Origin of the sequence: Paenibacillus dendrobii (assembly GCF_009807035.1) — a bacterium.
Taxonomy (GTDB): Bacteria; Bacillota; Bacilli; order Paenibacillales; family Paenibacillaceae; genus Paenibacillus_AQ; species Paenibacillus_AQ dendrobii.
Map to the genome: position 1 here is coordinate 209,354 of NZ_WUBI01000006.1, position 57,671 is coordinate 267,024.

Sequence of the window (57,671 nt, forward strand, 5' to 3'; positions counted from 1 at the left end):
TCAGCATGCTGCTGGGAAGCACGGTGACCTTTGCTATTTTGTATGGCCCGCAAACTTTAATCCACACGTTTTCAGAAGAATTTAACATTAATCCGTCGACCGCAAGCTTGACGATTTCCTGCGCAACGGTTGCGCTGGCTGTCAGCATGCTGTTTATTACGGTGTTCTCGAATGCTTGGGGCCGGAAAAAAATCATGGGTCTTTCTTTACTTCTGGCGTCGCTACTCAGCATCCTGATTGCTTTCAGCCCTGATTTTAAAACCCTGATTATGCTGCGGATTGTGCAGGGAGTGGCAATGAGCGGATTTCCAGCCATCGCGATGACCTATTTGGGCGAGGAAATCTCTGCAAGCAATATCGGAAGAATCATGGGAATTTATGTAGGCGGATCTGCTTTTGGAGGATTTGTCGGAAGAGTCATCATCAGTACATTAACGGATTTGTTTTCGTGGAACATCGCTATTTTGGTATTGGGAATATTCAGTTTAATATGCAGCCTGCTGTTCTGGATTTACTTGCCTGAATCCAAAAACTTCACGAAAATCAGCCTTTCATTCGCTAACTGGGCCACAGGAATCGTAAGCGGACTGAAGAACAAAAACCTGTCTTACATTTATGGCATGGGTTTTCTGCTGCTTGGCGTCTATGTGGCATTATTCAACTATATTAGCTTCCCGTTATCGAAACCGCCTTATCATCTCAGTCAAACCGTGATCGGTTTTCTGTTTGTTTTTCAATTGGCCGGTTCGGTGGGCTCTTATCTCTTCGGCAGGCTGACAGAAAGGTATTCGCGTTCGCGGCTGATGAGCTGTGCTATTCTCATGGCTTTTGTCGGTGCCTTGATGACATTATCAGGTCATCTTGTCCTTCTGATTATCGGACTCATGCTGTTCGCATCCGGGTTCCTTGCCGCTCATAGTGTGGCCAGCGGATGGATCAGTCTGGTTGCCGGCCCGCGTTCGAAAGCGTATGCTTCATCATTGTACCTGCTGTTTTATTACACCGGATCGAGCCTCATCGGCTGGACTGGGGGGGTGTTCTTAAGCCGCTGGGGGTGGAGCGGTGTAATCTTGATGATATGCTGCTTGTTAATCTGTTCCATTCTGCTCGTCATAGGCGTTAACCGATCGCTCCGTAGAGAGCAGGGGGAAATCCCGGTCTAACCCATCACCAGATGCGACATCATACGGAGTTTCACCATTTCAGAAACAGAAGGTCTTTCATTAGATCTTCTGTTTTTTTGGGTTTCGTCCCCATTTTGTGTTTGCATCCTTATACATATTTCCTATGGGGAATATAGCAAAAAGAGGTTGAAATGTCGATACTTGACGGTATATGGAATCAAGCATACCATTATTGAAGCCTGACATGAAATGAGAGAATCGGAGGATGAATCGATAGGATGCAGACCGGTAAATTCAAGTGGTTTCGGAACCAAAGGATTCAGAATAAAATCATTTTTGTGTACCTGCCGCTAATGGTCATTCCGCTGGTGCTGCTGGGACTCTTTTCTTATACCGCCAATACGAATTCGATCGTCAGCAAAACCAAGAAAAATATGCTGGATGAATCGCGGCTTATTACCACCCGGATTGATACGATCATGAGTAACGCTGAGAGCTTCGCCAACATCGCCATGCTGGATTTGAACAAGGAAGTGAAGCTGAAGACGCTGGAGTTGAAGGCCAAAAATGACGGCGAACTGCCGATGAGCGAGGATCATATGCTGCGAAACCAGATCGAGAACAAGCTTGATTTCGCCCAGCTGATTTTCCGCGAGGTAGAGTCGGCCGTATTTATCGACCGCAATCAAAACATGTATACCACCGATGCCAGGCTCATGAATGGAAGCACAACCGGGTTTACAAGCGATATGTTCCAAAAGGTCGAGCACAGTAACGGCATCATGATTTGGTTCCCGATGCAGAAACGAAATTTCTGGGTGCTGGATGAGGGGAAGCCGGTGCTGACCGTAGGCAAGAAGATACTCGACATGGAGACGATGGAAACGCTTGGATACCTGTTCGTCAACATCAACGAGAAAACGCTTTCAAATGTGTATAACCCGGTTGGTCCGGATTTGTCTACCGGTTATTATATCGTGGACTCACGCGGCACCATTATCTCTTCGGGGGATGAGAAACAGGTTCTGAAGCCGCTTGAATCTGCCCGAAAGAAGGAGATCATGTCGCAGGATACCGTACTCGAAGAAACCCGGAAGGATAACGGTGAAAAAATCTTGTTGACGGCCATGCCTTTCGGCCACTCGGATTGGAAGCTCGTCGATGAGATTTCGCTTACCGACCTGACCCGGGAGACGCGTAAAGTGTCCAGGATCATTGTGATCGTCGGCGGCCTGTGTTTTTTGCTCGCGCTGCTCGGATCCATCATCTTGTCCGGCGTGATTGCGGCGCCGATCATGGCGCTTGCGAAGCATATGAACCGCATTCGGGACGAGAATATCGACCGTCCGGTGGAAGTCAAAAGCAGGGATGAGGTCGGCATGCTAGGAGCGGGACTGAATATGATGCTCGGCAGGATCAATGACCTGATTATGAAGGTGAGAGACGAACAGAAGCTGAAGCGGGAATATGAGCTCGCGCTTATACAGGAGCAGATTAAGCCGCATTTTTTCTATAACACGCTGGATTTGATCTATGTGCTATGCAAAACCGGAGAAAGCGAGGAGGCCGGCAAGGCGACGAAGGCACTGGCGGATTTCTACCGGGTTGCGCTCAGTAACGGCAAGGAAATCATCACCGTTCGCGAGGAAATTCAGAATCTTCACAGCTATCTCTATATCCAAACCGCCAGATATTCCGACCTCTTCGACTTCCGGATCGACGTTCCCGCTGAGCTCATGGGTTATTCCATCCCTAAGCTGACCCTGCAGCCGCTAGTCGAAAATGCGATTTATCACGGACTGAAGGAGAAGGGAAGCTTTGGTCATATCATCATCGAAGGCCGTCAAAAGGAAGAGGCAATGGAGCTGAAGGTTATAGATAATGGAATCGGATTTTCACCGGAACAGTTGGAATGGTTCAAGAAGGGCAAGGAGGGAAGCGAATCCTTTGGCCTGAAAAGCGTGGATGAGCGGATCAGGCTTTATTTTGGGGACCGGTACGGCATCCGCATCCACAGCACGCTGGGGACAGGCGCTGAAGTCACTGTCATGATTCCGCTCTCGAAAGGAGAAACGTACAATGTATAAAGTGATTTTTGCTGATGACGAAGCCAGATTCCGTGCTTATTTCAAATGTGTCATCGACTGGAACGCACATGGCTTCGAACTGTGCGGCGAGGCTAAAAACGGGCTCGAAGCGCTGAAGCTGGTGGAAGAGACGCTGCCAGATATTGCGATCGTGGATATTAACATGCCTTACATGAACGGGATGGAGTTGGCAGCCAAAGTCAAAGAGAAGTATCCATCGACATTTGTTGTACTGGTCACCGGTCACAGCGAGTTTGAATATGCCCGCAAAGCGCTGAAAATCGGCGTGGATGATTATATCCTAAAGCCCTTTGACGAAGAGGAGCTGCTCGTGGCCCTAGCGAAAGTCAAGAGCTCCATTGAAAAGCTGCAGTCCGAACGCAGCAAGACGGAGAAGGAGAAGGCTGCGCTGAGAGAAAGCTTTCTGAACCTGCTGATCAGCAATGATGACGCGGGGGACAGCGAAATGATCCAGGAGCAAATGGAGAGACTGGACATGCAGGAGTATGGAGGAGTATTCCAGGTCATTTCCGTGGAGATCGATGGCCTTCAGGAGGAGCTGCTTCATACTGCCGAGGTACGCCTGCGTAAATCAACCGTGTCCAGCCTGCTGGGCGATCTGATTCAAATCGAAGGGAAGCACCACATCTTTAACGGTCCGGAGAACCGGATCATCATGCTGCTGCAATACGACCATGAAGAGAATGTCAGCCTTTCGGAGGATGGCTTTGTGAAGCTGTATTCGATTCTGAAAAAGCATTTCGGTTTCAGCGTGACGGTGGGAGCGGGGCGCGCGGGCAGCGGGATGGCTTCGATCCGCCAGTCTTATAAGGAGTCGGTTGTCGCGCTGCGAAACCGGATTTCCATGAATTTGGACGATGTGCTGAAGTACGAGAATCTCGTATCCAGACCGGCCAATATCGGCTTTTACCCGAGCGAGATGAACGAGAACCTGCTGATCCAGCTCAGGCTGCATGAAGAGGCGAAGATCAAGGATACGCTGGAAGCCATCCAGAATTATATCCGAACCAATCAATTATCCGGCGATTACATCCATATGATTTTGGCGGGGCTTGTATCGCTTTGCCTGACCTATGTGCATGAATTAGGCAAGCATGTAAACGACATTTTCCCCACGGGCTTTTCCCCGTTCGAGGAAATCACGAATAAGCCGTCGCTCGAGGCGGCCTTCGAATGGATGCATGAATTGTATATGAAGGTTCTGGAGCATTCCAGGAATGTCAAACGCTCCAAGTCGAATAAAACGCTCACGCTGGCCCGGGAGTATATTGACACGCATTATGCGGACAGCCAGCTCAAGGTTGAGGATATCTCGCGCCATTTTTTGATTCAGCCGAGGTACCTGCTCAAGATCTTCAAGGAAGGACTCGGGATGAGTGTCAGCGACTATATCGTGGAGACCCGAATCAAAAAGGCAAAAGAACTTCTCAGTTCCGGCCGGAATTTGCGGTTATCAAGCATCGCGGAAATGGTGGGTTACAGCGACTTGGCCCATTTCAGCAAAACGTTCAAAAAACATACTGGTTTATCGCCGAGCGAATATGAGGTCACGAGATAAAGATGTCGAAATATACAAATCAGTTCCGATTCCTCCATTGTTGGAAAGATAGCGTTTTCATTAAAATGAAATCATATCGAACACATAAAGAGGGGGAAAATCGATGAAATTCAATGTTAAAAAACCGGCTTCGATGCTGTTGGTACTCTCCATGCTTGTGCTCGCACTTTCCGCATGCGGATCAGGCGATAAATCCAGCGATGCAGGGGCGGACAGCAAGACAGATGCGGGCGGCTCTACGCCAGCGGCGAAATCCGTGAAGCTGAAATTTTACGCGCAGTACAGTGATCCCGATAAGGCTGTGTACGATGCGGCCGCAGAAGCGATGAAGAAGGTCATGCCTGAAGTAAGCGTGGACTTCGAGGTCTCCGCTCAGGATGATGAGCAAAAGATTAAAACGTATGCGGCGGCAGGCAGCTTGCCGGACATTTTCTACGCATCCAGCGGTTTGATCGAGACGCTTAAGAAATCAGACAATCTGGCGACGATGGACGATGTGATCAAGGAAAATAATCTTGAAGATAAGCTGAATGAAAGCGCAAAGCCGATGATGTGGAACAAGGACGGACATTCCTACGCGGTACCGAACGTTGGACAGTGGGCCGGACTCATTTATTACAACAAAGAATTGTTCAGCCAAAACAATGTGAAGGTACCAACGAATTACGATGAATTTTTGGAAGCCGTCAAAGCCTTCAATGCGAAGAAGATCACGCCGCTCGAGGTATTCGCCAAAGAAAAATGGCCGGCGGTGCTGTTGCTCGACATGGCGGTCGTAGGATCCGAACCGGGCGGTCTGAAGAAATTGGATAACGGAGAAGGCACATTCTCCGATGAAGCATACGTGAAGGGCGCACAAAAATTAGAAGAGCTTACCAAGGCCGGACTCATCTCTAAAAATGCATTCAACACGACGGCAGACGATGCTGCGGCTCAGTTCAGCTCCGGCAAAGCGGCGATGTACATGAACGGCGCATGGTCGATGAGCAACCTGGACTCGCTCATGGGTGATAAGGTCGGCATTTTGTATACTCCGCTGGCTGATGCAGATAAGGTGGATCAAGTGAAATGGAACCTGAGCGGTGGAGGATTCAACCAAGGGTTCGCGGTTTCCAAAAACTCGAAAAACAAAGATGTGGCCGTGAAATATGCTGCATTGTTCTCCCTTGAATTCGCGAAGCAGCGCGTTATCCTGCTGTCCGATCCTAACTCGATTCTGGCTGAAAAGGTCACTCCGGAAAAGGGACTTTCACCGATTCAGCAGCAATATGCGGACGATTCGGTGAATTTCAAAACCATGACGACGTTTGCTTGGGGATACGAGAACGCGAAGTTCAAGACGGCGGTGGAAGATAATACGCAAAAATTGCTTGCCGGACAATCCTCAGAAGACTTCATCAAAGACATGAACAAAGCGCTGGAAACGGCTCGTAAATAAATAAGGTAGGTGAGAACAGGTTATCCTTGTCTTTCTTGGATGACCTGTTTTTCAAGGGGAGGGAGAATATGACATCCAGACAGAAGTATAATTTAGCGCTACTCGTATTTACGGTTCCCACATTGCTCTTTTTTACGGTGATCGTTATCGTTCCCATTATTCAAACGTTTCAGAAAAGCTTTTTTGATTGGGATGGGCTGACCCCGGCGACTTTTATCGGGATGGATAACTATAAACGGCTGCTGACGGATGACGACTTTTGGGTTTCATTGAAGAACGGCCTTATCTTTGCCTTTGTCCTGGTCGTTTATCAGATGGGACTTGGAACAATTTTGGCGATTGCGCTCAGTAACAAGAGCATTCGAGGCCGCAAGTTTTTTAAGACAAGCTATTTCATTCCGGTCGTTCTCTCGGGCGTCGTCGTGTCGCAGCTCTGGATTTCGATCTACAATGCCGACGGAGGACTGCTCAACAGCATATTTTCCGCACTGGGTCTAGACTATCAACAGGCTTGGCTGAGCGGCGAGCATACCTCGATCTGGGCGATTGCTTTCACCAATGCATGGCAGAACATGGGCGTCCAACTGGTGCTTATTTACACCGCGATCAAGTCTATTCCCGAACATCTCTACGAGGCTGCCAAAATCGACGGTGCACCCTTTTGGAAAACCCATTGGAAAATTACGATTCCTCTCCTGGGCGAGACCTATAAATTCTGCTTGATCATCGCGATTACCGGCGGGCTGAACGCGTTCCAGAACATGTTCGTCATGACGAACGGCGGACCGGGCAATATCTCGTACACGCTTACCTTTATGATGTACAAAGCGGCATTCAGATCCGGCGAGTACGGCTATGGATCAGCAGCTTCCGCCATATTGGTTATTGAATGTCTATTGTTCACCATCCTCATTAACAAATTGGTGGCACGGGAAAAAATCAGTTATTAAATGGGGAGGCACTTATGTTAAAAAGACTGACGAATCGAACGCTGATCTATGTACCGTTGTCACTGTTCGTATTGCTTAGCTTATATCCGCTGATTTGGCTTTTGTTCTACTCTTTTAAAACCAACGAGGAGATCTTCTCCACCAATGTATTCGGGATTCCGAAGCAATGGCATTTCGAGAACTATCAAAACGCGTTTTCCGCGTTCGATTTGCTGAATTATTTTAAAAATAGTCTTGTGGTATCCGTTGGCACGGTGGTGTTCACGGTCATTCTGTCGCTGATGTTCTCCTATGCGGCTGCCCGGATGAAGTGGCGGCTTGCGAACGGAGCCAAGATTTACATGACCATAGGCATGTTTATTCCGATGCAGATCATCCTGATTCCATTACTGATTCTTGAACGTACGTTTCATCTGCAGAATAGTTACCTGGCCGTCATTGTGCCTTACGTGGCTTTTCAGCTGTCATTTGCGACGATTATCTTTTTCGCCTTTTTCCGGACATTGCCTTATGAAATTGAAGAGTCCGCCTCGATTGACGGGGCTAGCGTATATACGACGTTCTTCAAGATTATGGTTCCGCTCGTGAAGCCTGCGATTGCCTCCGTAAGCATCTTCGTCTTCCTGTATGCATGGAACGAATTCCTGGTCGCTCTCGTGATGATCAGCGATAATGCGCTGAAGACACTGCCGCTCGGACTACTCTACTTCCAAACGCAGTTTACTTCGGATTGGGGTGCCATGGGAGCGGTGATGGTCATATCAACGATTCCGACGGTTCTGATCTATCTGCTGTTCTCGGAACAGGTGGAAAATGCTCTAACCGTAAGTTCGGCAGTCAAAGGATAAGGAAGAACATCAAGGAGGATCAACATGCGGTTTCAAACCGGAGCAAGACTTATTAACATTCATACGGAGGACAAAGACTTCCGTTTCTCCCTGGAGCTCATCGAAGAGATGAACGGCGTGGAATATATCCGCTTTGCCATGGATGCCGACAAGCCTAGCATTCCAGGCTCGGTGCAGCTGTCCTGGATGCATCCTGCCATCGACATATCAGGTTACTGGGATCCGGGGGCCAACCGGGAAAAGGGACTGCGGATCGACTTCAGCACACCGCTTGAGTCCAAGGCCACTTCACTGGCTCCCGTGTGTTCCGTGTATAATTCCGAAGGAACCAATCGCCTGACGGCAGCCTTCTCGGACGCAATGCGGCCGCTGCGGATGCGGGCAGGCATTCACGAAGAAACGGCAGAGCTCGAAGTATGGCTGGAATTGTTCACTGAAGCTTGTCCACCGATCGACCATTATGAGGCCGTGATCCGCATCGACACGAGAGAGGTGTTCTATGCCGATTGCCTGCGCGAGGTCAGCCGGTGGTGGGCTGATATGCCGGGATATACGCCGGCATGGGTACCGGACACGGCCCGGATGCCGATGTACTCCACCTGGTACAGCTTTCACCAGCAACTGGACCCGGACAAGATTGCAGAGCAGTGCAGGCTGGCCAAAGAGCTGGGCTGCGAGGCGGTCATCGTGGATGACGGCTGGCAGACGGAGGATAACCAGCGCGGCTATGCTTACTGCGGCGACTGGGAGGTTGCACCGAAACGGATCGCCGATATGCGTCATTTTGTGGATCGGGTGCATGAGCTCGGGATGAAATTTATTCTGTGGTATTCCGTCCCGTTCGTGGGCAAACACTCCAAAGCCTGGAGCCGCTTCGAGAGCAAGTTCATGAACAGCTATGGCGTGGATACCGCGGTGGTGGATCCCCGGTTTCCGGAGATTCGCGAATACTTGATCGGTATCTACGAAGAAGCGCTTCGGACTTGGAACATCGACGGTTTCAAACTGGATTTCGTGGATTCCTTTAATCTGTCGGAAGAGATGAGATACTCGCTTGGCGGAGGCCGGGATTACGACTCCGTTCCAGAGGCGGTAGACCGCCTGCTCTCGGATGTGATGCAGCGGCTTAAGGCGATCAAACCGGATGTAATCATCGAGTTCCGGCAAAATTACATCGGTCCGCTCATGCGGAAATACGGCAATATGTTCCGGGTGGCCGACTGTCCGAACAACTACAGTCAGAATCGGATCGGTTCGATCGATATTCGCCTTCTGAGCGGTAGCACCGCGGTACATTCGGATATGATGATGTGGAACTGGAACGAGAAGCCGGAACATGTCGCGCTCCAGTTCATTCATTCTCTATTTTCCGTGCCGCAGTTATCTGTCCTGATAGATCAAGTTCCGGAGGTGCATCGCCGGGTGATTGGCTTCTGGCTTAGCTTCTGGCGTGAGCACCGGGAGCTGCTGCTGGACGGAGACCTGCAGCCACAGTCACCGGAATTTATGTATCCGGTTGTATATGCAGCGGACGGAAGCCGTGTTCTTGCGGCGGTATACAGTGAGCATATCGTTCATCTCAGCGGCGAGCATCAAGTCTGTTTGCTCGTAAACGGTACCTCGCGGGATGCGGTTGCGGTACAGCTTGCTGGAGAAGTGAGCGGCACTATGACCGTGCTGGACTGCATGGGCGCTGAAATATCCAAAGTGGCGGTTCATTTGGAGGAAGGACTTCACCTGTTCAAGCTTCCTCCGTCAGGACTGATCAGACTTCAGCAGGAATAAAGCCTGGAATGAGGGAGTGATGATGCAATGATAATACGCTTTTTGGGGACGGCGGCTTTTGAAGGCATTCCGTCGCTGTTTTGCCGGTGCGAGTTATGCGCCAAAGCGAAGGCGGCCGGCGGAAAGGAGATTCGATCCCGTACATCGGTCATGCTGGACGATGATCTGAAGATTGATTTCCCGCCGGATACCTTTATGCATATGGTGAGGGACGGGCTGGATCTGGAACGAATCCAGGACCTGGTCTTCACCCATTCGCATTCGGATCATCTATACGCAGAGGATTTGGCTGCCAGGCTTCCGGGTTACGCGCAGTCCCTGGCTCATCCAATCCAGGTCTATGCGAATGATGCCGTTTTGGTCCGGATCAAGCAGACGCTTGATTTCAACGGAGGGCTTCAGGGGAAATTTGTGCTAAGCCGGGTGAAGGCTTTTGAACGGCTGGAGCTGCAGACGGCGGTCGTTGTACCGCTTCCGGCGAGCCATGATCCGATCGAGACCTGTCTTTTGTATTACATTGAAAAGGGCGGCAAGGCCATTTTGTATGGTCATGACAGCGGCTGGTTTCCAGACGAAACCTGGGCTTGGTTGCAGGACAAAAAACTGGATCTGGCCGTACTTGAATGCACGATGGGACGATCGGATTACCGTCAGAGCCATATGAATATCGAAGCAGTGCTTGAAACGAAGCAGCGATTCGACGAATACGGCATGCTGAATCCGGGCGCCGGCATCGTCGTTACCCATTTCTCTCATAACGCACAGCTGTCCCACACGGATTTGACGGAGATCTTCGAGCCGCATGGAATCCGGGTGGCATATGACGGCATGAATCTCGAACTTCCATGACAATGACACCACCGCAGATGCGCCAGGCATCGGCGGTTTTTTTTCAGGATCATCAAGGCGGGGAAGGATATACAGCGAAAAGGAGTAGAGAAGATAACCATGACAGCACAGTATCGTCTCAGAGAAGAGGAGTATTTTGACTGGAGCACGCATGTTTTGCAGCTTAGAAACGGAGTCAAAAGCAGTACTGCCAGCATCGAGGAAGTTCAGGCCAGCATGAATTTCACCAAAATCTTTTTGGAATACCAGCTGACATTCCCTTGTCTCGTTTTATGCAACTGGGCAATCGACAACGCGCTGAGAACATTTTATATGAAGAAGCATCGGCAGATTAGTCCTCCTTATACGCTGTCTCTGAATCAGCTTCTGGAGCTGACCCGCGATAGTCGCGGACATCCCGACTTGGAGACGGTCAATTTTATGGAAAGCATTCGGTTCCTTGTGAATAGTCCCGATATGGCCCTGCATCAGCCTATGAATGAGGGGCATTTGATCAACATGATCCGTCGAGCGGATAAACTGGTGTATGATTTGTACTTGCGAAGTTATGGAGCGGAAGCAAGGTATAAGCGGGTCTTCTGACCGCTGCAGGCATCGGCGGAGAATCTCTGCAAGGGGTCAGACTAGTCTAAGAAAAAGCCACGAAACCTATGCGTGATGCTAGGTTGTGGCTTCTTTTTTCGTAGGATCAGACCGTTAAAAGGTTTAGATATGAAAGCTCCATTGTCCTAACGAGATATAGACGGTTAACAAACCAAATAACATTACACAGAAATTAATGACCACAAATAAGCAGCGCATGGTCAAGGTACGATGGAATTTAAAGAAAGTTTTGAACCCGTCGTTACCGTTAATGATGAACAAGATCAGTATGGTATGTACGATGGTATGTCCAACGATTTCTGTAAATCCGAACACGGCTGTCGTAAGGATAAATATACTCGTAAGCAAGAACGCAGAGAATCGATTTAAAAGTCCAACAATGAATGCCCAAGCAAGTCCTAGCTCAATGAAGGCGCTGATCAAAACAAATTGATCCACAGAAAAACCCATAGTCGGGAGATGATAATCGTGCACGAGGGAGTAAGCAAGTTCGGGTATCGTAAGCTTTTCCATGGCGATCCATGCCAGAGACAAGCCTGTAAAAAAATAGAGAACCATATTAATGGAGGGGGACCATCGTGTGTTAACGAAGCATAAGTAATAGATGATTCCAACATAAAATACGTAGTCCAGTACCTGGAAAATTCCGTAGTTCACAATGGCGGTGATGTATAGAGCGGTAAGTGCCAGTCCACTACCGAGGAGCAGCTTGCGGTGCAATAATCCCACCATGGCCGCTATAAGAAAGAGGTATACCCAAATGTGATTAGACACGAACGAAGGGGATAGATAGGTTCCTGTACAGAGTTGAAGGAGGAAGCCAAGGCCAACTCCTATACGAAATATCGTCAATTGAAACCGCTTTAACTTATTGAGAAAAAAATGAAACTGATTAATGAAACGATATTTCTCCAGTTTTTCATTACATATTGCAGCAATGAGCAATGCTACAAGCGTGAATGCCAGCCAGAAGAGAAAAACGGGGGTGATGACCTTAGACATGGATTCGGGGTACCATAGATGTTGATGCGCAAACCATTTGACGTGCGTGAATAAATTGCTCCATGGAGGGAGCCATCGTGCCATAGGGAGGATCACTTCCTTTTCTTGAAAATGTGTACTCATCCATCATTTTGTTTTCAAATATTCACAAAAATATACTTTGATGGAAAATAATTAATTATTATTCATATAGTATCATAAAAACTACAAATATTAACATAAAATATACAAAAATTACATTAATTTTCTAATATAGTTATTTTTAGATTTCATAATCTTGATGAAGAATGTTGTATTTTGTGACAAAGTCCTCGAAATTATAAAGCTTAAGGTTTCGTTGTCATCAATAATAGTGTGGTCTTTTATTTCTATTTTTTGTATTAACCATTATATACTTATGGTGGAAAATCAAAGGGGCAATGGAATGAGCGGAGCATCTTATATATTAGTTTGGTAAAGAATACATATCCAACAACCATCAATCGCTTTCAAACCACGTTGATATGACATTCAACCAAAACTTTTTAAATTCAAATCATGTTCTTGTACGGATTGTAAAAATGTCAAAAAACAGATAGATTCCTAATAACAAATAGGAATACGAAGATGCTTGGATATAAAGATCCAAGCGTTTCAATTTTTATTTTGCCTTGTTGAATAAAATAGCCCGTTAGCTAAATAATGATTATTTTTCTAAGGAACACCCTTTTAAAAAATTGCCTTAGTGATGGATCTTTTGATCTCTTCTCATACATGGAATTTTATAGGGAAAGTGTTCATACGGTTCTAGGCCAATCGTTAGTTTGTTATTACGAGACGTGAGCATTTTGTACATTCAAATAATCGTGAAAGGCTAACTGAAGAGCTGCTTCGCGCCCGAACACCCAAATCAAATGACTGTGATTTTCTGGTGTTGACATTAAAAGGATGATCGGATATATTTGATACATACCAACCGAATGTATGAAAGGGGAAAGCGAATGGCAAGGAATAAATATCCTGAAGAAACAATCAACCAAATTCTAACCGTGGCTCTTAACCTGTTCATACAAAAAGGATACGAGCAGACCTCTATTCAGGATATCATTAATGAGCTGGGCGGGCTGACAAAAGGGGCAATTTACCATCACTTCAAGTCGAAGGAGGAGATCCTGCAGGCTGTCACCGACCATATGTTCAAAGGTGTTGACGAGATGCTGTCCGGCGTCAGGGACGACAAGGAGCTGAACGGACTGGAAAAGCTTCGCAAGATTTCCCGCGTCTCTCTCGGCAATCCAGCCCAGAACGAAATGGCATCGGCGGCGCCGAACCTCTTGCGCAATCCGAAGCTACTGGCGGCACAGATCGAGAACATATTCGAAAAAGGTGTACCCTTCTATATCCAGCCCATCATCGAACAGGGTATGCGAGACGGTTCGATCCGAACCGACTATCCAAGGGAGCTAAGCGAAGCGTTGATGATTCTCACCAACCTTTGGCTAAACCCGGCGGTCATCCAAGCTACGCCCGAGATGATGTTGCGAAAGGTAAGGCTTTTCGATGAAATATTGAAAGGCCTTGGGCTTGACCTGTTCGATGAGCAAATGATTCAACGATACGAGGAATTGTACCGTTTGTCAGCTCGAGAAGTCAGCAAAGAAAACTAAACTGCCGAAAGGCAGCTTATTTTTAAGCCTATACATACCAACGGTTGGTATGTATAGGTGATCAAGGTTCAAACGTGTGTTAGAAAACTTATTTTAAGGAGATGTGAATGTAATGAGTAAGAAATTGACAATGACCACCCGCTCGTTGAAACAGCAAGTCGTGACCAACTTTAGCGGTAGCAACCTGGCCAAGAGTGACTTAGCGGGTGTTACGGCCCATAAAGGACTGTTTAAGGGCAGCGCGCTCTCCGGTTCCGACTTTTCAGGCGCGGATTTGATCGGCAGTACGTTTAAGAGAAGCGACGTACGCGAAGCCAACTTTGACGGCACGAATCTGACGGACTGCAACCTGTCTGCGCTTGACCTGACAAATGCAAGCTTCAATAAGTCGATTCTTGTACGAACCAACTTCAGCAGCGCGAATCTTAACGGAGCGAAATTCACGGGCGTAAGGCTGACCGACGTCACGTTAACGACGACGGATCTTAAAACAACGATATTTGAAGGCTGTTTGTTTGACGGGGTTGACTTCAAGTACTCCGATCTGAGCGGGCAGCGTTTCGACGGACAGACGTTTATCGGCGTGAAGTTTGACAGAGCGGGATTAAGCAACGCTTCGTTCAAGGGCGCTACATTAAATAATGTTTCTTTCCACCCGGGGTTTACCTTTACTAAGAAGTACTATCGCATGATCAAAACGATCTGCTTTGACGGCGCGACGATGGATAAATTGACATTTGCTGCCCTCAAAGGCATGGATGCCAATTTGTCAAAAGTCACAGTCATTTAAGGGAGGGGATTCGATGCAAACCAAGACCATTCAAGTAAAAGGACTGCAATAACCAACAAGCAGCTCCAAGTGCTGAAAGGTGACGTTTCGGAGCCTTCTATAGTGAAAGAACACAAGCAGATTCTTTGATCAAGGAAAACACCAAGCCGGGAGAGAGTTTATAGTTTAAAACAATAGGACTGATAAAAAAGTAAAGTGAGGGAAACGAAATGGAAAAGATAACAACAGAAGATTTTAGTTCGTCAGAAAATATGAAGGAAAAAAGATTCACTACCGGGCAGGATCGCCCGGAGCTGCAGAAGGCCATCCAGGAGATAGTCGATTCCGGTTTCCTCGGGGTGCAGCTGCGCGTGCACGATGAGCAGGGCGAGTGGGTCGGCAGCGCCGGGGTGAGCAGGTTGGGCGAGGAGGCGAAGCCGCCTACAAACGGGCACTTCCGGATAGGCAGCAGCACCAAGACCTTCACCGCGACCGTGGTGCTGCAATTGGTTGCCGAGGGCAGGATCGGGCTCGACGACCCGGTGGTAGACTACCTGCCCGAGTTCAGGCTGGACCGGCGGATTACGGTGCGGATGCTGCTGCAACACACCAGCGGGGTGTTCAACTTCACCGGCGAGTATTACGAAGACGGGACGGTCGTGCCGGGGATCCCCTGGCAGGGCCAGGAGTGGGTAGACAACCGGTTCAAGACCTACCGGCCGGAGGAGCTGGTACGGCTGGCATTGTCCAAGCCGGTGCGATTCGAGCCGGGAACGGACTGGAGCTATTCCAACACCAACTACGTGCTGGCCAGGCTGCTGATCGAGAAGGTCACCGGCAGCTCGCTCGCCGAGGAGATGCAGCGGCTGATTCTGGGGCCGCTTGGGCTGTCGGGTACCGTGGTACCAGACACCCAGCCAGAGATCCCCGGACCTCACGCCCACGCCTACTACCGGTACGAGGACGCCGGCGAGCAGAAGACGGTCGACATCACCCGCCAGAATCCCTCGTGGATTTCCACCGGTGGCGACATGATCTCGACCACCCAGGATCTCCACACGTTCATCTCTGCGCTGATGGACGGCAAGCTGCTCCCGGCCCCGCTACTGGCCGAGATGTGCAAGCCGCATCCCAAAATCGGCTATGGCTTGGGGGTGTTCGTGCAGGACGCCGGCCCGAACGGCGACGGTACCATCATCACCCACAACGGCGGCATTTCGGGCTTCGCGGCACTGATGTACAGCACGCCCGACGGCAGCAAGACCCTGACCGCCTCCGTGAACTATGTGGACGACGTCGCAATGTCCCTGGCAGTGGCATTTCAAAAGGCGACGCAGAGGCTCGTCGAGGAGGTGTTCGGCGGCGGGCTAGCCGGGTCGGCTGACGCGGCCGAGCCGGCTAGTAAACAGGGCTGAGCACCGTGGCCCCGGCTGGACTCCTTTCGGTTGTGCATGGGGTAGAGCGGTCGCCGGGCTAAAATCATTTAAGTATAATAGTGATATGCTAGTCTTTTGGTGCTTGAAGTACTAATAAGCTGATGTAAGACTAGTAAACGATATAAAAAACGGGAGCCATTCAACTAAAGGGAAACGATAATAGCTCAATGAAGACATATTAAGGCAGCCGGCTTTTTGGGTCGGCTGCCTTTTTCTCTACAACGGGAAGTCTAGTTCAGAAGCAGGTGAATGTATCATCCAATATGTGGTAGTATGGGATTCTCCTGAAACGAGTAACTCGATTCTCTCTACTCCAATTCTTCACCATGACGATTCAGATTTTTATTTAAGGTGACAGTGCCTTTGGACGGCCTAATGGATGAATTGGAAGATACATCGGCAGCACGTCTGACCTCGGCGCAATTCACCAACAGGATGCTAAAGGTCAAAACAGCAGCGACAACGGAGTGCGTGGATTTGGTTTTCACAATTTCACCGCCTCGTGTTCTCTTATTTATATAACGCTTTCATTTTCGAAAAGTTGTAATAAATCCATCGAGCCGATTCATCAGGTATACCGCAAACCGGGAGAGATTTGCTTCATATTACTCTCATTTTATGGTATTTTTTCATTCTGCTTATGAACATTTTCGCACAAAATCATTTCTATGGGTTTACGTTTTACATTTCGTTCATTTAAGGGTTTATTACATTTTAATTTCAGGAGCAACCGGTCAAAATTGTAACGGTAGGATACCGATAAAAACAATGGTTAAAGCAGCTGCTTGACGGGATTTTTGAAGACTATAGAATTTATAAATTTCCCATAGAGGATAGCGCATTTTAACAATCCGCCGCCGCAAGAAGTGTTAATTCCCGGTATTAATCGGAACATCGCTCTATAGAAAGCGCTTTATTTCCTCTTCTATAATGTAGTCAACTGCTGAGCCGTACCGGAAATAAGAAGGTCCGTTCAAGCGGTTTGAAATGACGCGAAGAACAAGGAGGAAAATAGAGCGAATGATAAGAAGCAGCGAAGCGGACGTGATCGGAGTTCGGGAGACCGATTCCCTGATCCACTTGTCGAATGGAATGGCAGAACTTGAAATCAATCTGGCCGACGGCGGGTACTCCGCAGCCGGGACCACGGTTTTGGCTTGGAAGGAAATACGCAGCGCATTCCGGTGGAACGGCCGGGAATATCATACGGGACACTATGACCGCCACATGAAAAAAGAAGAACCCGAAACCGTCCAAGACGGCTTTGGGACAGGCATTCATTTGACCATTGTGCATGAATCCGACGCGCTGCCTGCCTTGGAGCAGCATTTTTGGATATATGAGAATTCCCCGTTTTTTCTGACCCGTGTCGTGTTGTCAGGAGAGGCTGACCTGAAATGCAACCGGCTGACGGTGCTTCGCACAAATGGCGTTGCACTGGAGCAGGCAGCCACAAAGGATGATGAGCTTCACGTGCTGCGCGTGCCGTACGATAACGATAAATGGGTGCGCTACGTTACCGAAACGGCTCCGCTGGATACCGAAAGTTATGAGGTCACGGCGCTTTTTCAACCGCACAGCCGCCGTGGGCTTATTGTGGGTTCACTCAGCCATAATGTATGGAAAACAGGCATCCGCGTCAAAAGCGAGAAGCCGGGAACGCTGGACGAATTCGAATGTTACGCCGGCGCAGCGGGCGAGATGACGCGCGATACGCAGCCGCATGGTTATGTTCATGGACCGCGAGTGGAGTCGCCGCTGGTATTCGTCGGCTTTTACGATGATTACCGCGCTGGAATGGAAGCATACGGACGGGCCAACGAGGAGGTTGCTCCTTCGCTGACTTGGGAAGGCGGCGTGCCGTTCGGCTGGAACAGCTGGTCCGCGGCGATGAGCAGCCTCGATTACGAACTTTACACGGCGACCAGCGATTTTTTGAAACGGGAAACGCAGGAGCGGGGCTTTCAGAACGAAGGCACGCTGTACATCAACTTCGACGCATTCGGGGACAATCTGACGCCCGCGGAGATGGAGGATGCCCTGGCACGCGTCCGGCAAAATGGGCATAAGCCGGGTACCTACTGGACGCCGTTTGCCTTCTGGGGGAGTCCGGCTCAATTCGGCGAGTCCGTGGAAGGAACGGACGGCAAATACACCTATGCGGATATTTTGCTGCGGGATCATGAAGGCGAGATCTTGGCCGATATTGCCGGCGGACTCGCGATCGATCCGACGCATCCCGGCACGCTGGCCAGAATGGATTGGTTTGCGGAGAAGTTTATTGCCGAAGGCTTCGAATATATTAAGCTCGATTTCATGGCGCACGGAGCGCTGGAAGGCAAGCATCATCGTCCGGACATAACGACCGGTATCGCTGCCTACCATTATGGGCTGTCCTATCTAGCCGCCAGGCTGTCGCCGGAAGCCGCCGGAAGACCGGTATTCATCAATCTGTCCATCGCGCCTCTGTTCCCTTACGCCTTTGCGCACAGCCGCCGGATTTCCTGTGACGTGTTCGGCAAGATCGAGGATACGGAATATCTGCTCAATTCCCTGACCCACGGCTGGTGGATGAACGGCACCCTGTACCGGTTCAATGATCCGGACCATTCGGTCCTCTACAAAAGCTTTAACCAGGACCCGACGACGCGCCATGAAGGGAGAAGCCGCCTGACCGCCTCGGTCATCTCCGGCACCGTATTGCTGCTCGGCGATGATTTCAGGCAGGAAGAGGCCGCTTGGCGAGCCAAGGAATGGCTTGCGAATCCCGATATCCTGGAGCTTGCCCGCTTAGGGCAGACATTCGTGCCCGTGGAAGGGAACCGCGGCAAGCATGCTTCGGAAGCCTTCCTGCTGACCCACCCGAACGATCCGGATTCGGTATATCTGGCCGTCTTCAATTTCGATGCGGATTCTCCTGCGCAAAAGTCGGTTGCCATGGAGCGGCTCGGACTGGATCAGGCAGCTTTCTATCAGGTATACGATCTATGGGAAGGGATGGAAAGCGAAGCCGGCGCAAGGGTCACGGTGAGCTTGGAACCGGCCGAATCCAAAATACTGAAGCTGAGTCGTAAACGCGAAAGCCAATGAAAGAGGAGGTTCGCTCATGAAAAATAGAAACCGATTCATCCCCAAATTGCTGGCCGTCCTGCTGGCTGCAGGACTTGCCGTGTCGGTACCCGCGACTTCCCGGGCTGAAGCTCCAGTGAACACCGGCGGAAGTGCCTCTGCCGTGTCACCGGTGGTTTATTACGAAGCCGAGTCGCCGGCCAATGCATTCACGGGAAATGCGGCGATAGCCGATTGCGGGACCTGCTCGGGTGGCAAAAAAGCAGGAAACCTGTACGGAGGATCGACCCTTCAGTTTAACGGGATTCAGGCTGACCAAGCCGGCGTTTATACGATGACGGTGCATTACATTTCAGGAGATCCCCGCTCCGCGTTGATTTCGGTGAACGGGGCCGAAGGGGGAAATTTCAATTTTCCTAAGACGGCAGATTGGGACACGGTAGGCGCTTATGATATCCAAATGGATCTGAAGCAGGGAAGCAATACCATCGTCTTTGCCGACGGCGGCGGCTATTCGCCGGATATCGATAAAATCGGACTGCGGTTTGATGCGGAAGGAGACGGAGGTCCCGGCAATGACGGCAGCATCGGGGATCTGGGCAAACAGCTTCATGTGACGAAATACGGGGCGGTTACCCTGACGGAATACCAAAAAGGGATCAAGGTATCCAATCCTTCCTATGAACTGCTGTACAATACCGTCTCGGGACTGTCCCAATACAATTGGAACCGGAAGCCCGTGATCAAGGGCGGATACAGTGCGATTCGTTTGGACCGCACGGTGGCGAGCACGGATTACAAGAGCCATGTGTTCAGCAAAAAAGACGTGACGCCATTCCAGGATGCGACGGGCCGAGGAATCAAAGTCACGATCCGCAATGAGGAAAAGGGACTGCCGACGCTCAGCCAAATATTTTACATCTATGACAGAGGGGCGTATGTATTGACAGAGACGGCAGCGACGCAAGCGACAGCCCTGACCACGAACGATATCACGCCTGTCACCGTCCATGCCCGAGGCGGAATCGATATCGGCAGCTATGGTGATAACCGGGTTCTGGTGACACCGTTTGATAACGACAGCTGGTCCCGTTATCAGGCCAAAACCATCAATACGAGATTGAACAACGACCATTACGTCAGTTCCGAGCTTACGGCGATTTATGATAACGCCAGCCGGAAAGGCCTCGTATTGGGCTCGGTAACGCATGACACCTGGAAAACAGGTATCTATTGGAGCGGATCGGACAACAAGCTGAACGAGCTGCGCGTATACGGAGGATTCACGTCACAAGACTCAACGCATGACAGTCTTGCGCATGGGAGCGTCACAGGCAAAACGGTAACCTCACCCAAAATTTTCATCGGATTCTACGATGATTACCGCAGCGGCCTGGAGGGGTACGGCCAAGTGAATGCAGCGATAGCCCCGCCGCTTGCTTTTGGGCCGAACATTCCGGACGGCGTCCCCGTCGGTTGGAACAGCTGGGGAGCATACGCGGATCATCTCAGCTACGACCAAGCCGCGGCCGTGTCGAAATATTTCAAGGAACATCTGCAGGAACAGTCCTTTTCCAACAACGGCAATGTGTACATCAACCTCGACTCCTATTGGGATAACATGACCGATGAGCAGCTCTCGGACTTGGTGAAGCTGATCCGTGCCAACGGACAGAAGGCGGGCATCTACTATTCTCCCTTTGTCTATTGGGGCGACAATCTGAAGCAGACGGTCGAAGGAACGGACGGCAAGTATACCTACGGGGATATCGTGCTGCGGGATGCATCCGGCAATGTCCTTCCCAAGCTTGATGGTGCCTACGCGGTCGACCCGACCCATCCGGGCGCGAAGATGAGGATCGACTATTACATGAACCGGTTTAAACAGGAAGGTTTTGAATACATCAAGGTGGATTTCCTCAGCCATGGTGACATGGAAGGCAAGCATGACGATCCGAAGGTCCAAACGGGCATTCAGGCATACAACCAAGGCATGGCCTACTTGGACAAATCCGTGGGAGGAACCATGTTCATCAGCGCGTCGATCGCGCCGCTGTTCCCGAGCCAGTATGCGCACAGCCGCCGCATTTCCTGCGACGTGGACGGCAGTCTCGGCAGTACGGAATACCAGTTGAACAATTTGACTTACGGCTGGTGGCAGAACGGGACGATTTATCATTTCACGGATCCCGATTACATGACGCTTGTCAAAGGGGGCTCGTACGAAGGGGCGCAGACGCGGGTGAACGCGGCGGCCATCTCGGGAACGGTGTATCTGAACTCGGATGACGTGAGCAACCCTGATGCCCGGAAGTACATGGAAAGCCTGCTGATCCATCCGGAAGTCAACGCGCTAGCCGTCAAAGGCAAGGCATTCAAGCCGGTCGAAGGCAATACCGGAACGAAAGCAGCGGATTCGTTCGTCCTTGAAGATAAGGGCACTTACTACCTGGCCGTTTTTAACTACACGGGAGATCCGGCAACGCGCCAAATCGATCTGAAACGCGCAGGAGTTGCGCTTGCCGGAACCAAACCGGTTCAGGTAACGGATCTCTGGACAGGCAGCACGCAGACCTCCAGCGGGACGCTTGACGTTTCGCTCAAAGGCGGAGAATCGAAGCTGTATAAGATCGTTCCCTGAATTCTACATTGACCTGGTGCTGGTTTATCTTGGGCCTAAGATGATTTTGCATTGACGGAAGAGGAAAGGCGGCAAATCGATGGATTGATCCGGAATCACCGCATTGGCGGCGATCCAGATAACTTCAACTTTTAACCTTCTTATACAAGGCCTTTATCCATACATGAGAATCGCGTATTCCAGCGGATTAGCCGGATACGCGATTTTTTTAATTTTCGAGCCTAGCCTAAAATCTTTAGTTCATCTTATATAGATCCGATTATGCGGATTCAGACGGTACTGGCTGGGCGAAATGCCGTAATGCTCGCTGAAGTGCCTGGAAAACGGGTGGATTGAAGGATATCCCAATTTTTCCGCGATGGCTGTGATGCTCGCTTCGCTTTCCACAATCATATGGGCCGCCCTTTTCATGACGAGCTGATGATGGTACGCCTTCGGGGTGACCCCCGTCTCACGGAGGAACAGCTCATGGAAATAGGTGCGCTTCAGCCCGCAAAACCGGGACCATGCTTCAATCGTCTGTCCGTGCTCCGGATGGCTGTTCAAATACTCGAGCAGGCGGACAATGCGGTAATCGCTCGGCTGATGCACGTTCAAAGCGTTGTACCAGGACAGCATCCAGCCGTAGAGAAAGCTGTTGACCGTTTCGCTGCGGTAAAACTTCATCTCCTCGTAGGCTCTGGCGATCATCACGAATCCGTCGTAGAGATGGGGATGCGCACGGAGCGAAAAGACGCTGGGAAGTTGATCCAACTCATCGCATGGGAACTCTGCCGCCTTCTGTTCAAACGCTAAAGGCTCGGGTGCATGGATGAAAGAGCGGTTCGGAGAGACCGGATTGACGTTGTCCCATAAATCGAAATATAGATTATAGGACGAGAGGGGGTGGGACGGGCGGATATGAAAAGCATGCGGCTGGCCGGGACGCAGAAAAATAAGCGTTCTCCGCTCGATCGGATATTTTTTGCCGTCAATCTCCATCTCGCCCGGGCCGTCGGTAAACAAGTGGAAGGCGTATACGCTTCCGGCGCGAAGATGCTCGTTGCTGCTTCCGTCGTACAGATAACTCATCGAATCCCCTACGAACGGGGTCAACTCGGATAGTGTCTTCTTCATGATTCATTACTCCTTATGCCCGAACTATTGTGAATGAATTTAGCGGATGATTTGTCAAATGCATGGATGGGTTAGCAAAGACATTATATCTATACTAATGGTACGATAAAATCAATAATTACGAAATATAAATATCCATAATTAGCGGATGAATTTGCAACCATAATCTATGGAGGAATAGCAGAGGTGACAGCGTGGATAATTGGATTAACGGTACGTTCCGCAAGCTTCATCTGGACTACCATCAACCGGTTTGGATGAAAAATGTGGCAGGTGCGTTTACGGAAGAGGAAGCGCGGCGCCAAGCCGCAATGTTTAAGCAAGCTGGAATCCAGGCCGTGGAGTTTTTTGCGTATGACCATTACGGTCATGCCTTTTATCCTTCCCGCATTGCGCCGGTACACCCGGAGCTGCAGCAGGATTATACCGGACTGATGGCACAGGCTTTGAGGGAGGAGGGCATCCGGACAATCCTTTATTTGAATGCGTTTACAAGTGTGCATATGGCGGAAAAACATCCGGAATGGCTCAGGGTGCTTGAAGACGGGACGATGGCCCGAGGCGCCTGGCTGCAGCATGATGCTTCTCAGCTGTGCATTTCGTCGGCTTATTTGGAAGAGTACTATCTTCCTTTGCTGCAAGAAGCCGTGCAGCGGTATCAGCCTGACGGCATCTGGATCGACGGTGGCAGTTGGACGGTCGAATATCCTTGTTACTGTCAAAACTGCCGTAGTCTTTACCAAGCGGATACCGGCATGGACTTACCCAAGGGGCCGATGCCTGGACCGGATGAAGAGCTGGACAGGCCGGAGTGGGTACAGTGGCGTTTATGGAGGCGCGGACAGATTTTTCCGTATGTTAGCCAGCTGATTGCTGCCATTAAGGGAGTGTCGCCGCATACCCTTGTTGCTGAAAATAATTTAGGCAAATACCTGTACGGCATTCCCTTGATGAAAAAGGGACGTCTGGTGCGCTGGCTTACGCCCCGGGAGCTGGGTCTTGACTGGCTATCCTGTGACCCGGTGCACTTCGGGGCCAACCATGAAATGATCTTCAGCCGCGAAGGCCGCTATCAGGCGACGACGGGACTGCCTTACGATTACATGAATGAGCGTTTTCATGGCTGGGGCGAGTGGCAGATGCGCTCGCACACCGACTGGAAGCTGGAGATGGCGACGGTGCTCGCTGTCGGAGCGCGTGGATTTTTTGCGGATCAGCCCTATCCTGATGGGCGGCTTGAACCCGCGGTGTACCAGGAGCTGAGCAAGGTCAACGAATTCGTGAAGGAACGCGAGACTTTCAGTGTGGGCGCAGCGGTCGTGCCCGAGGTTGCCGTTCTCGCCAGCCTGCCTTCTCAGTTGCTTGGCCCGACGGCCGGTGCCGAATGGGGACGCGACAAGCACTGGGGCGCACTTCCGAAATCGCGGACGGATCGCGTGGACGGAACCTCTTTAGTATTAACGGAAATGGGCGTCCAGCACCTGATTTATGATGAAGCAACGCTCCGGGAGAATCTGGGCCGGCAGTCGCTGGTCATTATCCCGGATCAGTGTCTTATGGAGGAAGAGACGATTGTTCTGCTGGAGCAATACGTGGAACATGGCGGACGGCTTATCGTCACCGGGAGGTCTGGGCTATGGGATGAGCAGGGCGTCCGCCGTCCGGAGGATCCGTTTGCTCGTCTGCTCGGCTTGAAACGAGGCGAGGAGCTGCCTGCTCCGCTGCACTATTGGCAGGCCGGAACCGGTTTGGCCCGTACCATGGAGTTTGGCGAGATCAAGCTTCAGGTATGGGGAACCGCACTTGCGACCATGCTGGCCGGTGCGAAGGAGCTTGCAAAGGTCATCGAACCGGTGGAGGATGTCTGGCGCAGCTCCGGGAGGGAGCGTTCGGACTGGCAGCATTATACGACTGTCGGTGCCGCTCCATCCGGAAGCCGGGCAGCCGCATCGGCAGTCACCTTGCATACACTTGGACAAGGACAGGCGATGTATATGAACGGAGACTTGTTTGCCTTGTACTACCTGGAAGGACACCGTCTCATCCGCGAGTGGCTGTCATGCTGCATGGAGCAGTCCTATCCATCTGCTTCGCGCCTCATCCAGGTGCAGAAGCCGCTCCATGTCGAAATGGTCATGAATGAGCGGATGACGGGCGCAGGGCGGGAGATTCTGGTGCATTTCCTGAATTATTTTGCACAGAAAAGGCCGGGTTACGTCATTCACAATGAAGAAATGATTCCGGTTGAAGGAATCCGGTGCAGTGTTCGAACCGATGTGAAGCCAGACAGCATACTGCTTCAGCCGGAGGGCCAAGTGCTCAAGTGGACATGGGATTCAGCGGCCTCTACGGCGATTGTGCATTTGCCCCGGCTTGAGCTGCATGCCATCGTGCAGCTCGTTCTGAACCGCTGAAGCCTTGGACCGGTACCCGCATCTTGGAGAAACCATTAATGAACTGGAGGATATACGCCATGAATAACTTGAAGCTTTGGTATTCATGTCCAGCATCGGGCTGGACGCAAGGGCTGCCTATAGGAAACGGGAGAATCGGCGGTGTCGTGATCTCTGCGCCGGGGCGCGAAGTTTATAGCCTGACGGAAGTGACCTATTGGTCCGGGCAGGCGGAACCTGGGCACGGCCGCTCTAATAAGAAGGAGGACCTGGAGCGGATGCGCGAACGTTTTTTTGCAGGCGATTACCGCGGCGGTGACCGGCTGGCAAAAGAGCATCTGCAGCCGCCCAAGCACAACTTCGGCACGAATTTGAGCTTATGCGACATCGTTCTTGATTTTGAAGAAGACGGCATGGGCGGGGAAGCGGCGTTCAGACGGGAGCTGGATTTGCTGGAGGCCGTCGCGCGCTCGTCCGGCACGCTGAACGGTTTCGGCATGGCCAGGGAAACCTTTGCTACGCATGCCGATGATCTTATGGTATCACATATACAAACCGGGAACCCGAAGGGAATGTCGTTCACCCTCCAGGTGGAGGGACGGACGGGCGAAATCGCATGCAGCAGCGAGGAGGAAAATACCCTGGTCTTCTCGGGGAAAGCGGTAGAAGATATGCACAGTGACGGGACATGCGGGGTGTCCTGCCGGGGATTGGTGCATGTGGCCATACGCAGCGGATCCGTGTCTGCCGCAGCCGGAGTTATCCGGGTAGAGAACGCAGAAGAGGCGTGGATCTATACCGCGGTCAACACCGATTATCGCCAGGAGGACGAAGCTTGGAAGGATAAGTGCTTCCGGCAGCTGGAACAGGCTCTTGAGAAGGGGGGTGAACAGCTCAAGGAGCGCCATCTCGCCGATTACCGGCCGCTGTATGAACGGGTGAAGCTGGATCTCGGCCGTTCCGAGCACTCCGCCCTTCCTACGGATGAGCGGCTCCGCCGGTTTAAGGCCGGACTTACGGACGATCCGCAGTTATATACGCTTTTCTTCCAATATGGCCGATACCTGATGATTGCAGGTTCACGGTCCGACTCCCCGCTGCCTCTTCACCTGCAGGGAATTTGGAATGACGGGGAAGCCAACCGGATGGCTTGGAGCTGCGATTATCACCTGGACATGAACACGCAGATGAACTATTACCCGACGGAAATCGCCAATTTGGGCGAAAGCCATGAGCCTCTGATGCGCTATATCCGGGACCTGGCTGAAGCGGGGCGTTCCGCGGCACGCCAATATTATGACGCCGATGGCTGGGTTGCCCACGTATTCTCCAACGCCTGGGGATTCAGTTCGCCCGGCTGGGAGACGTCATGGGGACTTAACGTGACGGGCGGCCTGTGGATTGCGACTCATATGATGGAACATTATGACTACGGGCTGGACAACGCTTTCCTTGCGGAAGAAGCGTATCCGGTGCTCAAGGAAGCGGCCGCCTTTTTCATGGATTACATGACTGTTCATCCGGAGCATGGCTGGCTTGTGACCGGGCCTTCGAACTCGCCGGAGAACAGTTTCTATCCGGGGGCTCCCGAAGACGGCGCACAGCAGCTGTCCATGGGATCCACCATGGATCAGGTGCTGGTGAATGACCTGCTGGCCTTCTGCCTGAGAACGGCGAGAAGGCTGGATGTGGACAAGGAGCTGCAGCGGCTGTGGGAGTCCGCTTTGTCCCAGCTGCCTCCGCTGCAAATCGGCAAGCGCGGCCAGCTGCAGGAGTGGCTGGAGGATTTCGGGGAAGCACAGCCGGAGCACCGTCATTTGGCGCATCTGTTCGCCCTCTATCCGGGCAGCCAGATCACGCCGCATCATACGCCGGAGCTCGGCGCGGCAGCCAGGGTAACCTTGAACAACCGGATGGAGAGAATCGATCTGGAAGACGTGGAATTCACGGCGGCATTGTTCGGGTTGTTTTTCGCCCGGCTGCATGACGGCAACCATGCGGAGTATCACATCTCCCATCTGATCGGGGAACTTTGCTTCGATAACCTGCTGACCTATTCCAAGTCCGGCATCGCTGGGGCTGAGACGAATATTTTCGTTATCGACGGGAACTTCGGCGGAACGGCGGCGATCGCGGAACTGCTCCTGCAAAGCCATGAAGGCGAGGTTCATCTGCTGCCGGCGCTGCCTGAGGGCTGGATGGAGGGCTCGGTGCAAGGCCTCAGAGCCAAAGGCAATCTCGAGGTGGCTATGGACTGGAAGAACGGCGCATTGGTCCATGCCGTGATCAAGGCCTATTCGTCCGGAACGGTGAAGGTGTACAGCGGGTCCAACATCGTGACGCTGAACGTCGAACCCGGGGGCGTATACGGTTTGGACGGGCAGCCGAGAACGCCGGTATCCCGCGAATCCGGAAGCTGACCCGCCGTTTTGTTCCCCATGAGCCCAAATGAGCCCAAAAGACAACTGCAGCAAGAGGCTGCGGTTGTCTTTTCTTGCTTGATTCCAATCATCTTCAGGGAGGAGAAGCCTATACCGTCAAAACACTCGAACACATTCCGCAAATTTCTCGTTTCGTACCTGATTATTCTGATCATTCCAAGTCTTGCCGGTTATGTGTCTTACCGCACGTCCATTTCGGTTACTGAGACCATATCCATCGAGAACCGGCCGCATCTTCCGCGGTGCTGCGGAACAAATTCGTCATCGCGAACAATGCCAGCCAGCCATTCGAGTATTTGGATCAATCTATCTTAAAAAGCCTGGCCGTTGGCCAGGCTTCTTTTCCAATATACAAACTTGCTTACGAAACAATCTCTTACGAGACAATCAAAAGGCTCCTGCATCAAGCGAATCCACAAAGCTAACTCTTGATCGCCCCCATCATGATGCCTTTGACAAAATATTTCTGCACGAACGGATACACCATGATGATCGGCAGCGTGGCCACCATGGTCACCGCCATCCGAATGCTCTCGCTGGATACCGGTATACGCTTGGAGCTCTGAGCGAGCTGCTGGGCGTCCGACATCATGCTGGCCGTCTGGAACTGGTTCAGGATTTTGACCAGCACCGCCTGCAGCGTTTTCAGATCCGGCTTGTACGTGTACACATACGAATCATACCAGGAGTTCCAGTGGCCGATGGCCAAAAACAGGCCGATGGTCGCCAGTACGGGTACGCACAGCGGCATGATGATGCGGAAGAAAATCTGCAGGTCGTTGGCGCCGTCGATTTTGGACGACTCCTCGATTTCGCCCGGGATTTGCTCGATGAAGGTGCGGACCAGAATCATGAGGAAGACGCCGATTAGACCCGGGAAAATGTACACCCAGAAGGAATCGATTAATCCGACAGATTTGATGACCATATAGGTCGGGATCAGACCGCCGCCGAAATACATCGTGAAGACGAAGAAGAAGGAAAAGAATCTCCAGCCGAGCAGGGTGCGTTTGCTGAGCGCATACGCAAGCATCGAGATGCAGAAGATGGACAAGGCCGTTCCGACCACTGTCCGCAGGACAGTGACTTTGATGGCGCTCCAGATTTCCGGGTTGCGGAAGATCGTGATATAGCTTTCAAACGTAGGCATTCGCGGCCAGAAATACAAGCTGCCCTTTAACGTATCCGTCGCGTCGTTGAGCGAAATCACGAGAATATTCCAGAACGGGTAGAACGTGACCAGAAAGATGACGGCCAGGAATACATACAGGGAGCCGTCGAATATCCGCTCGGCGACCGATTTGCTGTTTTTCATATCTGTACCTCCGGGGGGGATTAGAATAAGGATTGGCCGTTGAGCCTTTTGGCAATGGAGTTCACGATCATCACGATCACGAAGGCGACGACGGAGCTGAACATGCCGACCGCGGACGCATACGAGAACATGCCGTTTTGGATGCCGTAGCGGAACGAATAGGTGGACAGGACGTCGGAATAGTCGCGCGTCAGATCGTTGCCGAGCAGGAAGTGCTGGTCGAATCCGGCATTCAATATGCCTCCAAGGGCCAGAATGAGCAAGATCACGATCGTCGGTTTCAGGTGCGGCAGCGTGATGTAGCGGATCTGCTTGAAGCGGCTTGCGCCGTCCACCTTGGCGGCCTCGTACAGCTCCTGGTTGATGGAGGAAATGGCCGCCAAATACATGATGGAGTTATAACCCATGTCCTTCCACGTATTGCCGAGCGCCACGATCCACCAGAAGTAAGGTCCATGCTGCAGGAATAGAACGCTTTCACTCGTGATATGAAAGAACTTTAAAATGCCATTGATTGCGCCGTCCGACGACAGCAGCGTCACGATAATGTTCGCCGCGATAACCCAGGATATGAAATAGGGAAGATAAGAAGCGGTCTGCACCGTTTTTTTGAAACGGACGCTCTTGATTTCGTTGATCGCAATGGCGATCAGGATCGGCATCGGAAAAGAAAACAGCAGGGTGATGAGGGTGGATGCCAGCGTATTCCGCATTACGATCAGAAAGTCGCCGTTATTGAAAAAATATTGGAACCATTTGAGACCCACGAATTCGCTGTGGAACAGGGTATGCCAGAAGCCGCCCAGCGTTGGTTGGTAATTGACGAAGGACATGTACAATCCGACCATGGGGGTGTACGCAAATATGAGAGCCCACACGAGAGCGGGCAACATCATGAGGAACAAAAATTTTTGCTGCTTCAGCGTCATCCATAGCTTTCGCCGCGGGATGGGGAATTCGGTTCTTTCCTGTAACGCCAGTTCGGTTTTCATTGGGACACCTCGCATTTCAAGTTAACTCAAATTATAAGACCCCCAAAAAATGAGTGTCGATATGGCAAAGTAACGAATGATGCTTGAAAATAACTTTCATTTCTTTGGACCCATAGTTAAGTATCGCGAAAGCACTATAATAGAAAAAAAGATGCTAGGGAGGGGAAGCGGATGTACAGCATATTTTTGGTGGATGATGAGGAGCTTGAGCTTGAGATGATGAGAGATTACATTCGATGGGAAGAGATGGGGCTTTATGTCGCGGGCACGGCCGTTAACGGCAGAGATGCAGCCGAGAAAATCGAAATGATACAGCCGGATATCGTGCTCACCGACGTACAAATGCCGATCATGAATGGTCTCGATCTCGCCAAGCACATCCGTGAACGCTATGAATGGATGCAGCTCGTGTTCCTAACCGGGCATGATGAATTTAATTACGTCAAATCGGCCCTGAACATGGGAGCCGTTGGATATTTGCTCAAGCCGCTTGATCTCGGCGAAATTGTAAGCGTTATCGAAAAGGTAAAGCATCGATGCGAGGAAGTGCGGATGAAGAACCGATCGATCAAGGTGACGAGGGCCAATATTATAAGGGAGCTTACCTCTGAGACCAACGAAGACCGCATCGTGAACCTGGCCGCCAGCTTTCGTAAGCTGTCCCGCCATCCGGAGGATCGCCGCTATTCGCTTGCGCTGCTCCACATCGACGGCAAGAATTCGGATGAAAAGCACTTCTCGGTGGAAGAGGCAGGCAGACGCTTGGGCGATTTCATGGAGAACTGGCTGCAGGACAAGAAGCTGGATGCGGACATCGTCACCTTTAAAGAGGGCGAGATAGGCATTTTCATGGATTCGGCCCACCGTCCGGGATATTTCGCCTGGGAAGATGCAGCGGCGTTGATCCGGGGAACCTTGCATTTTTCGGTTACGGCTGCGGTGCATGAACAGGAGGAGGAGTTGCCGAAGGTTCAGCAATTATACAAGCAGGCCAAAATGATTCTGGATGAGCTCTTTTATAAAGGCAGAGATAAAGTCATAACTGCGAAGGATGTACAGACGCAGTGGGAAAGCGAGGAGGTTCCTCCTTTTGCGGAAACGGACTGGTTCGAAGCGGTCAACCGGCATGATTTGGACGAGGCGCAGCGACTGCTCCGGGAGCATGTGGCTAAGATGGTGACGCTGAGAACAGCCAAAAACAAGGTGCGTGACGGCGCGATCCGTCTGATCGAGCATGTGCTGGAACAGATCCACGAGCCAATCCTCGAAAGCAGCAAAAGGGCCGAGCTTTATCACGACATATACCAATGCGAAACCATTTACGATATCGAAGAGATGGTCTTGGAGGGAGCCCGTCATGCGGTTTCATCCATCCAGCAGCGGTTTGTGGACAAGAACGCCAAGCTGGTGCATCAGGTTCGGTCCATGATGGATCAGAATTTCCATACGCCGATCACCATCAACAGCTTGTCCGATCAGGTGTATCTGTCTCCGAACTATCTGAGATCGATCTTCAAGGAAAAGATGGGCATGACGATCCATGATTATCTAACGAGGATCAGGCTGGATAAAGCGAAGGAATATCTGGCCGACGAGTCGCTGAAAGTGCAGGATATCGCCCAGAAGGTCGGTTATGAAAGCACGTCCTATTTTATTTCCCTATTCCTGAAAAACCAAGGAGTCACGCCGAATGAATACCGAAAAAATCTCCTCTTGGGATAGACTCATCCACATGGCGCCGCCGGTCCGCAGAATAAAGATGAAATTCGCCAATGTGCGGCTGCGGCATAAGTTTTTCTTCATCTTCTTGCTGGTGATCATCCTGCCTTTTTCGATTCTCGTGTATTATTCTTACACTTCAACGCGGAGCACGATTACCGGGCAAACGTATACGGCTTTGGACGTCACGCTGGCGCAGATCAACACGAACGTGGAGAAGAGGCTCGAATATTATAACCAGCTGTCCAACATCCTGTACATGGATGCGCAGCTTCGCAATTATCTATCAACGGATTACGAGCAGGCGTATTATTACCTGGATGCCTTCCAGTACATTAACCGGACGCTGCCGTCGCTGATGACCCTGAATTCCAACATTCAGAACATTACGATCTACACGGACAACAAAACGCTATATACCGACGAACAGTACGTGAAATATATGGAAGAACTGCCGGAGGCTTTGAAAGGGAAGGCGCTGCGTGCAGCCGGAAATACGGTGTATACGCATACGGACGATTATAAGTCCAGCGATGCGCATTTCACCCTCGCCCGTTCTCTGAGCTACTTCAGTTTGCAGCACCCGTACGGGATTTTGGCATTCGACATTAGCGATAGCGAGCTGTATTCCCTGATCAAAATGGAAAACAACAATAAGAGCGTGTACATCATTGACGAGGACGGACGTTTGATCAGCACGGGAGATCAGACCCTGAAGTCCAACCGTTTGTATGATTTGTATCCGATTCAGCAGGCGATGCAGGACAAATCGGGGCATTTTGACCTGAAGACCGGTGGACAGGAGCGTTATTTCACGTATAAAAAGCTGAGCAACGGCTGGAGCACCGTCATCACGGTCCCTTACGATGAGCTGCTGTCGAGCGCAAACAAGGCAACGAAGAGAATCATCTGGTATTCCGTCATCACGATCGGCATAGCCATCCTGCTGCTGTACATCACCACCAAAATGCTGACGAAACGGATCGAGGTTCTGCTGCAGCAGATCCGTAAGGTAGAGCGCGGCGACTTCCGGCTGTCGATCACACCGATGGGCCATGACGAGATCGGCCAGCTGTCGTTTGCTTTCAACAAAATGGCCTCGACCATCCAGACTCTCATCCGGGACGTATATATGAAAGAAATCGCGATGAAGGAATCGGAGCTGAATACGCTGCAGGCACAGATCAACCCCCATTTCCTGTACAATACGCTGTCTTCGATATCGTCGCTGGCGCTGAAAGAGGGGGCGGGCCAGGTCCACCGCATGGTGAACTATTTGGCGAAATATTACCGCGTTTCGTTGAACAAGGGGAAGAGGATCATTTTGGTGGAGCAGGAGATCAATCTGGTGAAAAATTACGTGGCGATTCAGGACATCCGTTTCCGGGGCAAGCTGCATATGCACTATGACCTGGATGAGGAGCTGTTCCAGCGAACAACGATCAAGCTGATTTTGCAGCCTTTTATCGAGAACTGCATCAATCATGCGATGTGGGATGAGTCGGGCATTAACATCAACATCAAACTGAAGCGGGACGGCGAGGATATATTGTTGAAGGTGATCGATGACGGGATTGGCATGACTGCGGAACGGCTGGATCATACCCTCCAAAAAACAGGCAGCGGATCGGGATACGGCATTAAAAATGTGGATGACCGGATCAAGCTGACCTACGGCGAGCGATACGGCATCGCCATGTTCAGCAGGCCGGGCATCGGCACGTCGGTTACCATCCGCATTCCCGTCAATCCGTATCAGACCATCACCGATATTCGTTGAATAGTTACATCCCTTTCGGTCATGAAAGACGTTTTCGACTATGGATTGTAATATTGCGTTATAGATTAATGAACTCCCCGTTCCTACAATTAGACATGTATTCGGGCACCAGAATATGACGACCTAAGAAAGGGGTTCAGGCAATGAAAACAATAAAAGGGATTCTTGCGGCAGCCTTGGTTGTGACAGCGCTCTCCGGTTGCGGAGGGAACCAAAAAGCGGCTTCGACCAATGGGAGCGATTCGGACACGACCGCGCCGATCACATTGACCTGGTTTGACAAAAATACGGGAGACGCGTTCAACAATCCGGTTGCCAAGGCCATTACGGAAAAAACGGGCGTTACGTTGGAGATCCAGCAGCCGACGGGAAATCCCGTGGAAAAGCTCAATCTGATGCTGGCGAGCGGCGATCTTCCGGATGTTGTGATGCTCGATCGTGGAAGCGATATCATGAATAAATATATTTCCTCGGGCGCGATCATTCCGTTGAATGATTTGATCGACAAATACGGTCCGCACATCAAGGAAATGTATGGCGATACTCTCGCGAAGACGCGAAACGACGACGGCAATAATTATTATTTCGCCAATTGGTATGGACTGGAGAAGTATCCGGTATTCGGCTTTATGATGCGCATGGATATCATGAAGGAACTGGGCGTGGGGGACAAAGTGAACAATGGCGAACCGTTTACGGCGGAGGAATTTGAAAATCTGCTCGTGAAGTTCAAGGAGAAATATCCGACCATCGACGGCAAGGCGTCCATCCCGATGACGCTCAACGGTGAAAACATCGGCGGCGTTACCGGGACCTTCAAGGGCATGTTCGGCATGTTGCCTTACTATGAAACGAACGGAGAGCTGAAAAAGGACATCCGCGATCCGCGCTATTTGGAAATGGTGAAATTCCTCAACTCCCTGTACCGCAAAGGGCTGCTCGATAAGGAATGGGCGACGATGAAAACCAAGCAGTATGAGCAGAAAATCGGCGCAGGCAATGTTTTTGCGACCGCGGAGGCGCTGTGGAACGTAGGCAACGCCAATACGCTGCTGAAATCGGAAGCTGCGGATCCGGCCGCGCAGGATGAGCATCAGTTCTACCAATACAAGGTGCTCGCTCCGGGCGTGAGCGCGGACCAAACGACATACGGTCCGAAGAGTTCTTTGGGCTGGGACGGCGTGGCCATCACGCGTTCGAACAAGGATCCGGTCCGGACAATGAAGCTGCTGGATTTCTTGGCGAGCGAGGAAGGACAGTACTTGCTGATGTGGGGCGTCGAGGGCAAGGACTGGGATATGAAAGACGGCAAGCATGTGCCGCGCCAGGATATTCTGGACACCTTCAAAAAGAATTGGGATGAGGCGACCCGGACGACGGGCGTTCGCAAATGGACCTGGATGATCAAGAACGGCCCTGGCTCCGATGGTACGCCGTATGACCTGATCGGGCGCTTCCAATCCGATCCGGTGACGGATCTTGCGATCAAGAATCTGGCCGACACCTCTTTTGACACGGCGCCTTATGACAATCTGGGCCCTGCCGGAGGCACGCCGGAAGCCATCATGGAGACCAAAGTGAATGACACCGTCAACAAATATTTCCTGAAAATGGCTTTGGCTCCTGAAGAGAACCAGGTGACCGACCTGTACAATGAAATGATGAAGGAAGTCGATGCGGCCGGGCTTCCGAAGCTCGAAAAAATCTACACCGAAAATTATAAGAAACGCCAGCAATTGTGGAGTAACTCGTAAAAAGGGAGAGGGAGGAAAAGACGGCCTTTGTCTTTATCCTCCTTTTTTTGCAGACGGATGGCCAGACAAACGGATCAGGACAAACCACATCGATGAAGGTAAAGGATGATGAATATGGGAATTCAATTCGACGATAAGCATCGCATTTTCGCGATCCATACACAAGCCAGCTCTTACTTATTTGGGATCAATGAAAAAGGCAGGCTGCAGCATCTGTATTGGGGCGATCCGGTGACGGCAGAGGATGCTGCGCCATTGCTCCGTGCCAGATCGCACAGTTCCTTTGACGCCGAAGTGGACATGGAAGCCGAAGAGTATAGCTTCTGGGGTGGCGTCAATTACGACGAGCCGTCGCTGAAGGCGCGCATGCATGACGGCGTCCGTGATCTGTCGGCCGGATATATCCGGCATGAGATTGGAAGCCGGGACGGAGCGGAAACGCTGCTGATCACCATGAAAGACCATGTGTACCCGCTGGAGGTACAGCTAAGCTATCGGGTGATCCCGGAACATGACCTGATTGAACGATCGGCCCGCATCGTGAACACAGGCGAGCAAGACATCGTTCTGGAGAGCGTCCAGTCGTCGGCATGGAGCATGCCTGACCTGGAGGATTACCGGCTGACGCATGTTACCGGCAAATGGTCCGGTGAGTTCCAGCTCCGCAGCACGGTGCTGAGCGAAGGCAAGAAAGTACTGGAATCGCGCAGAGGATTCACGGACAGCCACGCCAATCCATGGTTTGCGCTGGATGACGGACGGGCGACGGAAACGGACGGGAAAGTATGGTTCGGCGCGCTCGCTTGGAGCGGAAACTGGAAAATCACCGCCGAGAAAACGGTCTTCAATCATGTAAGGGTGACCGGCGGGATCAATGATTTCGACAGCGAATGGGTGTTGGGGGGAGGCGAAACCTTCGATACGCCCGTATTCGTCGGCGGCTATACGGCTGGAGGATTCGGCGGCATGAGCCGCAAACTTCACCAATATCAATATGATTACGTGCTTCCCGGCCGCGAACCGCGCAAGGTATTGTACAACTCGTGGGAAGCGACGTATTTCAACGTCAACGCACAGGATCAGATGGCTTTGGCCGAAAAGGCGGCCCGGATGGGCGTCGAGCTGTTCGTCGTGGATGACGGCTGGTTTGGCCAGCGGAATCACGATCGTGCCGGACTGGGCGATTGGTTCGTGAATAAGGAGAAGTTCCCGAACGGACTTGGGGAACTGATTGATAAGGTGCATGAGCTGGGCATGGAATTCGGCATTTGGGTCGAGCCGGAGGCGGTCAATCCGGACAGCGATTTGTACAGGCAGCATCCGGACTGGGTGTATCATTTCGAGACCCGGGAGAGAACGGAGCTGCGCAACCAGCTGCTGCTGAACATTTCGAAACCGGAGGTCAAGCAGTACATTCTCCATTTCATGACCGAGCTGCTGGAGAACCACCGTATCAAGTTCATCAAATGGGATATGAACCGTACTGTGACGGAGCCCGGTATGAAAGGCCATCCGCTCCACCGCCAGAAGGAGCTATGGATTCGCCACGTCCAAAGCTTATATGAGATTTGGGCTGAGCTGCGGCGGAAATTCCCGCATGTCGAATTCGAGACCTGCGCCGGCGGGGGCGCGCGGATTGATCTGGGCATATTCCGTTATGCCGACCAGTCCTGGCCGAGTGACAACACGGATGCATTCGACCGCTTAAGCATCCAGGAAGGCTTCTCGTATACGTATGCGCCGCGCATGATGACCTGCTGGGTGACGGAATCGCCGACCGGCATGAACAAGCGCAGCGTGTCGCTGGAATACCGGTTCCACAGCGCCATGATGGGTACCCTGGGCATCGGCTCCAATCTGAATGAGTGGAGCGACGAGTTGATCGAGCAGTCTGGTGAATTCATCCGCCAATATAAGGAGATTCGTCCACTGGTGCAGTTCGGTCGCCAATACCGTCTGGCTTCCTTGAAACATCTAGGCGTGACGTCCGTCCAGTATGTGAACGAAGACGGCACCGACAGCGTCGTGTTTGCCTTTCTGCATTCGCAGCATCTGGGTGAGCCGCTGCCGCGCCTTCGCCTTCAAGGGCTGCAGGCTGATCGGGACTACGTGATCGATGGCCTGCCGGAGAAGCGAAGCGGGCGGGCGCTCATGAATATCGGGATCGAGCTGCCGCTGCGCGGCGATTTTGACAGCTTGGTTTACCGGATTACGTCACAGGAATAAGGGTTAATGAAGAAGGGCGCCGCGCAGGCGATAAACCTGCGGGCGTCTTTTGGTATTCGGTGGTGAAAAGGGCAAGTATATCTCCCTAATTGACTTTCCCTGCTTCTTATAAGTTGCCGGGAAGCCAACTAGCCCTTTCGTGTATCCCGGTACTCAGTGGGAGGCTTACCCATGACTTTTTTGAACAGTCGGGAGAAATAGTAGGGGTCCTGGAACCCGAGGCGATGGCTGATTTCCTTGACGCTTTGTTCGGTCAGGTCCAGATGCCGGCAGGCGAGCTGGATTTTCAGGCGCAGATAATAATCGATCGGCGAATACCCGGTCGCTTCCTTGAAGCGCTGCGTAAAATGGGGAACCGACACGTTGGCTTGGGCCGCCAGCTCCTTCAGCGTCACACTGCGCTCCAGATGATCCATCATATAGCGCACCGTTTGCGTGATGTCGTGTTTGCCATGCTGGCTGCCTCCGGTTTGGGGCTGCAGCCGGGAATGCCTCAGAATTGCAGCCAGATGGCCTGCCAACTGCGATACATAAATAATATGGCTTAGCGTATATCCCTGCTCGAGCAGAGCATAGCCTTCGTGAAACAGCTCACCTAATTGGCGGGCTTTTTCGAGCGGCAATGAAACAGGGCCTGCATCGGAGCCGAAGCCTTCGAAGAACGCCTGCACATGCTCGCCTTTCATATGCCACCAGTATATACTCCAGGGATGCTCTTCCGACGAAGCGTATTCATGAGGCGTATGCGCCGGAATGACGACGGCTTGCCCCTGAAGAACTTCCTGTTTCCGGCCGCCGTTCAGCCGGTACCAGCCTTCTCCTTCCATGCAGTAAATCATGATATAGGCTTCGCTCCCCGCGGGTCGTTCCCGGTAGTGATGCAGGGCTCTCGGGAAGTAACCGGTATCCGTTACATAGAGCGGGCGGACGAGCGGGTGTTCGGAGGCTTCTTTCATAATATGATCCGGCAAGACGATCAGTTTTTCGGACTGGAATCCATCGGTTTTTCGTATCGTATCCATGCATTTACTATGCTTTGCGCGGGGCTGGTTTGTCAATGAGGTATTCTTATAAAAAATCATCAGATAATCCATCAACCTTATGAGATCGTCAATGGCAGTATGGGGCGCTCTCCCGTAAGATGGGGTTAGATCAAGCAGATGCTTAGAGATGTTCAAATATGTCCAGAAGTTCCAGAGGAAAGGATGAACCAAGCATGACAAAACCGCAGGAAGCCGTAAAGGTATGGGAAGAAACGATCGAGATTCCGACCTATGAGGCGGGAAAGCCCGACGCCAACCCGATGTTTTTGGAAAAACGCGTGTATCAGGGCAGCTCGGGGCGGGTCTATCCGCTGCCCGTAATCGATAAAATTCACGATGAAAAGGTGCCGAAGCCTTACCGGATCGTGTTCCTGGAGAATGAATTCCTGCAAATTCAGGTGATGCCGGAGATCGGCGGACGCATTTACCGGGCGATCGACAAAACGAACCGATACGATTTCGTCTACCATAATCAGGTCATTAAGCCTGCGCTGGTGGGTCTTGCCGGTCCGTGGATTTCCGGAGGGATCGAGTTCAACTGGCCCCAGCACCACCGGCCCAATACGTTCGGCGAGGTCGAGTACAAAGTGGAGCTGAATGCGGACGGGAGCAAAACGGTGTGGGTCGGCGAAATCGACCGGATGTATGGAACCAAGGTATCCACCGGTTTTACGCTGCATCCCGGAAAAGCCTACCTGGAAATCCATGCCCAGCTGTATAACCGCACGCCGGAGCCGCAGACCTTCCTGTGGTGGGCCAACCCGGCCGTAGCCGTCAACGATCATACGCAGTCGGTATTTCCTCCGGATGTGCATGCCGTGTTTGATCATGGAAAACGGGATGTGTCCAAATTCCCGATCGCGACCGGAACGTACTACAAGATGGATTATTCGTCCGGCGTGGATATTTCCAAGTACAGCAACATCCCGGTACCGACGTCTTATATGGCTTATCATTCCGATTACAACTTCGTCGGTGGCTACGATCACGGTGTGGGCGCAGGCATTTTGCATATCGCGAACAAGCATGTTTCACCGGGGAAAAAGCAGTGGACCTGGGGGCACGGCGAATTCGGCCAAGCCTGGGACCGTAATTTGACGGACGAGGATGGGCCTTACATCGAGCTCATGACCGGGGTATACACGGATAACCAGCCAGATTTCAGCTGGCTGCAGCCCTATGAGGAAAAGAGTTTCAAGCAGTATTTCATGCCCTACAAACAGATCGGGATGGTGAAGAATGCTTCGATTGACGCGGCCGTGAATTTGGAAATTTCGGGACGGAAAGCGGTCGTCCATGCCTATGCGGCCTCCGTATTCGAAGGGGCGCGGATCCTGCTCAAGGGTGCGGAACGGATTTATTTGGACCAAATCGTGAAGCTGTCGCCGGTGGATACGTTCAAGGCCGAGGCGGAAATCGGAGAGAATGAGCGGGAAGAGGATTTGCAGGTCATCGTGCAGGCCGCGGGCGGTAGAGAGCTCATCTCTTATCGGCCGAAACCGAAAAAGATCGAGCAAATTCCCGATCCGGCCAAAGCTATCGAGGCCCCGGAGCAGCTTCGGAACACCGAAGCGCTGTATTTGGCAGGGCTGCATCTGGAGCAATACCGCCATGCGACCTACGAGCCCGACCTGTACTATCTGGAAGGACTCAAACGGGATGCCGGGGATATCCGCCTGAACAATGCCTACGGACTGCTTCTGCTGCGCCGCGGCTGCTTCGGGGAGAGCGAGCGTTATTTCCGAAAAGCGATCGAAACGCTGACGCGCCATAACGCCAGGCCGTATGACAGCGAACCGTTCTATCATTTGGGGAAGACGCTGAGATGGCAGGGACGGATCGAAGAAGCGTATGAAGCCTTCTACAAGTCGGTATGGTCCGCGGCGTGGCAGGGTGCCGGATATTTTGCTCTGGCCCAGATTGCCTGTGAGCAGCAGGATTATCCTGAGGCTCTGGATCTTATCGAGCGGTCGCTGAACGTTCAATACCGCAATTACAAAGCCCGTCATCTCAAGAGCGTGATCCTGAGAAAACTGGGGCGTGCCGAGGAGGCCGAGCAGTTGGTGTTGGACACGATCCGCCTCGACCCGATGGAGTTTGCCGCAAGAAATGAATGGATCGCGATCCAGCGCGAGTTGAACCGTCCGGAAGCGGCGCAGGAAGCGCTGGATACGCTGACGGGACTCATGCGCGGCGACGCCCACAATTCCATCGCCTTGGCTCAGGATTATGCGGAAGCGGGCCAGTATGAGGAAGCGCTGGAAGTGCTGGGCCGGATTGCCGGGCCAGATCAGACCCAAGCGTATCCGATGGTTCGCTATTATCAGGGCAGCTATAGTATGAAGCTCGGGGACAGGAGGCAAGCCGATTTTTATTATAAGGCTGCGACGAAGGCCGATCCCCGGTATTGCTTCCCAAACTCCCTGCATGATTATGCCGTGCTGAAGGAGGCGGCTGCTCTACATCCGGAGGACGCGAAAGCGTTGTATTATATGGGCAATCTGCTGTACGACAAGAGACGGCATGAAGAAGCGGTATCCTGCTGGGAAGCCTCTATTGCTTGGGATAGCCGTTTTGCCACGCCGCACCGGAATTTGGCGCTCGCGTATTACAATAAAATGCACAACCCGGAGAAAGCGCGAAAGGCACTGGAAACCGCGTTTGCGCTCGACACGGCGGATGCCCGGGTGTTTTACGAATTGGATCAGCTCTATAAAAAAATCGGACGTAACCCGCAAGACCGGCTCAAAGTTCTGGAAGAGCATCTGGAGCTGGTCGAGCTTCGCGATGACTTGTTCCTTGAATACATTACGCTTTACAATACGCTGAATCGGCATGAGGAAGCGATCCGGCTGATTCTGAGCCGCCATTTCCATCCTTGGGAAGGCGGGGAAGGCAAGGTGCCGGCCCAGTATGTGCTAGCACGCGTCGAGATGGCGAAGAAGCTGTTGAAGGCGGAGCAGCCGGAGGAAGCGATCCGGCAGCTGCTGGAAGCCAAGCAGTATCCGCTAAATGTGAACGAGGGCAAACTGGAGGGTGCACAGGAGAACAACATTGACTACTATTTGGGCATCGCCTACGGGCAGCTTGGACAGTCCGCTGAGGCGAAAGCCTCCTTCCTGAAGGCATCCGAAGGCTTGGATGAGCCGGCCAGCGCCATGTATTACAACGACCAGCCGCCGCACATGATCTTCTATCAGGGAACGGCGCTTCGCCAGTTGGGCCGGGAGCGTGAAGCGCGGAGCCGGTTTCATAAACTGGTCGATTACGGGGAAAAGCATCTGTTCGACCAGCCTCAAATCGATTATTTCGCCGTGTCGCTGCCGGATTTCCTGGTGTTCGAGGACGACCTGACCCGAAAAAACGAAATTCACTGCCATTATATGATGGGCCTGGGCCATCTGGGTCTGGGACAGTTGGAGGAATCAGCGAAGCACTTCAGCCAGGCGCTTGCCCTGGAGCCGCATCATCAGGGGGCTGCGCAGCATCTCGCCCTTTGTGCGAAAGGAATCTGACAACCGTCAGGCAGTACGGGCGGATGTTCCGGGACCGCGTTAAATCTGGGGCATCCGGCATCCTGTTTACTGGATCGGCAGATGAATGGGGAAGGGTGAAACGCTTTGATATGGACAAGTCGCACGGTGAACGGACAAGTCGCATGGACGGGACGAACCGCTGCCATGCAGATTACGCTGCTTCCGCAGCTGGGCAGCAAGATAATCTCGCTTCAGAACCGCCTGACGGGCCGGGAATGGCTCACCCAAGCTGAGGGAGTGCTGGGGAACAAGGGCTATGGCAGCCCATTCGCCGACAGTGACGGCAGCGGCTGGGACGAAATGTTCCCGACCATTAACGCCTGCCGCTACCCTGAATATCCTTGGATGGATGCGGAGCTTCCCGATCATGGGGAGGTTTGGTCCCTCCCATGGCGGGCCGAGATGACCGAGGATAAGCTGGAGTGCAGCGTGCAAGGGGTCAAACTACCCTACCTTTTGCGCAAAACCTATGCCTTCCCGGCGGAAGATTGTCTGCGGATCGATTACGCCGTGACCAACCTGGGTTCGTTCCCTTTTTCGTTTCTATGGGCGGCCCATCCGCTATTCTGCATAGAGGAAGGGATGGAAATCCACGTACCGGAAGGATTAACGCAGATAGCCGTGTCATACTCGGAGCATGGCAGGCTTGGAAAGACGGGCGAGGTTCGCCCTTGGCCGCAGCCTTCTGCAGACCAGCCGCAGATCCGTTTGGACCGAACGGAGGGCAGAGAAGAGGCAACGGCTGAGAAGTTTTACTTTACCGGTGCCTTGCCGGAAGGAAGGGCTTCGCTTTATGACCCCCGGAAGCGGGAGGGCCTAACGATTGCTTTTCCGAAGGAAAAGGTGCCGTATCTGTCCATATGGGCCAATTATGGAGGGTATCAGGGGCAGTATCATCTGGCGTTGGAGCCGGCCACGGGTTTTCTGGATGATTTGGCTTATGCGATGGAGCGGAAATCCGTGGCGGCCGTTCTGCCGGGCGAAACATACACCTGGCATCTGGAAGTGAGCTGGATGGGGCAAGAGCAAGCTTAGACCTTTGAATCTAGGCGAAAGCCTCATTCTCTTGCCGGATTTAATGAACCGGTGGGGCGAGGAGCATCAGAGGTTTACGGAACGGTCGGAGCAAATTTGCTGACTGAATCCTCCATCAATAAAAAACATCTGCATCCGTTTATCCCGGGGCAGATGTTTTTTGTGCAGGGGAAGCTAGATAGGGCAGAGGACGAGGAAGTCCCCGAACTCTATAAGTCCATGCTAATCATGCAATTCATGCAATGCTTAATTTCGGTATCCCGGAACGTCTTTATCGATTGTATATGGCGTCGAATTCTTCATCGCTTTTTACTAAATATAATATCCCTTCGATGAGGCCGATGATGGATGGAATTCCTGTCCAGCTGAAAATCAAGTAGAGAATTCCCATCCCGATTTGTCCTAGATAAAATTTATGGATCCCCAAGCCTCCAAGCAAGATGCCTAAGATACCTGCCGCTACTTTGTTTTTCATTTCATTCAGTCTCCTTAAATTTCACTTAAGATAAAGAATATGACTTTTTCGGTGTGATATTCATCATCGGATGAGGAATTTATGGAGTCAAGCATGTCTGTGGCACTTGATGTTCGTGGAATCTATTTTAATATAATCGGCAGTTCCTTCAGCGCGAACATCATCGTGCTGTCCATGCGCTCAAGCTCTTGGGAACGGTCACGGCGGAAGTTCGGGAAGCGGTCCAGCAGCGTTTCAATCGCAATTCTGGATTCGAGGCGGGCAAGCTGGGACCCCAGGCAAAAGTGAATACCGCTGCCCAATCCCAGATGCGGATTCGGATTCCGGTGGATGTTGAATTCCTCCGGCCGTTCGAATACGTCCTCATCATGGTTGGCCGATGCCATCCAAATGTGCACGAACTGGCCTTTCTTCAGTTCCTGCCCCCGCAGCACGGTGTCCTCTTTGACCTGACGGAACATCTGCTGAACCGGCGAGAAGTACCGGAACGTTTCTTCGATCGCCCCGGGGATTAACGTCCGGTCGGCGAGCAGCTGCGAACGCACTTCCGGCAGACTGTCGATCCCGAGCATGGCTGAAGAGATCAGGTTGGTTGTCGTCTCGTTGCCGGCGACAAGGAGAAGGATGCAAAAGCCGATGATTTCCATATCGCTTAATTGTTCGTTACCGATGCGGGCCTGCACCAGTTTGGTGATCAGATCATCCTGCGGATGGCGGCGGCGATCCTCGGCGATCACCGAGAAGTACTCGCTCATCTCTTCCTGGCACTGGTAATAGTTGTCCGCGTGGTCCCCGACCAGCGCATCGGACCATTCTTTGAATTTCTCCCGGTGCTCCATGGATACGCCCAACATATCTGCGATGACAGTGATGGGAAGAGGGCTGGTGAAATCGGCAACGGCATCCATATGGCCTTTTTTCTCTGCCTCATCCAGGAGCGATGTTGTAATGGCTTTGATCTTGGGGGCAAGTGAATCGATTACGCGCGGCGTAAAAGTCTGGGAAACCAGCTTTCGCAGCTGACGGTGTTTCGGCGGGTCCTGGCGTAGAATGCTGTATTCGAGCGGTTCCTCGGAAGAGGGGGAGCCTTGGGAAGAAAAAATCTCGTAATTCGTGAAGACTGCTTTGACATCCTCATACTTGAACACGTTCCAGACTTGTTGATTTTCGGATTCGATCACCGGGGAATCGTTGCGCATCTGTTTGAACCAATCCAAAGACAGCAGACCGTTCTCGTTCCATTCCATGTTAAGGCACCGTCGCTTTCGTAAGAGATTTTTTTGAAATGAACATTTTTGAACTGACTGGTCAGTTTTTTTAATCTTAAAAAAAAGCATGTTATTCAATAGAAATAAACATGCCTTTGGTAATGATGTTAAAGACGAAACGTTCGAGATCATCGCGCGAGTATTCATTCGGATGGCTGAGATAATAATTGCATGTGCTCTCCAGCGTGCCGATGACGCTTGCAGCCGCCAGATTCGTGTCCACGTCGGGGTGGATGAAATTTTCGCATTTCGATTCTTCGAGAATTGAAGCCAAGAAACGGAGATGCTCACGCCGCAGCTCCTTCAACTCTTCGAGCACATCCTGTTCGATTCCGTTCGAAAGCTCGTTAAACACGATATGCGAAAAATGGCGCGATTCAAGGAATAAATCCAGGTGGTGGCGGATAATCCGCAAAATCTGTTCTTTGATCGGGAGCGGGGTGTTTAGATCCGCTTGGGTCCGCTGCATGATATCCTCAAAGCCCTCTTTCACCATCGTTTTGAACAGCTGGGATTTCGAAGGGAAATTGTAGTATAGCGTTCCTTTGGCAACTTGCGCCCGTAGGGCAATTTCGTCCATGCTGGCACGGTGGTATCCGTTTTCGGAGAATACTTCCATGGCTGCACGTAGAATTTTATCTTTACTCAAGGTTAATCTACCTTTCACAAGCATGATTTCGGACAAACGTTCAATCTGACTGGTCAGTACAAAAATAAGATACCATGTCAGGGAAAATGTGTCAAACAGAACTCGTGCGGATGCATCGCCGGACTTTGCTTTCATTAATTACGTTCCGTTTATTGCTTTTTCCATGTGTATCATGTACATATTGAGCATAGTGGTGTATATTTCAACTTGCTGGTTAATTAATCAGAAGAAATGGATATGACTAAACCAAGAACACTATACATTAACGGAGTGATCAATTGAGTAAATCAAAAGGCAAGGGTGGAACAGGCCGAGGAACGGGTAAAAAGGGCTGGACCCGCTGGGATGCGAAAGCCCGCCGGATCAAAAGCGCCCCGAAGCCTTATACCAGTAAAGGCACGAAAAAATCCGGCGAAGCTGGTGGCGAAGGACTAGACAAAAACGACAGCGCAAAGCGCGGCTGACATTCATAAGGAGATGGCATGCAATTGGAGAATACAGAACCGGAAGTGAACGTGGCAAGTGATTTGCCGGAAAATTACAACGAGCTGAAAAATTCAGCGAACCGCACGGCAAACTGGAGAGAGCGTCTGGAAGCGGTCGAGCAGCTGGGACAATGGAAAAGCCAGCAATCCATCGATATTCTGAAACGCAGATTGGATACAGATCCGGTTTACCAGGTGCAGGAGGCAGCTTATGAGAAGCTGAGCGCATGGGGAGAAGAGGTTGAGAAACCGAGCCGCAGCAAGTATGATGTGGTTAAGGGCATTCAGAAAATTCTCTTGCGTGTGAAGAAAAGCCTTCCTAGAAACCACTCATATGAAGAGTTCAAGGAAAAGCTGAAAAAGATGAGAATCGACGTATACGACACGTACGAAGGGGATAAAGGCGCTGATTTTGATACATGGCTTGAAGGCATGTGGAAATCTCTATAGGGTTAACCCAATATAATATTTAGGAGTGGTATTCTGAGAAAGCAAAAACCAATGTCATTTGACGATCTGTTGAAAGAGCTGCAAGGACAAAAAACGGTCCAGGAAGATCCCGATCACGTACCGCTGAACGAATTGTTTCATGAGTCGTTTATGCGGAAGCATTCTTCCTCCAATAGTTTTGGGGAGTTCGTGGAGAAGGGCAATTTCCAGATCGAGACCTATGAAGATATCGATAACATCCCTGACGAGTTGTTTGACCGGCACATTTCCAGAGAAACCGACTTCGCGGACTGGAAATCCATGTTGGATCAAGCCAATGCGGAGTATAAAGGGAAGTAAGAGGACGTTCTGCGTCTAAAGCATTGATGAAAAGAGATAAAGAGTGCATCCGGTACCGGATGCGCTTTTTTGACATAAAGAGGGGATTTCATCAGTAACTTGGGCAGAGAGCTTGTCCAGTAGACTGAATCAAATCAATATTGTTAAAATGAAGAAACGCATAAGACCAATAATAATCGGAGTGATCGTTATGCTGGAACTTTCTATGGAGCGTCCCGAGGAGCTAGTGAAGGTAACCCATGCACTCTCGACGGGACTAAGGCTGAAAATGATGGAATTGCTGAATACCCGGAGAATGAATGTGGCCGAGCTGGCGGAAGCTTTGGGTATCCCCGTCTCGACGGCAGCATCGAACGTGAAGGTGCTCGAACAGGCGAAACTGATCGAGACGGAGCTGCTGCCTGCATCGCGCGGCGCAATGAAAGTATGCAGCCGTATGTATGACGATATTAAAATTAATATGAATGTTCCGAATCGTAAAGGAAGCGATCCTAACGAATGCTACGAAATTGAAATCCCCATCGGCAGCTTCACCGCTTGTGAAGTGGCTCCGACCTGCGGCATGGTCAGTGAGGAAGGTCCGATTATCGTTGAAGATTCGCCTTCGGGATTTTTTCATCCCAACCGGTTCCGCGCTCAGCTGGTTTGGCTTCGCAAAGGATATCTCGAATATCGTTATCCGCTTGAAATTCCGCAGGGCGCACAGATTCGAATGATAGAGTTCTCGATGGAAATATGCTCTGAAGCGCCCAATTATGATAATGACTGGCCATCGGATATTACGTTATGGATCAATGGCATTGAGATTGGCACTTGGACGTCACCTGGCGATTTCGGCGGGCGGCGCGGAAAGCTGAACCCGGCTTGGTGGAGCGACAGCGGTACGCAGTTTGGTTCCCTCAAAACGTGGAGCGTGGACGACCAGCGGAGCACGCTGGATCAGAACGAGACTTCTTCAGTTACGTTGGATCAGCTGGATCTGACAGGCCGAAGCTATGTGGATATGCGGATCGGGGTAAAGGAAGAGGCCGAGTTCAAAGGCGGAATGAACCTTTTCGGAAAGCGGTTTGGAGATTATGAGCAGGATTTGATCATGAAAATTCACTATACGTCAGGCTGAGCTTGCTGCGAAGAGCAGAAGCTCTTTTTTTGTTGGCACGCATTGACTTTTGGAATGAGGGGCCCTATTCTGAAACTATTAATACAATAATTTTGTAATAAAACAATATTTATGTATGAAAAGGAGTGCAGATGGATCATGACGACTCTCAAGTACATCAAGGATTACCCGAGGCCGCAATTCGTCCGGGATGCATGGCAAAGCCTGAATGGAGAATGGGAATTCCGCTTCGATGACGCCAATGTGGGCGAGAAAGAGAACTGGCAGGAGGACCTGCAGGGCGACTTGAAGATTCAAGTGCCTTTTACATATGAAACGCAGGCCAGCGGGATCGGTGAAGAAGCCTTTCATCCCTACGTATGGTATCAGCGCGATCTGCAGCTGCCGCAGAATGTGCAGAGTCAGCGGGTGAGACTGAATTTTCAGGCGGTTGATTATGTGGCTAAAGTCTGGGTAAATGGCCGCTTTGCCGGGCAGCATCAAGGCGGGTACGCCGCATTTTCATTCGATATCACGGATTATTTGAAGCAGGACGCAGGCGCCCCGAACCGGATCGTGGTGAAAGCGGAAGATAGTCAGAGCTGCACGCAGCCGCGGGGAAAACAGCGGTGGGTGGATCAAAATTTCGAATGCTTTTATGTGCAAACGACGGGGATTTGGCAAAGCGTATGGATCGAGTATACGCCTGCTTCCTACATTCAGGCCGTTAAAATCACACCGGATCTGGATAACCGTTCGGTCCGGTTCGAGTATCAAACCCATAAGGCAGCGGCTGCTTCCTCTTCGCTTCGGTTGGAGACACGGATTAGCTACCAGAATAAGACGCTCAAGCAGGCACAGCTTCACATCGATCGTCCATGGCTGCAATTGGACGTGGATTTAACGCATGAAGTGAATGGGCCGTGGAAGATCATCGCCTGGTCGCCGCAAGCACCGAATCTGTACGATGTAGAGTTTATTTTATATGAGAATGACGTCGTGATCGACCGGGTGTATTCCTATTTTGGACTGCGCAAAATCTCGATTGAACAAGGGAAGGTACTGCTAAACAATACGCCGGTGTATCAAAGGCTGATTCTGGATCAAGGTTATTGGCCAGGGAGCCATTTGACTCCGCCATCGGAAGAAGCGCTTATCGAAGATATCGATGCGATTCTCGCCATGGGGTATAACGGCGTCCGCAAGCATATGAAAATCGAGGATGCCAGATTCCTGTACTGGTGCGATGTGAAAGGGTTGCTGGTTTGGTCGGAGATGGCAGCGACGTTTGAGTTTAACGATGAGGCAGTGGAGAACTTCACGAAGGAATGGACGGAAATCGTAAGACAGCAGTATAATCATCCGTCGATCGTGACCTGGGTTCCGTTTAATGAGTCCTGGGGCATTCCGCAGATTTTAACGCATCGGAAGCAGCAGCAGTTCACCGAAGCCGTCTACCATCTGACCAAGTCCATCGATCCGCATCGCCCGGTGATCGTGAACGATGGGTGGGAGCATACGGTTAGCGATATCATTACCCTGCATGATTACGAGGAAAAGGGGCAAGCATTGCTGGATCGGTATGCGGACCCCAAGACGCTGCTTGGCGGAGGCATTTCGTTCAACAACTGGAAGTACGCCATGGCGCAGGGATACGAATACCGCGGGCAGCCGGTGATAGTCAGCGAATTCGGGGGAATTGCCTTCCAGTCTGCGACCGGCTGGGGTTACGGCAATCAGGTATCCGGCGAGGAAGCTTTTATCGAGAGGTTCCGGAGTATCACGCAGGCGATTAAAGACATCGATTATATCTGCGGGTACTGCTATACCCAAATTACGGATGTCCAGCAGGAAGTGAACGGTCTTCTTACGGAGGATCGGCAGCCTAAGATTCCATTGGATGTGATAAAAGAGATCAACCTGTCTTAGAACCGTCCTCAAAAATAGAACTTATTCGGGAAAGCCTGATCTGATGGTTGTCGGATCAGGCTTTCCTATGCTCAAGCGTAACAATGTCCACCCTTTAGAACAATCCCGACCCTATTTTTCGTAAAAATCGTAACATTGTTCCCCAAAAGCATGCCGATTTTCGGTTCAAGGACCCATCCATACATATTACACTTGTGAAAAAAGAAAGCCCTTACATATAGATTGGAACGATCGGCTGGTCATGCTGCGGCTAGGGCGCCTGAGACGGGAGGTGAGGAATTAAACGGTTCATTGCAAGGAGTAAATTGGTATTCACCTAAATCGCAATTCAATCCAGTTCAGGAGGGAAATCATTTGAAGCGAAAACTATTTACCTCGTTTGCCGGTTTTTTGTGCTTGATCATGATGTTTGCAGCAATCCCGGCCTTTGCCGCGGCCAATGGCCCGATTGTCTGGGGCTCCTCGTCCACCATCACGGACATCAAAACATTCGCGGATGCCGGGACTGACGCACGGGGCCTGAGACCGGGCACTTTCGGGGCCGAGTATGCGCGCATGGTGAAGCTGGCGAACGGAGATTGGCTGGCTGTTGCCGCCATTTACGATAATAACGGATACACCAAAGTCTCCTGGGGCGGAACGCGGCTTCAAGTATTCCGCAGCACGGACAACTGTCGCACATGGTCGCTTGCAGCTACCTTATGGGAAGACGGACGCGACCTGGATAACGGTCAGCTCCTTCAATTGCCTAACGGGGATATCCTGCTCGCCATGCGATCCGTGCGTTGGCAGGAATCGTACCAGATCAGAGTCTATAAGAGCGTGAACGGAGGCTCCAACTGGAACTACCTGAGTACCATCGACGAGAATACCGGTGCCCCTGGATCGCTGGGGAATCCGGACAAGGGCGTATATGAGCCGCATATGCAGCTTCTGAATGACGGATCGGTTGCCGTTATGTATGCGAATGAAAAGCATGTCACCGAGAATCCCTCCTATAGCCAGTTGATTTCCGAGAAGATTTCCACGAATGGCGGGGCCAGCTGGGGGAATGAGATCTACGTCGCGTGGGATCCGGCCAACGCGGGCGCTCGCCCGGGCATGCCGGTATGGACGAAGATGACCAATGGGCAGTATATCGTCACGTTTGAAGTCTGCGGTACCCAGAACTGCGAAATTTTCACCAAAAAAAGCACGGACGGGAAGACTTGGGCGAGTGGCATCGGAACGAAGGTATCCACGAATCAGCATGGCGGACCGTATGTCCTGTCGCTCAGCGACGGCCGGCTTGTCCTCAGCTCCAACTCCAATGTGCTCTCGCTCAGCAATGATTATGGAGCAACGTGGTACAACAACGATATTCCCGCGTTCGGAAACTCGTGGTGGGGCGCTCTCTACCAGACCGGACCCAATGAAATCGCCATGGTCAATTCCGTGGAGCGAAGCATCGGCGGACATAATGTTCAGGTCAAGTTTGGCACTTTAACGAGTTCATACGCGAATGATTTTGCCGCGAATGACAATGGCTGGGTCCACTATGGCGGAACGTGGTCTGTCAGCGGAGGCACCTATAACCTGAATTCTGTGAATGCGGATAAATCGGTGCTTACGCCGTATCCATCCAAGATGAGTTATACCCTTGAAGGGGATATCAAGTTGAATAATGCAGGTCAAGGAAGCTTGATCTTCAACGTGACGAAACCATCGGCCGGGGCGGATCAGCAGTCCGGTTACGGGGCGGGCATCGATTCTACGGGAACCGTCTGGTTAGGACGCTTTAACAATAGCTGGACACAGCTTCAATCGGTGAACACGGCCATCGCAACCAACACGTGGTACCATATGAAGGTGGTCGTGAACAGCGGAAACATCAAAGTGTATGTCGGAGATATGACGACGCCCAAAATCAGCTATAATGATGCCGTATATACCGGCGGCACGATTGGCGTACGCGGAGGATTCAACAACAGCGTCAGCTTCGACAATATTAATCTGAATTAGATCGAACACAAAAGAGCCCTTCAAGGGCTCTTTTTCTGTTCCATCTCATAATGCCTGTTGTATACCTTACGTTTTGACACCTACCTTAACATCGTCTACCTATAGAGGCACCAGGGAAAAAAACATCTGTGATTTGTTCCCTAAGGATCGGCTTTTTGTCGGTTCTTGCACGGCTCCGATCCAGGTAAAGTAAGTGTTGAAGAAAGCACTTACATAAAAAATGAAAGGGCTTTCCCAAGCAAATACTTTTGCACGAGAGGGTTGGTCAAATATGAAGATGAGAAAGAAATTTACAGGTCTCTTAACGGCCGGGTTGACGCTTGCCTTGGTCATGTCAGGCTGTTCGTCCGGCACCAAAGACGGCGGCACATCTAGCTCAGCTGGCACCGAAACGCCAAAGACGGAGAACACAGGCAGCAGTCCCGTCGAGATTACCTTCTGGAATATGTTCGGAGGCGGGGAAGGGGATTTCGTGGATCAGATCATCAAGGGCTACAACGACTCCCAAAAGGAAGTCACGGTAAAACAATTGCGCCTGGAATCGAACGAGTACTACGCCAAGCTCAGTACGGCGCTATCTTCGTCCAAAGGTCCCGACGTTGCTGTAGCGCATGTGGACCGGATCTCGCCGTTCGTGAAGGCGAAGCAGATTGTACCCGTCGATGAATTGGCGAGCAAGGTAGGTTTTGACCTGAATCAGATTACCGAATCCAACATGAAGAGCGTTACCTATGACAGCAAGCCTTATGCCGTACCGCTGGATACGCACTTCCATATGTTCTATTACAACAAGGATATCTTGAAAAAGGCGGATCTGCTGAATGAGGACGGCACGCCGAAGCTGGGCGAGATGACGCCGGAAGGGTTCGAAAAGACGCTGGCCGATATTCATGCCAAAGTGCCGGATGTGCAGGCACTTGCCGTGAACACGCCTTATTTCCAGGAACCGTTCCTGAACCTGTATTACGAAGCAGGCGGGGATATTCTGAACCCGGATATGACCAAGGCCGCCATCAATAATGATAAAGCGCTGAACGTCTTGAATTTCTACATGGATCTTTATAAGAACAAATACAGCGATCTGAATGATAAAACGCCTTGGGATACGTTCCACAACGGTAAAGCAGCGTTTTGGTTCGGTGGCGTTTGGGAAGCCGGACTGCTCCTCGGCGATCAATCGCTGAATATCGGCGCGATGCCGCTTCCGCCGATCTTTGGCAGTCAGACGCACTGGGCCAGCTCCCATACGCTTGTCATCCCTTCGTACGTGTCGCCGGAGAAACAAGAAGCCGCGGTCAAGTTCATGAAGTACTTCTCTGAAGTCGGTGGCAAGACATGGGGGCAGGCAGGACATGTGCCGGCAAACAGCAACGTTACGGCGAGTGAAGAGTACAAGAGTCTTCCATACCGCAGCGAATTCATCGAGGCTCAGAAGACGGTAAAATTCGCTCCGCCGACAGACAAATACACGACCATCATCACGACGATTTCAGAATCGCTCCAGAACATCATTTTCGGCAATGAGACGCCGAAAGACGGACTGGCGAATATGGAGAAACAGATCAACGAAGTGCTGGATAACTAGGTGTAGATAGGAGGGGAAGCGACTTGGCCCGAGCGGCAGGGGAGCTTCTTCTCCTTTAGATATCGAAAGAAAAACAACCGCTAAAGGTACAACTGAGGAGAATGACCAATGGAGACGAAGTTGAGAGAAGGCAAGGGGTCTGTGGCGCTGCGCAAGTCAGAGCCTTTGCGCATACGAACTGAACTGAAAGCAATCATTTACCTGATTCCGTTCCTGGTGCCTTTTGCGGTGTTCTATCTGTGGCCGGTATTACGGGGAGCATGGATGAGTCTGCATGTATGGGGCATTCAGGGGATGGAGAAATACGTGGCCGTCGCCAACTACAAGAAGATCTTCGCCAATTCGGATTTTTATTTGTATTTGTGGCACTCTTTATATTTCGTGTTGCTGTGCGCGCCTACCGTGATCATTCTGGGGCTGGTGCTGGCCCTGATCATTAATCAGAATATCTGGATGCGAACACTCATCCGGTCGGTTTTCTTCCTGCCGTATGTATTGTCCGTTTCCGTGATCAGTTTTATCTGGCTGCGCCTGTTTGATGCGAAAAATGGACCGGTGAATGCATTTCTGCATTTAATCGGACTTCCCGGAGACATCAACTGGCTCACGGACCATCGATTCGTCTGGTGGGCCATTACGATAGCGACAGACTGGTGGACGGTCGGATTTGTCATGGTGTTGTTCCTTGCGGGCCTGCAGGAGATTCCGACCGATCAATACGAAGCGGCCAAAATCGACGGCGCGAATGCCTGGAAGAGATTCCTGCACATCACGCTGCCGGGATTGTCCAAAGTCATGAAAATCCAGATCTTTTATCAAATTATCAGCAGTCTGAAGCTGTTCGGCCAGGTGCAAATCATGACCGGAGGCGGACCCGGCGACACTACAAATACGATGATCCGCTACATCTACGTGACCGGATTCAAAAAAGATATGTTCGGTCTGGCTTCTGCGCAGTCGATGATCTTCTGCTTCATCATGCTGCTTATTGCCGTCATTCAATTTAAAATGACCGACCGGAAAGACGGATAAGGAGAGAAGAACATGAATAAGACCCTGTTGAATATCATCGCCATCGTGCTAGCCATTTTGTTTGTTTTTCCGCTGATCTGGATGCTTCTCGTCTCTCTGAAGCCTGACGGCGTGAATGTCTACAGCTTATCGGATTGGGTGAACTGGTCTGATCTGAATATAGATAACTATGTCAAAGTCGTCCGTGACTCGCATATTTTGCGCTGGACCTGGAACAGCTTGGTCATCGGCATCCTGACGACCGTCATTTCGATTCTGTTCAGCTCGCTGGCGGCATTCGCATTCTCGAAGCTGCCTTTTCGGACCCGGGGAATCTTTTATGTCATCATTGTCTCGGGGCTGCTGATTCCGACGGAAGCGATATTGATTCCGCTCTATGAAACAGCGCTGCATCTGAAGCTGATCGATAATATTTGGGCGATTATATTGCCGGGACTTACGAACCCGATCGGCATTTTGTTATTGAAGTCGTTCATGGATGGGGTACCGAAGGATTATATCGAAGCCGCGCAAATCGACGGCAGCCGGAACTTCCGCCTATGGTGGAGCATTTGCCTGCCTCTGACGCGCTCAGCGATGGTGTCGGTGGGGATTTTCTTCTTCATTCTATCATGGAACAATTTTCTATGGCCGTACCTGTCGATCACGTCTGAGGAAAATATGATTCTATCGGCAGGGCTCCCAACCTTTTTGTCGAATAATACAATGTCCTTGAACCTGATCATGACAGCAAGCGCCATCGCGGCGATTCCGACCATTATTGTCTTCATTCTGCTTCAGCGCCATATTGTCCAAGGCGTTTCGATGTCGGGTGTCAAGGGGTAAGCATAGTCGGCAGATTTCTTCAAAAGAAAGGGTTACGCGCATGACCCATCAACCTGGCAAGACGGTAAAATCACTCTGGATTCGCGTTCGATCCTGGATGAAAATATGGAAGAGCAGCATACGTTATAAATGGATGCTGCTTTTATTTCTGTTCTCCTTGACCCCGCTGGTCGTCATGGGGATTATTTCATTTTCGATCTCCAAATCAACGATTAACGATAAAGTAACGGAATATTCGGAGCACTTATTGAATCAAACCGCGGACAATCTCGATACCCGCCTGGGCATTTACAAAGATATGATGATGCAGGTGCTGAACAACAACGAGATCGTAAATATGCTGCGGACGCTTGATCAAACCGACCCTGCCCGTTACGATGTGGATAGCTTGTCGCTCACGACGAAGCTGTCGACGATTGTGGCGATTAACCAGGACGTGCAGTCGATATCGTTCGTTTCCGAGAAACATTACATCAAGGGGATCTACCGCTGGAGCAAGCGGACCCGAAACGAAGTTATCCCTTTTTTGGCGACGCTGGAGGATGGCAGCAATTTTCGTTGGTATTCAACCCGCTATGGAACGTATGTCGACAGTCTGAATTCTCAGAGCGCGCATGTCTTTTCCTTGTCCAAACAGCTGTATAAAACGTCCGATGACAGTCCGCTCGGCATTATTGCCGTACTGGATATCCGGGAAGATGTGATCAAAGAGCTTGTGTCGAAGGCCGTGAGCAACAATCAGGACTTGCAAAGCTTCGTTGTGGATGGCCGCGGGCAGCTGGTCTCTTATCCGGATAATCAATGGATCGGCAAAAACGTGGCCGGGGTGCTCGGGCAAAGCGGTTATGAAAAAATCATCCATTCGGGTTCGGGGGAACAACGGTTTCCGCTCACCTACAAGGGCAATCACCTCATCGTGAACGTGAAAAAGCTTCATACCAACGACTGGATGGTCGTTAATGTCATTTCCAAGTCTGCGCTGTACCAGGATTCGAACCGCCTGCTGCAAGTGATTCTGATCATTGCCCTGCTTTGTATTGTCTTCTCGATCATCACCGCCATGCTGCTGGCCAACTCGATCACGAACCCGATCCTGAAAATGATCCGTCTCATGAGGCAGGTCATGTCCGGTGAGTTGACGGTTCGTTATAAAGCCAAGCGTCGGCATGACGAATTCGATATTCTGGGTAATAATTTCAACTATATGGTGACGCGCATCGATGAGCTGCTGAAGGCCGTGTATGCGGAGCAAGACCAAAAGCGGATTGCGGAGCTGAAGGCGCTGCAGGCGCAGATTAACCCGCATTTTCTGTATAACACGCTGGATATCATTAAATGGACGGCGCTGATCCAAAAGGCCAACAATGCGGCGGAAATGGTAAGCCTGCTCTCACGGCTGCTTCGGATCAGTCTTGGCAAGGGCGAGGAGACCGTAACCGTCGCGGAGGAAATGGAGCATGTCCAATGCTATTTGGGCATTCAAAAGTTCCGTTTCAATTTCAATATCGAGACCGTGGTCGAAATGGAAGACGATGTCAAGCTGCTGCGTACGCCCAAGCTCATTCTACAGCCTATTGTCGAGAACGCGATCATGCATGCTTTCGAGGACCAGGAGTCCGGGGGCAGAATCCATATTGCCTGCTTCAAGGTGCCGGGTGAAGGGCTGCGGTTCGAGGTGACGGATAACGGAAAAGGAATGGAGCTGGCATTTGCGCGGACTCTGCTGACAGAACAGACCGTGAGCGGCGAAAAATCAGGCGGGATCGGCCTGGCCAACGTGGATGAACGAATGAAGCTTATTTGCGGGAAAATGTATGGAATCGAAATCGAAAGCGAACCCGGAATCGGAACCATAATCAGGATTAGGCTTCCTTTGATGACGTAGAGGGGGGAATATGTATCATGCATCGGGTCATTATTGTCGAAGATGAATTCATTGTCAGATATGGCATACGTTCGATGATTGATTGGGAGAAAATCGGGCTGCAGCTGGTTGGCGAGGCCGCCAACGGCAAAGAAGCGCTCGAGCTGATGAACGACGGAATGCCGGACATCCTCATTACAGATATTAAAATGCCCGTGATGGACGGCATCGCGCTCATTGCGGAAGTCCGGTCCATCTCTCCGGAGATCAAAATCATCATTCTTAGCAATCTCGAAGATTTTCAATATGCGAAGGAAGCGATCAAGCATGGCGTGTCCGAATATTTGATCAAATCGGATATGATGCCCAGAGACTTTGAGCAAGCGCTGCTTAAGGTAAAAGAAAGTCTGGATGCGGCTCGAAAGGGACAGACTGCGGGTGCGTCACCTGCTCAGACCGAGCCCATGCATAAAGAGAAATTTCTGAACGACTTG

43 protein-coding genes (2 of these 43 running past the window's edge) are annotated in these 57,671 nt (G+C 51.3%); 33 read left to right on the forward strand and 10 right to left on the reverse strand.

Features of this window, described 5'->3' with window-relative positions; genetic code table 11:
* The 9 genes from GRF59_RS26805 to GRF59_RS26845 form a co-directional block, all read left to right on the forward strand.
* Window positions 1–1,163, forward strand: the 3' portion of a protein-coding gene (locus tag GRF59_RS26805) for an MFS transporter (RefSeq protein WP_160500781.1). The gene continues 46 nt to the left of window position 1, outside the view; only the last 1,163 of its 1,209 coding nucleotides appear in the window; its start codon lies off the left edge, out of view; its stop codon occupies window positions 1,161–1,163.
* Between the two features lie 239 nt (window positions 1,164–1,402).
* Window positions 1,403–3,211: a sensor histidine kinase gene (locus GRF59_RS26810; RefSeq protein WP_160500782.1), complete on the forward strand. Its 1,809-nt coding sequence runs from the start codon at window positions 1,403–1,405 to the stop codon at window positions 3,209–3,211.
* Window positions 3,204–4,790 carry a response regulator gene (locus tag GRF59_RS26815; RefSeq protein ID WP_160500783.1) on the forward strand — a complete coding sequence of 529 codons (1,587 nt, stop codon included), beginning with the start codon at window positions 3,204–3,206 and terminating at the stop codon, window positions 4,788–4,790. The genes GRF59_RS26810 and GRF59_RS26815 overlap by 8 nt, the downstream gene beginning before the upstream one ends.
* A 103-nt stretch (window positions 4,791–4,893) precedes the next feature.
* Window positions 4,894–6,228, forward strand: a complete 1,335-nt coding sequence (locus tag GRF59_RS26820) for an ABC transporter substrate-binding protein (protein WP_160500784.1) — start codon at window positions 4,894–4,896, stop codon at window positions 6,226–6,228.
* A gap of 68 nt (window positions 6,229–6,296) precedes the next feature.
* The gene (locus tag GRF59_RS26825; RefSeq protein ID WP_160500785.1) at window positions 6,297–7,178 is read left to right on the forward strand and encodes a carbohydrate ABC transporter permease; all 882 of its coding nucleotides are present in this window, start codon (window positions 6,297–6,299) and stop codon (window positions 7,176–7,178) included.
* A gap of 14 nt (window positions 7,179–7,192) precedes the next feature.
* A complete protein-coding gene (locus GRF59_RS26830) occupies window positions 7,193–8,026 on the forward strand; it encodes a carbohydrate ABC transporter permease (protein ID WP_160500786.1) in 834 nt (277 codons plus the stop codon).
* A 24-nt stretch (window positions 8,027–8,050) separates the two neighbouring features.
* Window positions 8,051–9,811, forward strand: a complete 1,761-nt coding sequence (locus GRF59_RS26835; RefSeq protein WP_160500787.1) for a glycoside hydrolase family 36 protein — start codon at window positions 8,051–8,053, stop codon at window positions 9,809–9,811.
* Window positions 9,812–9,838: 27 nt separating this feature from the next.
* Window positions 9,839–10,660 (forward strand): MBL fold metallo-hydrolase, encoded by an 822-nt coding sequence (locus tag GRF59_RS26840; protein WP_160500788.1) that lies wholly within the window; start codon window positions 9,839–9,841, stop codon window positions 10,658–10,660.
* 99 nt (window positions 10,661–10,759) lie between these two features.
* A complete protein-coding gene (locus tag GRF59_RS26845) occupies window positions 10,760–11,242 on the forward strand; it encodes a hypothetical protein (RefSeq protein WP_160500789.1) in 483 nt (160 codons plus the stop codon).
* 123 nt (window positions 11,243–11,365) lie between these two features.
* On the opposite strand, the gene GRF59_RS26850 is transcribed toward GRF59_RS26845, so the two are convergent.
* Window positions 11,366–12,349: a hypothetical protein gene (locus tag GRF59_RS26850; RefSeq protein ID WP_160500790.1), complete on the reverse strand. Its 984-nt coding sequence runs from the start codon at window positions 12,347–12,349 to the stop codon at window positions 11,366–11,368.
* Window positions 12,350–13,245: 896 nt separating this feature from the next.
* Between GRF59_RS26850 and GRF59_RS26855 the strand changes: the two genes are divergently transcribed.
* The 3 genes from GRF59_RS26855 to GRF59_RS26865 all read left to right on the forward strand — a co-directional run bounded on the left by GRF59_RS26855 (window position 13,246) and on the right by GRF59_RS26865 (window position 16,095).
* Complete coding sequence (locus GRF59_RS26855; RefSeq protein WP_160500791.1) at window positions 13,246–13,911, forward strand: TetR/AcrR family transcriptional regulator; 666 nt, start codon at window positions 13,246–13,248, stop codon at window positions 13,909–13,911.
* Between the two features lie 112 nt (window positions 13,912–14,023).
* Complete coding sequence (locus tag GRF59_RS26860; RefSeq protein WP_160500792.1) at window positions 14,024–14,701, forward strand: pentapeptide repeat-containing protein; 678 nt, start codon at window positions 14,024–14,026, stop codon at window positions 14,699–14,701.
* 251 nt (window positions 14,702–14,952) lie between these two features.
* Complete coding sequence (locus GRF59_RS26865) at window positions 14,953–16,095, forward strand: serine hydrolase domain-containing protein (protein WP_160500883.1); 1,143 nt, start codon at window positions 14,953–14,955, stop codon at window positions 16,093–16,095.
* A 329-nt stretch (window positions 16,096–16,424) separates the two neighbouring features.
* Here the strand turns inward: GRF59_RS26865 and GRF59_RS26870 are convergent, their stop codons facing one another.
* Window positions 16,425–16,604: a hypothetical protein gene (locus tag GRF59_RS26870; RefSeq protein ID WP_160500793.1), complete on the reverse strand. Its 180-nt coding sequence runs from the start codon at window positions 16,602–16,604 to the stop codon at window positions 16,425–16,427.
* 532 nt (window positions 16,605–17,136) lie between these two features.
* On the opposite strand from GRF59_RS26870, the gene GRF59_RS26875 reads away from it, so the two are divergent.
* Both GRF59_RS26875 and GRF59_RS26880 read left to right on the forward strand, forming a co-directional pair.
* The gene (locus GRF59_RS26875; RefSeq protein ID WP_160500794.1) at window positions 17,137–19,206 is read left to right on the forward strand and encodes an alpha-galactosidase; all 2,070 of its coding nucleotides are present in this window, start codon (window positions 17,137–17,139) and stop codon (window positions 19,204–19,206) included.
* Window positions 19,207–19,222: 16 nt separating this feature from the next.
* Complete coding sequence (locus GRF59_RS26880; RefSeq protein ID WP_160500795.1) at window positions 19,223–21,826, forward strand: carbohydrate-binding protein; 2,604 nt, start codon at window positions 19,223–19,225, stop codon at window positions 21,824–21,826.
* Between the two features lie 240 nt (window positions 21,827–22,066).
* On the opposite strand, the gene GRF59_RS26885 is transcribed toward GRF59_RS26880, so the two are convergent.
* Window positions 22,067–22,942, reverse strand: a complete 876-nt coding sequence (locus GRF59_RS26885; protein ID WP_160500796.1) for a helix-turn-helix transcriptional regulator — start codon at window positions 22,940–22,942, stop codon at window positions 22,067–22,069.
* Window positions 22,943–23,136: 194 nt separating this feature from the next.
* On the opposite strand from GRF59_RS26885, the gene GRF59_RS26890 reads away from it, so the two are divergent.
* Window positions 23,137–25,356: an alpha-L-fucosidase gene (locus GRF59_RS26890; RefSeq protein WP_160500797.1), complete on the forward strand. Its 2,220-nt coding sequence runs from the start codon at window positions 23,137–23,139 to the stop codon at window positions 25,354–25,356.
* Window positions 25,357–25,415: 59 nt separating this feature from the next.
* The gene (locus GRF59_RS26895; protein ID WP_160500798.1) at window positions 25,416–27,755 is read left to right on the forward strand and encodes a glycoside hydrolase family 95 protein; all 2,340 of its coding nucleotides are present in this window, start codon (window positions 25,416–25,418) and stop codon (window positions 27,753–27,755) included.
* Window positions 27,756–27,955: 200 nt separating this feature from the next.
* Here the strand turns inward: GRF59_RS26895 and GRF59_RS30095 are convergent, their stop codons facing one another.
* The 3 genes from GRF59_RS30095 to GRF59_RS26905 form a co-directional block, all read right to left on the reverse strand.
* A complete protein-coding gene (locus GRF59_RS30095) occupies window positions 27,956–28,081 on the reverse strand; it encodes a hypothetical protein (RefSeq protein WP_272915035.1) in 126 nt (41 codons plus the stop codon).
* A gap of 116 nt (window positions 28,082–28,197) precedes the next feature.
* Window positions 28,198–29,091, reverse strand: coding sequence for a carbohydrate ABC transporter permease (locus GRF59_RS26900; RefSeq protein ID WP_160500799.1), 894 nt, complete (start codon window positions 29,089–29,091; stop codon window positions 28,198–28,200).
* Between the two features lie 20 nt (window positions 29,092–29,111).
* On the reverse strand, window positions 29,112–30,083 hold the full coding sequence (locus tag GRF59_RS26905) for an ABC transporter permease (RefSeq protein WP_160500800.1): 972 nt from the start codon (window positions 30,081–30,083) through the stop codon (window positions 29,112–29,114).
* A 171-nt stretch (window positions 30,084–30,254) separates the two neighbouring features.
* On the opposite strand from GRF59_RS26905, the gene GRF59_RS26910 reads away from it, so the two are divergent.
* The 4 genes from GRF59_RS26910 (at window position 30,255) to GRF59_RS26925 (ending at window position 37,562) form a co-directional block, all read left to right on the forward strand.
* Window positions 30,255–31,805, forward strand: a complete 1,551-nt coding sequence (locus GRF59_RS26910; RefSeq protein WP_160500801.1) for a response regulator — start codon at window positions 30,255–30,257, stop codon at window positions 31,803–31,805.
* Window positions 31,774–33,582, forward strand: coding sequence for a cache domain-containing sensor histidine kinase (locus GRF59_RS26915; RefSeq protein WP_160500802.1), 1,809 nt, complete (start codon window positions 31,774–31,776; stop codon window positions 33,580–33,582). Before GRF59_RS26910 ends, GRF59_RS26915 begins: the two co-directional genes overlap by 32 nt.
* A gap of 143 nt (window positions 33,583–33,725) precedes the next feature.
* Entirely contained in the window at window positions 33,726–35,336 is a 1,611-nt protein-coding gene (locus GRF59_RS26920; RefSeq protein WP_160500803.1) for an ABC transporter substrate-binding protein, read from the forward strand.
* 114 nt (window positions 35,337–35,450) lie between these two features.
* Window positions 35,451–37,562, forward strand: a complete 2,112-nt coding sequence (locus GRF59_RS26925) for an alpha-galactosidase (protein ID WP_160500804.1) — start codon at window positions 35,451–35,453, stop codon at window positions 37,560–37,562.
* A 128-nt stretch (window positions 37,563–37,690) separates the two neighbouring features.
* Here GRF59_RS26925 and GRF59_RS26930 read toward each other — a convergent pair whose 3' ends face one another.
* Entirely contained in the window at window positions 37,691–38,584 is an 894-nt protein-coding gene (locus tag GRF59_RS26930) for an AraC family transcriptional regulator (protein ID WP_160500805.1), read from the reverse strand.
* Window positions 38,585–38,778: 194 nt separating this feature from the next.
* Between GRF59_RS26930 and GRF59_RS26935 the strand changes: the two genes are divergently transcribed.
* Both GRF59_RS26935 and GRF59_RS26940 read left to right on the forward strand, forming a co-directional pair.
* A complete protein-coding gene (locus tag GRF59_RS26935; protein ID WP_160500806.1) occupies window positions 38,779–42,120 on the forward strand; it encodes a tetratricopeptide repeat protein in 3,342 nt (1,113 codons plus the stop codon).
* Between the two features lie 105 nt (window positions 42,121–42,225).
* Window positions 42,226–43,176, forward strand: coding sequence for an aldose epimerase family protein (locus tag GRF59_RS26940; protein WP_237392076.1), 951 nt, complete (start codon window positions 42,226–42,228; stop codon window positions 43,174–43,176).
* 271 nt (window positions 43,177–43,447) lie between these two features.
* On the opposite strand, the gene GRF59_RS26945 is transcribed toward GRF59_RS26940, so the two are convergent.
* The 3 genes from GRF59_RS26945 to GRF59_RS26955 form a co-directional block, all read right to left on the reverse strand.
* Window positions 43,448–43,660, reverse strand: a complete 213-nt coding sequence (locus GRF59_RS26945) for a TM2 domain-containing protein (protein WP_160500885.1) — start codon at window positions 43,658–43,660, stop codon at window positions 43,448–43,450.
* Between the two features lie 113 nt (window positions 43,661–43,773).
* Window positions 43,774–44,898 (reverse strand): cytochrome P450, encoded by a 1,125-nt coding sequence (locus tag GRF59_RS26950; protein ID WP_160500807.1) that lies wholly within the window; start codon window positions 44,896–44,898, stop codon window positions 43,774–43,776.
* 91 nt (window positions 44,899–44,989) lie between these two features.
* Window positions 44,990–45,703: a TetR/AcrR family transcriptional regulator gene (locus tag GRF59_RS26955; RefSeq protein WP_237392077.1), complete on the reverse strand. Its 714-nt coding sequence runs from the start codon at window positions 45,701–45,703 to the stop codon at window positions 44,990–44,992.
* Window positions 45,704–45,846: 143 nt separating this feature from the next.
* On the opposite strand from GRF59_RS26955, the gene GRF59_RS26960 reads away from it, so the two are divergent.
* The 11 genes from GRF59_RS26960 to GRF59_RS27010 all read left to right on the forward strand — a co-directional run.
* Entirely contained in the window at window positions 45,847–46,032 is a 186-nt protein-coding gene (locus GRF59_RS26960; RefSeq protein WP_160500808.1) for a DUF3934 family protein, read from the forward strand.
* Window positions 46,033–46,050: 18 nt separating this feature from the next.
* On the forward strand, window positions 46,051–46,503 hold the full coding sequence (locus GRF59_RS26965; RefSeq protein ID WP_160500809.1) for a HEAT repeat domain-containing protein: 453 nt from the start codon (window positions 46,051–46,053) through the stop codon (window positions 46,501–46,503).
* Window positions 46,504–46,554: 51 nt separating this feature from the next.
* Entirely contained in the window at window positions 46,555–46,842 is a 288-nt protein-coding gene (locus tag GRF59_RS26970; RefSeq protein ID WP_160500810.1) for a hypothetical protein, read from the forward strand.
* 190 nt (window positions 46,843–47,032) lie between these two features.
* Window positions 47,033–47,962, forward strand: coding sequence for an ArsR/SmtB family transcription factor (locus GRF59_RS26975; RefSeq protein WP_160500811.1), 930 nt, complete (start codon window positions 47,033–47,035; stop codon window positions 47,960–47,962).
* Between the two features lie 138 nt (window positions 47,963–48,100).
* Complete coding sequence (locus GRF59_RS26980) at window positions 48,101–49,870, forward strand: glycoside hydrolase family 2 protein (RefSeq protein ID WP_202128904.1); 1,770 nt, start codon at window positions 48,101–48,103, stop codon at window positions 49,868–49,870.
* A gap of 354 nt (window positions 49,871–50,224) precedes the next feature.
* Window positions 50,225–51,871, forward strand: coding sequence for a 3-keto-alpha-glucoside-1,2-lyase-like domain-containing protein (locus GRF59_RS26985; protein WP_160500812.1), 1,647 nt, complete (start codon window positions 50,225–50,227; stop codon window positions 51,869–51,871).
* A 271-nt stretch (window positions 51,872–52,142) separates the two neighbouring features.
* Window positions 52,143–53,456: an ABC transporter substrate-binding protein gene (locus GRF59_RS26990; protein WP_160500813.1), complete on the forward strand. Its 1,314-nt coding sequence runs from the start codon at window positions 52,143–52,145 to the stop codon at window positions 53,454–53,456.
* A 108-nt stretch (window positions 53,457–53,564) separates the two neighbouring features.
* Window positions 53,565–54,488: a carbohydrate ABC transporter permease gene (locus GRF59_RS26995; RefSeq protein ID WP_160500814.1), complete on the forward strand. Its 924-nt coding sequence runs from the start codon at window positions 53,565–53,567 to the stop codon at window positions 54,486–54,488.
* Between the two features lie 12 nt (window positions 54,489–54,500).
* Window positions 54,501–55,313, forward strand: a complete 813-nt coding sequence (locus GRF59_RS27000; protein ID WP_160500815.1) for a carbohydrate ABC transporter permease — start codon at window positions 54,501–54,503, stop codon at window positions 55,311–55,313.
* A 40-nt stretch (window positions 55,314–55,353) separates the two neighbouring features.
* The gene (locus GRF59_RS27005; protein ID WP_160500816.1) at window positions 55,354–57,198 is read left to right on the forward strand and encodes a sensor histidine kinase; all 1,845 of its coding nucleotides are present in this window, start codon (window positions 55,354–55,356) and stop codon (window positions 57,196–57,198) included.
* Between the two features lie 17 nt (window positions 57,199–57,215).
* On the forward strand, window positions 57,216–57,671 hold the 5' portion of the coding sequence (locus tag GRF59_RS27010; RefSeq protein WP_160500817.1) for a response regulator. The gene runs 1,128 nt beyond the window's last position; only the first 456 of its 1,584 coding nucleotides appear in the window; the start codon lies at window positions 57,216–57,218; its stop codon lies off the right edge, out of view.

Bases quoted from the DNA above. Each gene is read 5' to 3' on its own strand.
- GRF59_RS26905 (WP_160500800.1), bottom strand. From the start codon at position 30,083: ATGAAAACCGAACTGGCGTTACAGGAAAGAACCGAATTCCCCATCCCG.
- GRF59_RS26935 (WP_160500806.1), top strand. From the start codon at position 38,779: ATGACAAAACCGCAGGAAGCCGTAAAGGTATGGGAAGAAACGATCGAG.
- GRF59_RS26835 (WP_160500787.1), top strand. From the start codon at position 8,051: ATGCGGTTTCAAACCGGAGCAAGACTTATTAACATTCATACGGAGGAC.
- GRF59_RS26850 (WP_160500790.1), bottom strand. From the start codon at position 12,349: ATGGCACGATGGCTCCCTCCATGGAGCAATTTATTCACGCACGTCAAA.
- GRF59_RS26895 (WP_160500798.1), top strand. From the start codon at position 25,416: ATGAATAACTTGAAGCTTTGGTATTCATGTCCAGCATCGGGCTGGACG.
- GRF59_RS26965 (WP_160500809.1), top strand. From the start codon at position 46,051: ATGCAATTGGAGAATACAGAACCGGAAGTGAACGTGGCAAGTGATTTG.
- GRF59_RS26900 (WP_160500799.1), bottom strand. From the start codon at position 29,091: ATGAAAAACAGCAAATCGGTCGCCGAGCGGATATTCGACGGCTCCCTG.
- GRF59_RS26855 (WP_160500791.1), top strand. From the start codon at position 13,246: ATGGCAAGGAATAAATATCCTGAAGAAACAATCAACCAAATTCTAACC.
- GRF59_RS26860 (WP_160500792.1), top strand. From the start codon at position 14,024: ATGAGTAAGAAATTGACAATGACCACCCGCTCGTTGAAACAGCAAGTC.
- GRF59_RS26930 (WP_160500805.1), bottom strand. From the start codon at position 38,584: ATGGATACGATACGAAAAACCGATGGATTCCAGTCCGAAAAACTGATC.
- GRF59_RS26990 (WP_160500813.1), top strand. From the start codon at position 52,143: ATGAAGATGAGAAAGAAATTTACAGGTCTCTTAACGGCCGGGTTGACG.
- GRF59_RS26915 (WP_160500802.1), top strand. From the start codon at position 31,774: ATGAATACCGAAAAAATCTCCTCTTGGGATAGACTCATCCACATGGCG.
- GRF59_RS26820 (WP_160500784.1), top strand. From the start codon at position 4,894: ATGAAATTCAATGTTAAAAAACCGGCTTCGATGCTGTTGGTACTCTCC.
- GRF59_RS27005 (WP_160500816.1), top strand. From the start codon at position 55,354: ATGACCCATCAACCTGGCAAGACGGTAAAATCACTCTGGATTCGCGTT.
- GRF59_RS26825 (WP_160500785.1), top strand. From the start codon at position 6,297: ATGACATCCAGACAGAAGTATAATTTAGCGCTACTCGTATTTACGGTT.
- GRF59_RS26845 (WP_160500789.1), top strand. From the start codon at position 10,760: ATGACAGCACAGTATCGTCTCAGAGAAGAGGAGTATTTTGACTGGAGC.
- GRF59_RS26815 (WP_160500783.1), top strand. From the start codon at position 3,204: ATGTATAAAGTGATTTTTGCTGATGACGAAGCCAGATTCCGTGCTTAT.
- GRF59_RS26910 (WP_160500801.1), top strand. From the start codon at position 30,255: ATGTACAGCATATTTTTGGTGGATGATGAGGAGCTTGAGCTTGAGATG.
- GRF59_RS26810 (WP_160500782.1), top strand. From the start codon at position 1,403: ATGCAGACCGGTAAATTCAAGTGGTTTCGGAACCAAAGGATTCAGAAT.
- GRF59_RS26880 (WP_160500795.1), top strand. From the start codon at position 19,223: ATGAAAAATAGAAACCGATTCATCCCCAAATTGCTGGCCGTCCTGCTG.
- GRF59_RS26970 (WP_160500810.1), top strand. From the start codon at position 46,555: ATGTCATTTGACGATCTGTTGAAAGAGCTGCAAGGACAAAAAACGGTC.
- GRF59_RS26955 (WP_237392077.1), bottom strand. From the start codon at position 45,703: ATGAAAGCAAAGTCCGGCGATGCATCCGCACGAGTTCTGTTTGACACA.
- GRF59_RS26950 (WP_160500807.1), bottom strand. From the start codon at position 44,898: ATGGAATGGAACGAGAACGGTCTGCTGTCTTTGGATTGGTTCAAACAG.
- GRF59_RS26830 (WP_160500786.1), top strand. From the start codon at position 7,193: ATGTTAAAAAGACTGACGAATCGAACGCTGATCTATGTACCGTTGTCA.
- GRF59_RS26975 (WP_160500811.1), top strand. From the start codon at position 47,033: ATGCTGGAACTTTCTATGGAGCGTCCCGAGGAGCTAGTGAAGGTAACC.
- GRF59_RS27000 (WP_160500815.1), top strand. From the start codon at position 54,501: ATGAATAAGACCCTGTTGAATATCATCGCCATCGTGCTAGCCATTTTG.
- GRF59_RS26925 (WP_160500804.1), top strand. From the start codon at position 35,451: ATGGGAATTCAATTCGACGATAAGCATCGCATTTTCGCGATCCATACA.
- GRF59_RS26920 (WP_160500803.1), top strand. From the start codon at position 33,726: ATGAAAACAATAAAAGGGATTCTTGCGGCAGCCTTGGTTGTGACAGCG.
- GRF59_RS26885 (WP_160500796.1), bottom strand. From the start codon at position 22,942: ATGAAGAAGACACTATCCGAGTTGACCCCGTTCGTAGGGGATTCGATG.
- GRF59_RS26840 (WP_160500788.1), top strand. From the start codon at position 9,839: ATGATAATACGCTTTTTGGGGACGGCGGCTTTTGAAGGCATTCCGTCG.
- GRF59_RS26875 (WP_160500794.1), top strand. From the start codon at position 17,137: ATGATAAGAAGCAGCGAAGCGGACGTGATCGGAGTTCGGGAGACCGAT.
- GRF59_RS26980 (WP_202128904.1), top strand. From the start codon at position 48,101: ATGACGACTCTCAAGTACATCAAGGATTACCCGAGGCCGCAATTCGTC.
- GRF59_RS26995 (WP_160500814.1), top strand. From the start codon at position 53,565: ATGGAGACGAAGTTGAGAGAAGGCAAGGGGTCTGTGGCGCTGCGCAAG.
- GRF59_RS26865 (WP_160500883.1), top strand. From the start codon at position 14,953: ATGAAGGAAAAAAGATTCACTACCGGGCAGGATCGCCCGGAGCTGCAG.